The organism is Paraburkholderia lacunae (assembly GCF_003353175.1).
GTDB lineage: Bacteria > Pseudomonadota > Gammaproteobacteria > Burkholderiales > Burkholderiaceae > Paraburkholderia > Paraburkholderia lacunae.
Window position 1 is genome coordinate 169,971 of the sequence record NZ_QHKS01000011.1, and the last position, 57,671, is coordinate 227,641.

At 64.8% G+C, this 57,671-nt stretch carries 46 protein-coding genes and 1 pseudogene (2 of these 47 cut by a window edge); 22 read left to right on the top strand and 25 right to left on the bottom strand.

What is annotated here, in order from left to right; genetic code table 11:
- On the bottom strand, positions 1 to 947 hold the 5' portion of the coding sequence (locus DLM46_RS18625; RefSeq protein WP_115102365.1) for a glutamine--tRNA ligase/YqeY domain fusion protein. It extends 763 nt beyond the left edge of the window; 947 of the gene's 1,710 nt are visible here — the first part of the coding sequence; the start codon lies at positions 945 to 947; the stop codon falls past the left edge of the window.
- Positions 948 to 1,326: 379 nt separating this feature from the next.
- On the opposite strand from DLM46_RS18625, the gene ggt reads away from it, so the two are divergent.
- Both ggt and DLM46_RS18635 read left to right on the top strand, forming a co-directional pair.
- On the top strand, positions 1,327 to 3,081 hold the full coding sequence (gene ggt, locus DLM46_RS18630) for a gamma-glutamyltransferase (RefSeq protein ID WP_115102368.1): 1,755 nt from the start codon (positions 1,327 to 1,329) through the stop codon (positions 3,079 to 3,081).
- Between the two features lie 49 nt (positions 3,082 to 3,130).
- Positions 3,131 to 3,691: an RBBP9/YdeN family alpha/beta hydrolase gene (locus DLM46_RS18635; RefSeq protein WP_115102583.1), complete on the top strand. Its 561-nt coding sequence runs from the start codon at positions 3,131 to 3,133 to the stop codon at positions 3,689 to 3,691.
- A 62-nt stretch (positions 3,692 to 3,753) separates the two neighbouring features.
- Here DLM46_RS18635 and DLM46_RS18640 read toward each other — a convergent pair whose 3' ends face one another.
- Entirely contained in the window at positions 3,754 to 4,974 is a 1,221-nt protein-coding gene (locus DLM46_RS18640; RefSeq protein ID WP_115102371.1) for a CaiB/BaiF CoA transferase family protein, read from the bottom strand.
- A 311-nt stretch (positions 4,975 to 5,285) separates the two neighbouring features.
- Between DLM46_RS18640 and alaS the strand changes: the two genes are divergently transcribed.
- Positions 5,286 to 7,910 (top strand): alanine--tRNA ligase, encoded by a 2,625-nt coding sequence (gene alaS, locus DLM46_RS18645; protein ID WP_115102373.1) that lies wholly within the window; start codon positions 5,286 to 5,288, stop codon positions 7,908 to 7,910.
- Between the two features lie 116 nt (positions 7,911 to 8,026).
- Here alaS and DLM46_RS18650 read toward each other — a convergent pair whose 3' ends face one another.
- On the bottom strand, positions 8,027 to 8,932 hold the full coding sequence (locus tag DLM46_RS18650; RefSeq protein WP_115102585.1) for a LysR family transcriptional regulator: 906 nt from the start codon (positions 8,930 to 8,932) through the stop codon (positions 8,027 to 8,029).
- A 114-nt stretch (positions 8,933 to 9,046) separates the two neighbouring features.
- Between DLM46_RS18650 and DLM46_RS18655 the strand changes: the two genes are divergently transcribed.
- The 10 genes and pseudogenes from DLM46_RS18655 to DLM46_RS18705 all read left to right on the top strand — a co-directional run bounded on the left by DLM46_RS18655 (position 9,047) and on the right by DLM46_RS18705 (position 19,658).
- Positions 9,047 to 10,321: a YbfB/YjiJ family MFS transporter gene (locus DLM46_RS18655; protein WP_115102376.1), complete on the top strand. Its 1,275-nt coding sequence runs from the start codon at positions 9,047 to 9,049 to the stop codon at positions 10,319 to 10,321.
- Between the two features lie 545 nt (positions 10,322 to 10,866).
- Positions 10,867 to 11,064: pseudogene (locus DLM46_RS18665) on the top strand (beta-eliminating lyase-related protein); the annotation flags it as partial.
- A gap of 20 nt (positions 11,065 to 11,084) precedes the next feature.
- On the top strand, positions 11,085 to 11,615 hold the full coding sequence (locus DLM46_RS18670; protein WP_115102378.1) for an NUDIX domain-containing protein: 531 nt from the start codon (positions 11,085 to 11,087) through the stop codon (positions 11,613 to 11,615).
- Positions 11,616 to 11,645: 30 nt separating this feature from the next.
- A complete protein-coding gene (locus tag DLM46_RS18675; protein ID WP_115102381.1) occupies positions 11,646 to 12,794 on the top strand; it encodes an iron-containing alcohol dehydrogenase in 1,149 nt (382 codons plus the stop codon).
- Between the two features lie 85 nt (positions 12,795 to 12,879).
- Positions 12,880 to 13,329: an acyl-CoA thioesterase gene (locus DLM46_RS18680; RefSeq protein WP_115102383.1), complete on the top strand. Its 450-nt coding sequence runs from the start codon at positions 12,880 to 12,882 to the stop codon at positions 13,327 to 13,329.
- Between the two features lie 4 nt (positions 13,330 to 13,333).
- Positions 13,334 to 14,272 (top strand): branched-chain amino acid ABC transporter permease, encoded by a 939-nt coding sequence (locus tag DLM46_RS18685; RefSeq protein WP_115102385.1) that lies wholly within the window; start codon positions 13,334 to 13,336, stop codon positions 14,270 to 14,272.
- Positions 14,265 to 15,581 carry a branched-chain amino acid ABC transporter permease gene (locus DLM46_RS18690; RefSeq protein WP_425273999.1) on the top strand — a complete coding sequence of 439 codons (1,317 nt, stop codon included), beginning with the start codon at positions 14,265 to 14,267 and terminating at the stop codon, positions 15,579 to 15,581. Before DLM46_RS18685 ends, DLM46_RS18690 begins: the two co-directional genes overlap by 8 nt.
- Positions 15,578 to 16,330, top strand: coding sequence for an ABC transporter ATP-binding protein (locus DLM46_RS18695; protein ID WP_115102388.1), 753 nt, complete (start codon positions 15,578 to 15,580; stop codon positions 16,328 to 16,330). The genes DLM46_RS18690 and DLM46_RS18695 overlap by 4 nt, the downstream gene beginning before the upstream one ends.
- The gene (locus DLM46_RS18700; protein ID WP_115102390.1) at positions 16,327 to 17,040 is read left to right on the top strand and encodes an ABC transporter ATP-binding protein; all 714 of its coding nucleotides are present in this window, start codon (positions 16,327 to 16,329) and stop codon (positions 17,038 to 17,040) included. The genes DLM46_RS18695 and DLM46_RS18700 overlap by 4 nt, the downstream gene beginning before the upstream one ends.
- Positions 17,041 to 17,417: 377 nt before the next feature.
- Positions 17,418 to 19,658: a hypothetical protein gene (locus tag DLM46_RS18705; protein WP_425274000.1), complete on the top strand. Its 2,241-nt coding sequence runs from the start codon at positions 17,418 to 17,420 to the stop codon at positions 19,656 to 19,658.
- A 123-nt stretch (positions 19,659 to 19,781) separates the two neighbouring features.
- On the opposite strand, the gene iolB is transcribed toward DLM46_RS18705, so the two are convergent.
- From iolB to DLM46_RS18740, 7 genes are all read right to left on the bottom strand, one after another.
- A complete protein-coding gene (gene iolB / locus DLM46_RS18710) occupies positions 19,782 to 20,582 on the bottom strand; it encodes a 5-deoxy-glucuronate isomerase (protein WP_115102392.1) in 801 nt (266 codons plus the stop codon).
- 34 nt (positions 20,583 to 20,616) lie between these two features.
- Positions 20,617 to 21,540 (bottom strand): myo-inosose-2 dehydratase, encoded by a 924-nt coding sequence (gene iolE, locus DLM46_RS18715; protein WP_115102394.1) that lies wholly within the window; start codon positions 21,538 to 21,540, stop codon positions 20,617 to 20,619.
- 10 nt (positions 21,541 to 21,550) lie between these two features.
- Positions 21,551 to 23,524 (bottom strand): 3D-(3,5/4)-trihydroxycyclohexane-1,2-dione acylhydrolase (decyclizing), encoded by a 1,974-nt coding sequence (gene iolD / locus DLM46_RS18720; RefSeq protein WP_115102593.1) that lies wholly within the window; start codon positions 23,522 to 23,524, stop codon positions 21,551 to 21,553.
- Complete coding sequence (locus DLM46_RS18725) at positions 23,521 to 25,560, bottom strand: bifunctional 5-dehydro-2-deoxygluconokinase/5-dehydro-2-deoxyphosphogluconate aldolase (protein ID WP_115102397.1); 2,040 nt, start codon at positions 25,558 to 25,560, stop codon at positions 23,521 to 23,523. The genes iolD and DLM46_RS18725 overlap by 4 nt, the downstream gene beginning before the upstream one ends.
- A gap of 65 nt (positions 25,561 to 25,625) precedes the next feature.
- Complete coding sequence (locus DLM46_RS18730; protein ID WP_115102595.1) at positions 25,626 to 26,459, bottom strand: ATP-binding cassette domain-containing protein; 834 nt, start codon at positions 26,457 to 26,459, stop codon at positions 25,626 to 25,628.
- Positions 26,460 to 26,472: 13 nt separating this feature from the next.
- Positions 26,473 to 27,654: an ABC transporter permease gene (locus DLM46_RS18735; RefSeq protein ID WP_115102400.1), complete on the bottom strand. Its 1,182-nt coding sequence runs from the start codon at positions 27,652 to 27,654 to the stop codon at positions 26,473 to 26,475.
- 188 nt (positions 27,655 to 27,842) lie between these two features.
- On the bottom strand, positions 27,843 to 28,889 hold the full coding sequence (locus tag DLM46_RS18740) for a sugar ABC transporter substrate-binding protein (protein WP_115102402.1): 1,047 nt from the start codon (positions 28,887 to 28,889) through the stop codon (positions 27,843 to 27,845).
- Between the two features lie 273 nt (positions 28,890 to 29,162).
- On the opposite strand from DLM46_RS18740, the gene DLM46_RS18745 reads away from it, so the two are divergent.
- The 4 genes from DLM46_RS18745 to DLM46_RS18760 all read left to right on the top strand — a co-directional run bounded on the left by DLM46_RS18745 (position 29,163) and on the right by DLM46_RS18760 (position 32,456).
- Positions 29,163 to 30,044 carry a MurR/RpiR family transcriptional regulator gene (locus DLM46_RS18745; RefSeq protein ID WP_115102404.1) on the top strand — a complete coding sequence of 294 codons (882 nt, stop codon included), beginning with the start codon at positions 29,163 to 29,165 and terminating at the stop codon, positions 30,042 to 30,044.
- Positions 30,037 to 31,059, top strand: coding sequence for an inositol 2-dehydrogenase (gene iolG / locus DLM46_RS18750; RefSeq protein WP_115102406.1), 1,023 nt, complete (start codon positions 30,037 to 30,039; stop codon positions 31,057 to 31,059). The genes DLM46_RS18745 and iolG overlap by 8 nt, the downstream gene beginning before the upstream one ends.
- Positions 31,059 to 32,087, top strand: a complete 1,029-nt coding sequence (locus DLM46_RS18755) for a Gfo/Idh/MocA family oxidoreductase (protein WP_115102408.1) — start codon at positions 31,059 to 31,061, stop codon at positions 32,085 to 32,087. The genes iolG and DLM46_RS18755 overlap by 1 nt, the downstream gene beginning before the upstream one ends.
- 141 nt (positions 32,088 to 32,228) lie before the next feature.
- Positions 32,229 to 32,456, top strand: coding sequence for a sulfurtransferase TusA family protein (locus DLM46_RS18760; RefSeq protein WP_115102597.1), 228 nt, complete (start codon positions 32,229 to 32,231; stop codon positions 32,454 to 32,456).
- A gap of 164 nt (positions 32,457 to 32,620) precedes the next feature.
- Here DLM46_RS18760 and galU read toward each other — a convergent pair whose 3' ends face one another.
- Together galU and DLM46_RS18770 are read right to left on the bottom strand one after the other, a co-directional pair.
- Positions 32,621 to 33,502 (bottom strand): UTP--glucose-1-phosphate uridylyltransferase GalU, encoded by an 882-nt coding sequence (galU, locus tag DLM46_RS18765; RefSeq protein WP_115102411.1) that lies wholly within the window; start codon positions 33,500 to 33,502, stop codon positions 32,621 to 32,623.
- A 73-nt stretch (positions 33,503 to 33,575) separates the two neighbouring features.
- Positions 33,576 to 36,455, bottom strand: a complete 2,880-nt coding sequence (locus DLM46_RS18770) for a valine--tRNA ligase (RefSeq protein ID WP_115102413.1) — start codon at positions 36,453 to 36,455, stop codon at positions 33,576 to 33,578.
- A 143-nt stretch (positions 36,456 to 36,598) separates the two neighbouring features.
- On the opposite strand from DLM46_RS18770, the gene DLM46_RS18775 reads away from it, so the two are divergent.
- Both DLM46_RS18775 and DLM46_RS18780 read left to right on the top strand, forming a co-directional pair.
- Entirely contained in the window at positions 36,599 to 38,959 is a 2,361-nt protein-coding gene (locus DLM46_RS18775; protein WP_115102416.1) for a UvrD-helicase domain-containing protein, read from the top strand.
- Complete coding sequence (locus DLM46_RS18780) at positions 38,956 to 39,774, top strand: 5'-methylthioadenosine/adenosylhomocysteine nucleosidase (protein WP_115102418.1); 819 nt, start codon at positions 38,956 to 38,958, stop codon at positions 39,772 to 39,774. Before DLM46_RS18775 ends, DLM46_RS18780 begins: the two co-directional genes overlap by 4 nt.
- Positions 39,775 to 39,886: 112 nt before the next feature.
- On the opposite strand, the gene DLM46_RS18785 is transcribed toward DLM46_RS18780, so the two are convergent.
- Together DLM46_RS18785 and DLM46_RS18790 are read right to left on the bottom strand one after the other, a co-directional pair.
- Positions 39,887 to 41,791, bottom strand: a complete 1,905-nt coding sequence (locus tag DLM46_RS18785; RefSeq protein ID WP_115102598.1) for a propionate--CoA ligase — start codon at positions 41,789 to 41,791, stop codon at positions 39,887 to 39,889.
- Between the two features lie 278 nt (positions 41,792 to 42,069).
- Positions 42,070 to 43,314: an MFS transporter gene (locus DLM46_RS18790; protein WP_115102420.1), complete on the bottom strand. Its 1,245-nt coding sequence runs from the start codon at positions 43,312 to 43,314 to the stop codon at positions 42,070 to 42,072.
- A gap of 521 nt (positions 43,315 to 43,835) precedes the next feature.
- On the opposite strand from DLM46_RS18790, the gene DLM46_RS18795 reads away from it, so the two are divergent.
- Together DLM46_RS18795 and DLM46_RS18800 are read left to right on the top strand one after the other, a co-directional pair.
- Positions 43,836 to 45,512, top strand: a complete 1,677-nt coding sequence (locus DLM46_RS18795; RefSeq protein WP_115102423.1) for a methyl-accepting chemotaxis protein — start codon at positions 43,836 to 43,838, stop codon at positions 45,510 to 45,512.
- A gap of 18 nt (positions 45,513 to 45,530) precedes the next feature.
- Entirely contained in the window at positions 45,531 to 46,151 is a 621-nt protein-coding gene (locus DLM46_RS18800; protein ID WP_115102425.1) for a DUF924 family protein, read from the top strand.
- A 42-nt stretch (positions 46,152 to 46,193) separates the two neighbouring features.
- Here the strand turns inward: DLM46_RS18800 and DLM46_RS18805 are convergent, their stop codons facing one another.
- From DLM46_RS18805 to DLM46_RS18855, 11 genes are all read right to left on the bottom strand, one after another.
- Positions 46,194 to 48,179: an ArnT family glycosyltransferase gene (locus DLM46_RS18805; RefSeq protein WP_115102428.1), complete on the bottom strand. Its 1,986-nt coding sequence runs from the start codon at positions 48,177 to 48,179 to the stop codon at positions 46,194 to 46,196.
- Between the two features lie 264 nt (positions 48,180 to 48,443).
- Complete coding sequence (locus DLM46_RS18810; protein ID WP_115102430.1) at positions 48,444 to 49,190, bottom strand: SDR family oxidoreductase; 747 nt, start codon at positions 49,188 to 49,190, stop codon at positions 48,444 to 48,446.
- Positions 49,191 to 49,265: 75 nt separating this feature from the next.
- Positions 49,266 to 49,850, bottom strand: coding sequence for an LOG family protein (locus DLM46_RS18815; protein ID WP_115102432.1), 585 nt, complete (start codon positions 49,848 to 49,850; stop codon positions 49,266 to 49,268).
- Positions 49,851 to 49,852: 2 nt separating this feature from the next.
- Positions 49,853 to 50,578, bottom strand: coding sequence for a TetR/AcrR family transcriptional regulator (locus tag DLM46_RS18820; RefSeq protein WP_115102434.1), 726 nt, complete (start codon positions 50,576 to 50,578; stop codon positions 49,853 to 49,855).
- 312 nt (positions 50,579 to 50,890) lie between these two features.
- Complete coding sequence (locus DLM46_RS18825; protein ID WP_115102599.1) at positions 50,891 to 51,616, bottom strand: diacylglycerol kinase; 726 nt, start codon at positions 51,614 to 51,616, stop codon at positions 50,891 to 50,893.
- A gap of 20 nt (positions 51,617 to 51,636) precedes the next feature.
- Positions 51,637 to 52,668: a glycosyltransferase family 4 protein gene (locus tag DLM46_RS18830; protein ID WP_115102436.1), complete on the bottom strand. Its 1,032-nt coding sequence runs from the start codon at positions 52,666 to 52,668 to the stop codon at positions 51,637 to 51,639.
- A 30-nt stretch (positions 52,669 to 52,698) separates the two neighbouring features.
- Positions 52,699 to 53,640, bottom strand: coding sequence for a UDP-2,3-diacylglucosamine diphosphatase (locus DLM46_RS18835; RefSeq protein ID WP_115102438.1), 942 nt, complete (start codon positions 53,638 to 53,640; stop codon positions 52,699 to 52,701).
- Positions 53,641 to 53,988: 348 nt separating this feature from the next.
- Positions 53,989 to 54,510 (bottom strand): RDD family protein, encoded by a 522-nt coding sequence (locus tag DLM46_RS18840; protein WP_115102441.1) that lies wholly within the window; start codon positions 54,508 to 54,510, stop codon positions 53,989 to 53,991.
- A 21-nt stretch (positions 54,511 to 54,531) separates the two neighbouring features.
- Entirely contained in the window at positions 54,532 to 55,284 is a 753-nt protein-coding gene (locus DLM46_RS18845; RefSeq protein ID WP_115102443.1) for a DUF3106 domain-containing protein, read from the bottom strand.
- Between the two features lie 16 nt (positions 55,285 to 55,300).
- Complete coding sequence (locus DLM46_RS18850) at positions 55,301 to 55,729, bottom strand: DUF3619 family protein (protein ID WP_115102446.1); 429 nt, start codon at positions 55,727 to 55,729, stop codon at positions 55,301 to 55,303.
- Positions 55,726 to 56,289, bottom strand: coding sequence for an RNA polymerase sigma factor (locus DLM46_RS18855; protein WP_115102448.1), 564 nt, complete (start codon positions 56,287 to 56,289; stop codon positions 55,726 to 55,728). The genes DLM46_RS18850 and DLM46_RS18855 overlap by 4 nt, the downstream gene beginning before the upstream one ends.
- Before the next feature lie 363 nt (positions 56,290 to 56,652).
- Between DLM46_RS18855 and DLM46_RS18860 the strand changes: the two genes are divergently transcribed.
- Positions 56,653 to 57,671, top strand: partial view of an acetolactate synthase 3 catalytic subunit gene (locus tag DLM46_RS18860; RefSeq protein ID WP_115102450.1) — the 5' portion only. 745 nt of this gene lie beyond the right edge of the window; only the first 1,019 of its 1,764 coding nucleotides appear in the window; its start codon is at positions 56,653 to 56,655; its stop codon lies beyond the right edge, outside the window.

The window sequence follows — 57,671 nt, forward strand, 5'->3', positions numbered from 1 at the left end:
GTGAAACCGCGCCGGCGCAGGCCGACGATGGTCGGCATACGCGGGTCGTCCCAACCGTCGACGTGGCCTTCGGTCACCAGTTGCAGCAGCTTGCGCTTGCTGGTGATCGCATAGGTCAGGTTCAGGCGTGAAAACTCGATTTGTTGCGGCAGCGGGCGCGTGAAAATGCCGGCTTCGGCGAGCTCGTTCAGGATCCAGTCGTACAGCGGACGATGGTCTTCGAATTCGAGCGTGCACAGCGAATGCGTGATGTTCTCCAGCGCGTCCGAGATGCAGTGCGTGTAGTCGTACATCGGGTACACGCACCACGTGTCGCCGGTGCGGTAGTGATGCGCGAAGCGGATCCGGTAGATGACCGGATCGCGCATGTTGAAGTTCGGCGACGACATGTCGATCTTCGCGCGCAGTACGTGTTCGCCTTCTTGGAACTCGCCGGCTTTCATGCGGCGGAACAGGTCGAGGTTTTCCTGCATGGAACGATCGCGGAAGCGCGAGGGCGTGCCGACTTCGGTTGCCGAGCCGCGGCTCGCGCGCATTTCCTCGGCCGACTGGCTATCCACGTACGCCTTGCCGCGCTCGATCAGCAGTTCGGCGAATTCGTACAGTTTCTCGTAGTAGTCGCTGGCGAAGTAGAGCTGTTCCTTACCGTCTTTTTCCCACTCGAAACCGAGCCAGCGCACGGAATCGATGATCGACTCGACGTATTCGACGCTTTCCTTTTCCGGATTCGTGTCGTCGAAACGCAAATGGCACACGCCGCCGTAGCTGCGCGCCACGCCGAAGTTCAGGCAGATGCTCTTCGCGTGACCGATATGCAGATAGCCGTTCGGCTCAGGCGGAAAGCGCGTCTCGACGCGCTGACCCCACTTGCCGGTGCGGTTGTCGTCGTCAATGATGTTGCGGATGAAATTGGATGCCGCTGGCGCGTCGTTGCGTTCGGTATTCATGCGAGAAGGTCAAGGTCTGTCGGGGCGCGCAATGCGCTCGCTAATCTTTCAATTCTACCTGACGAGCCCCGCCGCGGCGGGCGAGTGCGGCGCGCAGCCAACGTTCGGGAGGTTTCGACGGGAATTTGGGGTCCGGAGCAGTGCTGTAACAGGAGGTAAAACGGTTTTTGACGCGGGCGCTGCCGACTTAGGATGCGGGCGGCGCGATTCCGCCCGCGCGACGCACAACCTGTGCAGGGCGACGCGCCACCTGTGCAGTGCGACGCGTCCTACGCCCGTGCGCGTGGCCGGCGCGCGCAGGCCGCGCCGTCCTTCGTCGCCTTGCACGAACGCTTGCCGTTCGTGCAACATGACGCCCTTGGTTCCCGGAGTTTCTCGGATGTCAGTCCCGACGCACGACGCGCCTCGCGCGCCTTTCGCCTCTTTCTCCTTCGCTCGCATGCTGACGGCGGCGGCCGTGTTCGCTGCATTGAGCGGCAGTTTCGTCGCTCCTGCGCCCGCACTGGCGAAAACCGCCACGCCCAAGGCGGTGCTCGACGCATCGGCGGTGGCCGTGCCGGATCGCTACAGCGCCGACACCGCGCAACAGATCTTCGCGGCCGGCGGCAACGCGGTGGACGCCGCGGTGGCGATCGCCTTCACGCTGGCCGTGACTTATCCGGACGCAGGCAACATCGGCGGCGGCGGTTTCATGACGGTCTTCATGGACGGCAAACCGTATTTTCTCGACTATCGCGAACGCGCGCCGCAACAGGCGACCCGCGACATGTACCTCGACGATAAAGGCAGCCTCGTGCCAGGCATGAGCCTCGTCGGCCATCGCGCCGTGGGCGTGCCGGGCACGGTCGACGGCATGTGGCAGGCGCAGCAGCGCTTCGGCAAGCTGAAGTGGAAGCAGGTGCTGGCGCCCGCGATCCGTTACGCCACCGAGGGTTTCCAGGTGGAGCCGTGGCTGCAGAAACGCCACGACGACGCCGCGAAGAGCTTCGCCGGCAAGACCAATTTCGATGTCTACTTCTCGAACCTGAAGGCGGGCGTCACGTTCCGTCAGCCCGAACTCGCGCAAACCCTTACGCGCATCGCGAGCGACGGCGGGCGTGAATTTTACGAGGGCCGCACCGCCGATCTGATTGTCCGGCAGATGTACGGCCACGGGCTCGTGACCAGACAGGACCTGATTCAATACAAGGCGGTCTGGCGCCAACCGGTTACCGCCGAGTGGAACGGCTATCGGATCGTCTCCGCGCCGCCGCCGAGTTCGGGCGGCATCGGACTGATCCAGATGCTCAAAATGAAGGCCGATCTGAAGCCGGCCTTCGACGGCCTCGAGCTGAATTCGGTGCCGTATATCCATCTGATTGCACAGATCGAAGACCGCGTGTTCGCCGATCGCCAGCAGTACATGGGCGACCCGGATTCGTACAAGGTGCCGGTCGGCAAACTGATCGACGACGCCTACCTCGCGCAACGCGCCGACGAGGTCAAACCCGACGCAGTGCCCGGCGCGACGCCGGTCAATCCGGGCCTTGGCGACGCGATGCCGGAAAAAGCGCAAACCACGCATTTCTCGGTGGTCGACAAGTGGGGCAACGCCGTGTCCAACACCTATACGCTGAACGGGCCGTTCGGCGCAGGCGTGGTGGTCGACGGCGGCGGCTTCGTGCTGAACGACGAAATGGATGATTTCGTCACCAAACCGGGCGAGCCGAATCAGTCCGGCGTGACCGGCAACGAAGTCAACACGGTGGCGCCGGGACGCCGGCCGCTGTCGTCGATGGCGCCGACCATTCTGTTGAAGGACGACAAGGTCTCGCTCGTGATCGGCACGCCGGGCAGTTCGCGGATTTTCACCTCGATCTTCCAGGTGATCACGAACCTGTATGACTTCAATATGGCGCCCGCCGACGCCCTGGCCGCGATGCGTTTTCATCACCAGTTGCTGCCGCAGAAGACGATCTACTGGGAGCCGTACCAGCCGATCACGGGCGAGCTGGCCGAGCAGCTGCAAGCCAGCGGCTATACGTTGGCAGGACAGCAGTTCAACGGCGACGTGCAACTGATTCGCGTCGACGGCGCAAATCCGGAGCCGGCTGCCGACCCGCGCGGTGTGGGCGTGGGGCGGGTGTTTCATTGAACCGCTCGGGCCGACCGAAAAACGAACCGCGATGGACAACGAAAACGCGATGAGCGCGCAACAACCACGAGTACTCGTGCTGCCGGGCTATCAGAACTCAGGCGTCGGCCATTGGCAGACGCGCTGGGAGGCACTCGACCCGGCGTTCATGCGCGTGCGGATGCCGGACTGGGATCGTCCCGAGCTCGATGCCTGGTGCCGGACGCTCGACGCCGAAGTGGCCGCGGCCGACACCCAGGTGGTGTTCGCCGCGCATAGCCTCGGCTGCCTCACCACGGTTTTCTGGGCGGCACAGTACGCCAGCGCCGCCCAGCTTGCGAAGGTGGCGGGGGCGTTGCTGGTGGCCGTGCCCGATCCGGCCGAGGCGCATTTCCCGCAGGACGCCAGCGGTTTTGGACCCGTGCCGCTCACGCGCTTGCCGTTTGCGAGCATTGTCGCGGCCAGCAGCGACGATCCGTACGGCGGCGTGCCGTTCTCGCGGACTTGCGCGAACGCGTGGGGCAGCCGCTGGATCGGCATCGGCCCGCGCGGCCATATCAACGCCGACAGTGGACTCGGCGATTGGGACGAAGGGCGGCGCTGGCTGGCTTCGTTCGTTAAGCCGGCGTGAGCCTTCCTTTGGCGTGAACTTCCTACGCGTGGTTCCCCGCGCACGAGCCTCGCGGGCCACGCTCAAATCACCGACTGCTCCCGCAACGTCGCGATGCGCGTCTCGTCGTAACCGAGCACGTTGCGCAGGACGCTGTCGGTGTGCTCGCCGAGCGTAGGCGGATGAGCAAGCGCCTCGGGCGGCGTGCCGCTCATATTGATCGGATTGCGCACCAGCTTGACGGTGCCGCCCGACGGATGCGGCAAGTCGACCTGCATTCCGCGCGCCACCACCTGCTCGTTCTCGAACACTTCGGCGAGATCGTTGATCGGCCCGCACGGCACGCCGGCGGCTTCCAGCGCGGCGATCCATTGCTGCTTGCCCTGCAGACGGACCATGTCGGCGAGGATCGGCACGAGAATGTCGCGGTGGCGCACGCGGGCCGGGTTGGTGGAGAAGCGTTCGTCGTCGGCTAATTCCGGACGGCCGCCCGCTTCGACGAATTTGCGGAATTGACCGTCGTTGCCGACCGCGACGATGATCCAGCCGTCGCTGGTCTGGAAGGTCTGGTAGGGCACGATGTTCGGATGCGCATTGCCCCAGCGCACCGGCGGCTGCCCGCTCGCCAGGTAGTTTGAATTCATGTTGGCGAGCATCGCCACCTGCACGTCGAGCAGCGCCATGTCGATGTACTGGCCTTCGCCCGTGCGGTCGCGATGCGTGAGCGCGGTCAGTACGGCGATGGTCGAATACATGCCGGTCATCAGGTCGGCGATTGCGACGCCCGCTTTCTGCGGGCCGCCGCCCGGCTGGCCGTCGCGCTCGCCGGTGATGCTCATGAAGCCGCCGATGCCTTGCACGATGAAGTCGTAGCCCGCCCGCTGCGCATACGGACCGGTCTGCCCGAAGCCGGTTACCGAGCAGTAGATCAGATCGGGCTTCACTGCCTTCAGCGACGCGTAATCGAGCCCGTACTTCTTCAACTGGCCGACCTTGTAGTTCTCCAGCACGACGTCGCTTTGCGCGGCCAGTTCGCGGATGATCCGCTGGCCTTCGGGCGACGCGATATCCACCGTGACCGAGCGCTTGTTGCGGTTGGCCGCGAGATAGTAGGCGGCCTCGCGCGTATCGGCGCCTTGCGGCGTTTTCAGGTACGGCGGCCCCCAGTGACGGGTGTCGTCGCCGACCTCGGGGCGTTCGATCTTGATGACGTCGGCGCCGAAATCGGCCAGCGTTTGCGAGCACCAGGGCCCGGCGAGCACGCGCGTGAGATCCAGCACGCGGATATGACTGAGAGCGCCCATGTTCTTCGATGTCTCCTATGTAACCCAAGAGGCGCGCATGGCGCCGCGGATGGGGGCAATCTTAAGCGATTCCCGCGCGGCGGCGCAGTCAGCCGGACGGCATAGGACGCGCGACATGCGCCGCCGTGTCTCACCGCCGTATCTCAGCGCCGTGTCACACGCTACCCGGCGAAACCTGGCCGGATGGCCAACGGTGCGGCGCACGCTGCCGCGCGCCGGCGCCGATCCCGTATAATCAGTCGTTTAAGAAACAATCAGTTGGCGCATCCCACGATGCAGCCGGTAACAGCCAGGACCGTCCCCCGCACGCTATGAAAGCCGCCGAAATCCGCGAGAAATTCCTCAAGTTCTTCGAATCGAAGGGCCATACGATCGTTCGCTCGTCGAGCCTCGTGCCCGGCAATGACCCGACACTGCTCTTCACCAATTCGGGAATGGTGCAGTTCAAAGATGTGTTCCTCGGCGCGGAATCGCGTCCGTACTCGCGCGCCACGACCGCGCAGCGCAGCGTGCGCGCCGGCGGCAAGCACAACGATCTGGAAAACGTCGGCTACACCGCGCGTCACCACACGTTCTTCGAAATGCTGGGCAACTTCTCGTTCGGCGACTACTTCAAGCGCGACGCGATCCACTACGCGTGGGAGCTGCTGACCGGGGTCTACCAGCTGCCGAAAGACAAGCTGTGGGTGACCGTCTATCAGGAAGACGACGAAGCGCACGACATCTGGGCGAAGGAAGTGGGCGTGCCGGTCGAGCGGATCATCCGCATCGGCGACAACAAGGGCGCGCGCTACGCGTCGGACAACTTCTGGCAGATGGCCGACACCGGTCCGTGCGGTCCGTGCTCGGAAATCTTCTACGACCACGGCCCGGACGTGTGGGGCGGCCCGCCGGGATCGCCTGAAGAAGACGGCGACCGCTACATCGAGATCTGGAATCTCGTGTTCATGCAGTTCAACCGCGACGCGCAGGGCAACATGACGCCGCTGCCCAAGCAGTGCGTGGACACCGGCATGGGTCTGGAGCGGATTGCAGCGGTGCTTCAGCATGTGCACAGCAACTATGAGATCGACCTGTTCCAGGCGCTCATCGAGGCGGCCGGCCGCGAAACCGGCGTGGCCGATCTGACCAACAACTCACTGAAGGTGATCGCCGATCACATCCGCGCCTGCTCGTTCCTGATCGTCGACGGCGTGATTCCGGGCAACGAGGGCCGCGGCTACGTGCTGCGCCGGATCGTGCGCCGCGCGATCCGCCACGGCTACAAGCTGGGCAAGAAGGGGTCGTTCTTCCATCGCATGGTCGCGGACCTCGTCGCGCAAATGGGCGGCGCCTATCCGGAACTGAAGGATGCCGAACAACGCGTGACCGACGTGCTGCGTCAGGAAGAGGAGCGCTTCTTCGAGACCATCGAGCACGGCATGTCGATTCTCGAAAGCGCGCTGGCCGATCTCGAGGCCAAGGGCGGCAAGACGCTCGACGGCGAACTCGCATTCAAGCTGCACGACACCTACGGATTCCCGCTCGATCTGACGGCGGACGTGTGCCGCGAGCGCGAAGTGACGGTCGACGAAGCCGCCTTCGACGAAGCCATGGCGCGTCAGCGCGAACAGGCTCGCGCGGCCGGCAAGTTCAAGATGGCGCAGGGCCTCGAATACTCGGGCGCGAAGACCACGTTCCACGGCTACGAAGAAATCGTCTTCGACGATGCCAGGGTGATCGCGCTGTACGTGGACGGCGCCTCGGTGAAAGAAGTGGCCCACGGTCAGCAGGCCGTCGTCGTGCTCGACCACACGCCGTTCTATGCGGAGTCGGGCGGCCAGGTCGGCGACCAGGGCGTGCTGGCCAACGCGAGCGTGCGCTTTGCGGTGACCGACACGCTGAAGGTGCAGGCCGACGTGGTCGGCCATCACGGCACGCTGGAGCAGGGCACGCTTAAGGTCGGCGACGTCGTGAAAGCGGAAATCGACGCGGTGCGCCGCGCGCGCACGGCCCGCAATCACTCGGCTACCCATTTGATGCACAAGGCGCTGCGCGAAGTGCTCGGCTCGCACGTGCAGCAGAAGGGCTCGCTCGTCGATCCGGACAAGACCCGTTTCGACTTCGCGCACAACGCGCCGATGACCGACGAGCAGATCCGTCGCGTCGAACAGATCGTCAACGCCGAAGTGCTGGCGAACGCGCCGGGCATCGTGCGGGTGATGCCGTTCGACGAAGCGGTGAAGGGCGGCGCGATGGCGCTGTTCGGCGAAAAGTACGGCGACGAAGTGCGCGTGCTCGATCTCGGTTTCTCGCGTGAGTTGTGCGGCGGTACGCACGTGCATCGCACGGGCGACATCGGCCTGTTCAAGATCGTGATGGAAGGCGGCGTTGCCGCCGGCATTCGTCGCGTGGAGGCGATTACTGGCGATAACGCGGTACGTTTCGTGCAGGACCTCGATGCGCGGATCAATGCGGCGGCGGCTGTTTTGAAGGCGCAGCCGGCGGAGTTGACGCAGCGGATCGTGCAGGTGCAGGATCAGGTGAAGTCGCTGGAGAAAGAGCTTGGCGCGTTGAAGTCGAAGCTCGCGGCGAGCCAGGGTGACGAGCTTGCGGGCCAGGCGATCGAAGTTGCCGGCGTGCATGTGTTGGCGGCCACGCTCGAGGGCGCGGACGTGAAGACGCTGCGTGAAACGGTCGACAAGCTCAAGGACAAGTTGAAGAGCGCGGCGATCGTGCTGGCTTCGGTCGAGGGCGGCAAGGTGAGTTTGATTGCCGGCGTGACGGCGGATGCCAGCAAGAAGGTCAAGGCCGGCGAGCTGGTCAATTTCGTGGCGCAGCAAGTGGGTGGCAAGGGTGGTGGACGCCCCGATATGGCACAGGCCGGCGGTACAGAGCCGGCCAATTTGCCTGCGGCGCTTGCCGGCGTGCGGAGTTGGGTCGAAGGGCAGCTTTAAGGCTGCAGGTGTTCTGCTGCGCGGGCAGGGGGATGTGGTTGTAGTTCGCTCGCGCAGCAGTGGTTTTTTGCGTTGGCGGCGCTTATTCGTAAAAACTGCTGCACAAGAAAGACAAATCAGGAAAAAGCCGCCACCGCAGGTGCCCCAGCCGCAGCTTCATGTGCCATCAGCGTCTGCTTCAGCGCATTCAAAGCAGAAGAAAAATGCCCCCGTCGCCAGACGAGCAGCGTATCGATCACCCCAATATCGGCAAGCGCATGCACGGCCACATTGCTGGTATCGGCTTGCAGATCCAGCACCGAGCGCGGCGCCACAGCCACCCCGGCCCCAGCGGCGACGCAAGCCACAATCGCATGATAGGAGCCAAGCTCCAGCACTCGAGCGGGCCTCACGCCGTGCTCCAGATACCACTTCTCGATATAAGTCCGATAGGCACAGCCGCGTTCAAACGCGATCAACGTCGATAAGGCAATATCCCGCACTTCGCGAATCGGCCGATGCCCCCGCGGCGTCAGCATCACCAGTTCTTCGCGGAACACCGGCACGGTTTCGAACAGCTCGCCAAGCACGGCAGGGTCCGGCGGCGTCGCCACCAGGGCGGCGTCCACTTCGAATTCACGGACCCGGTCGATCAGCTTGCCCGTGGTGCCGGTTTCGAGTTCGAGCGCGACGTCGGGCCAATTCTGGTGATATTGCGCGAGCAGTCCAGGCAGGCGCGTTGCCGCCACGCTCTCCATCGTGCCCAGCCGTAAGCGTCCGCTCGGACGATCCTCGCGCACGGCATGGCGCGCTTCGTCGGCGAGCGCGAGCAGCCGTTCGGCGTAGGGCAATAGCGTCTCGCCAGCCGGTGTCAACACGAGGCGCCGGCCGTCGCGGATGAACAGATCGGTGCCCAGCTGTTCTTCAAGCTGCTTGATGCGCGTCGTCACGTTCGATTGCACGCGATTGAGCTTGGCCGCGGCGCGCGTCACGCCGTTTTCCCGCACGACTGCGCGGAAAATGGTCAAGGCGGCCAGATCCATGATTCTCTCCATGCGATAGGTTGCATCCGAATTATTCATCTTTAGTGATCGAAAGGTCAAGCTAATATGGATCGATGCGCTGGCGACCGCCGGCGCCGCTTACACCTTCCGCTCATGAACGATCTCGCCTCGAACGCGCAGGAAACATCCGCCGAACGCCACGCTGCCCGCGGCGCGGCGCTTGCCTGTATGGTCACGCTGGCGGTGGCGCTTGGCATCGGACGCTTCGCGTTCACGCCGCTGTTGCCGCTGATGCTCCACGGCAGCGTCTCCGGACAGCCGCAAATCGACATCCAGCACGGCGGCTGGCTCGCATCGTTCAATTACGCGGGCTATTTCATCGGCGCTGTCATGTGCGCCGCGCTGCGGGTCGAGCCGGCGCGGATGGTCCGCGCCGGCCTCGTCGGCACGGTCTTGCTGACACTGGCGATGGGGGGCACGAGTCAGTTCTGGATTTGGGCTGTCGTGCGCTTCGTCGCCGGCGCGGTGAGTGCCTGGACCTTCGTATTCGCATCGCAGTGGGGCCTGCGGCGGCTGGCCGAACTCGGCGCGCACGGGTGGGGCGGGGTGATTTACACGGGCCCCGGTGTCGGGATCGTCGGCACGGGATTGCTGGTCAGCGTCGCGGGCGGCTATGGCGCGACGGCGGGTTGGATCGGCTTCGGGCTCATCGCGGCCGTGCTGTCGATCGTGGTGTGGCCGGTATTCGGCGCAGCGCACAGGTCCACTGCGAGAAGCGCCGGCGCCGGTACGGCCCGATCAACCGCCGGCGCCCATGCAGGCCAGCATGCCCCGAGCCGCACCGCGCACCGCGCCGACGCCTTCTGGCTGGTGCTGCTCTACGGCGTGCCCGGTTTCGGCTACATCATCACTGCGACCTTTCTGCCTGTGATCGCGCGCCACGCACTGCCGGGCTCGGCATGGCCCGATCTGTTCTGGCCGATGTTCGGCGCGGCGCTGATCGTCGGCGCATTGCTGGCGGCGCGGCTGCCGGTGCATTGGGACAACCGCACGCTGCTCGCGGGATGCTACGTGCTGCAAGCCTGCGGCATCGCGCTCGGCATCGTCTGGCCGACAGCGGGCGGCTTCTCGCTCGGCAGCATGCTGATCGGCCTGCCGTTCACCGCGATCACCCTGTTCGCGATGCGCGAGGCGCGCCGTTTGCGCGGCGACGATGCGGCCGGTCTGATGGGCTATGCGACCGCGGCGTACGGCATCGGTCAGATCGTCGGCCCGCTGGTAGCGGCGCCGATCGCCGAACACACGGGATCGTTTTCGCCGGCGTTGTGGCTGGCGGCGGGCGCGTTGCTGCTGGGCGCGGCCGGTCTGATCGGCGTGGCGCGCATGCCGCGCGGCCGCAGCCGCATGCCCGATTGCGGCTGCTCTTGACGGCACACCAAACGGCGGTGTGTCAAAAGGCGCTGTGTCAAAAGGCGGTGTGCCAAGCGGTGGCGTGCCAAGCGGCGGTGTGCCAAACGGCGGTGTGCCAAACGGTGGCACGCCAAGCGGTGGCGTGCCAAGCGGCGGCGGGCCAAACAGCGTCGAGCCAAACGGTGTCGTGCCAAACAGCAGCGTGCCAAACAGCGACACGCGGCACCTATTCAGAACGCCCGCCCGCAGCCGCTCTGCAAAATCTCCTGCGCTAACCCGTTCCCCCAGTACACACACGTCGATTCGCTGGCTCGCGCGTCAGTGAACCCTGCGTGTCCGCGAAAAAACGCATGCGTTGACCCGGTCGCCCTTCAAGTCCGCGCGTCAACCGGGTTCGCGCACTGCGCCCACGGCACATCCCGCTGGCCGCGCTTCGGCGAAACATGCGCGTGTCGAGGCGGCGCCCGTCAAATCGGACCAATCGAAAACAAATAACTCATTGGCGCACTAAAATGACCGCTTTCCCGCCATCTCAGCGCCTGTTGCCGGGTGCGCCGCCAGCCATGCAACATTTCGCGTCCGACAACTACGCCGGCATCTGTCCCGAGGCGCTCGCCGCGCTGATCGCAGCCAACCGCAGCGGCCACGAACCGGCCTATGGCGACGACTCCTGGACCAACCAGGTATGCGACCGTCTGCGCGAACTGTTCCAGACCGACTGCGAAGTATTCTTCGTGTTCAACGGCACGGCCGCCAATTCATAAGACACGTCCCTCTCGCCATGACTCAATATCAATTCTGTCCGCGCTGCGCCACGCCGCTGACCGAGCGCGTCGACGCCGGGCACGAAGGCGGCCGCGTGCGCCAGGCCTGTCCCGATCCGGAATGCGGCTACGTCCACTGGAACAATCCGTTGCCGGTGGTGGCCGCGATCGTCGAGTACGAGGACAAGATTCTGCTCGCGCGCAACGCCGCGTGGCCGGAAGGCACGTTCGCGCTGATCACCGGCTTTCTGGAGAACGGCGAGACGCCGGAAGAGGGCATCGCCCGCGAAGTGCTCGAAGAAACCTCGCTGCATGCCGAGACGGTCGAGTTGATCGGCGTGTACGAATTCATCCGCAAGAACGAGCTGATCATCGCGTATCACGTGAAGGCTCACGGGACGATCTCGCTGTCGCCGGAATTGCTCGAATACCGGCTGGTCGAACCAGCCAGGCTGCGGCCGTGGCGCGCCGGCACCGGTCAGGCGCTCGGCGAATGGATGCGCCGGCGCGGCTTGCCGTTCGAGTTCGTGGAGCGCCCCGGACAATAAGCGGGCGCGACATCAAGGAGGGAGGTCGGCATGGCCTATATCTACTATCTGACCCATATCCATCTTGGCTACGACGCGCTGTCGCAACTGGCGTCGGAATGCGCGCGTGTCGGCATCAAGCGGCCGCTTCTGATTACCGACAAGGGCGTGGCCGCAGCCGGCATCGTGCAGCGCGCGCTCGACGTATTGAAGTTCGGCGACGTGCCGGTATTCGACGACACGCCGTCGAACCCGACGGAAGCGATGGTGCTGGCGGCCGCCGGGCGGTATCGCGACGAAGGCTGCGACGGGCTGATCGCCGTGGGCGGCGGATCGTCGATCGATCTGGCCAAAGGTGTGGCGATCGCGGCCACGCACCCCGGCGCGCTGACCCAGTACGCGACCATCAAAGGCGGCAGCCCGAAGATCACCGCCGCCGCTGCGCCGCTGATCGCCGTGCCCACCACCGCGGGCACCGGCAGCGAAGTCGCGCGCGGCGCGATCATGATTCTGAACGATGGCCGCAAGCTCGGTTTTCACTCGTGGCATCTGCTGCCGAAATCGGCGTTGTGCGACCCGGCGCTCACCCTTGGCCTGCCGCCCGGTTTGACTGCCGCGACCGGCATGGACGCGATCGCGCACTGCATCGAAACCTTCCTCGCGCCGGCCTTCAATCCGCCCGCCGACGGCATCGCGCTGGACGGCCTGGAGCGCGCGTGGGCCAACATCGAACGCGCGACGACGGATGGTAGAGATCGCGCAGCACGCCTGCACATGATGAGCGCATCGATGCAAGGCGCGATGGCGTTTCAGAAAGGCCTCGGCTGCGTGCATTCGCTGTCGCATCCGCTGGGCGGTCTGGAGGTGAACGGGCGCACGTCGCTGCATCACGGCACGCTGAACGCGGTCGTGCTGCCGGCGGTGCTGCGTTTCAACGAAACCGCCGACACCGTGGTCGCCGATAAACGCTATGCCCGGATGCGTCGCGTGATGGGTTTGCCGGAGAACGCGGATCTCGCGCAGGCGCTGTTCGACATGACCGCGCGGCTCGGATTGCCGACCGGCCTGAAGCAGATGGGCGTCGACGAAAGCATGTTCGACAAGGTCATCAAGGGCGCGCTTGCCGATCACTGCCACCGTACGAATCCGCGCGAAGCAAGCGCCGACGACTACCGCCGCATGCTGACCGAGTCGCTTTGAACCGGATAGGCCAAAACAACTGCCGCCATGACGTCCAACCCAGCGCCCAACTCAGCACCCAACCCAGCGAGCAAGCACAGTCACGATGAATAAACCCGCACCGGCCGCGCGCGCGGCGTACCCGCACTTTCTGCCGATCACGACACGCTGGATGGACAACGACGTCTACGGCCACGTGAACAACGTCGTCTACTACAGCTACTTCGATACGGTGGTGAACGAGTATCTGATCCGCGCGGGCATGCTCGACTTCGAGCACGGCGCGACGATCGGCCTGGTGGTCGAGACGCATTGCAACTACTTCGCGCCGCTGGTGTTTCCCGACCGGGTCGACGCGGGCTTGCGAGTGGCGCGGCTCGGCACCTCGAGCGTGCGTTACGAAGTGGGGCTTTTCAGGGAAGGCGACGATCGGCCCGCCGCACAAGGTCATTTCGTGCACGTCTACGTGGATCGCGTGACGCGTCGTCCGGTGACGCTGCCGGCGCCGTTGCGCGCCGCGCTCGAACCGCTGACGGCCGCGGCGCAAGCGGAATAGGCGCGTGCAGTCGCTCGTCATCAATCTGCTGAACGGCGTCAGTTACGGGCTGCTGCTGTTCATGCTGTCGGCGGGCCTGACACTGATTTTCAGCATGCTCGGCGTGCTGAACTTCGCGCACGCGAGCTTCTATATGCTCGGGGCGTACGTCGGGTTTTCGGTGGCGGCGCAGGCGGGATTCTGGGCGGCGCTGGTGGTCGCGCCGCTGCTCGTCGGGGCGATCGGCGCGGCTCTGGAGCGCGGTTTGCTGCGCCGCGTGCGTCCGCACGGTCATCTTGCCGAGTTGCTGCTCACGTTCGGCGCGGCCTATCTGCTCGGCGAAGCGGTCAAGCTCGGCTGGGGCCTGAACGCCCTGAGCGCGACGGTTCCGGCTGCGCTCGATGGTCCGTTGTTCACCGTCTACGGTGCGGCCTTCGCGCGCTATCGGGCGTTCATGATGGCAGTGTCGCTGGCGATGCTCGCGGTGCTGTACGCGGTGCTGCGCGTCTCGAAGGCCGGCTTGATCGTGCGCGCGGCGCTCACGCACGCGAGCGCTGTCGAAGCGCTCGGCCACAACGTGCCGCGCGTATTCACCGGCGTGTTCGCGGCGGGCACGGCGCTCGCCGCTCTCGCCGGGGTGATCGGCGCGCCGCTCTTCGTGATCGAACCGGCGATGGCGGAGTCGGTCGGGTCGATCGTCTTCGTGGTGGTCGTAATCGGTGGGCTTGGCTCGTTGAGCGGGGCGCTGGCGGCCTCGCTGATGGTCGGCTGCGTGCAGACCCTCGCGGTGGCGAGCGACGTCTCGCTGGGCGACGTCATGTCCGCGTTCGGGGAAACGCTACCGCCCGAATGGGACGCGCTGACGCTCGCGCAACTCGCGCCGCTGATTCCCTATCTGCTGCTCGTCGCGATGCTGGCGCTGCGCCCGCGCGGACTCTTCGGCCGGCGTGACGACCGTGCGTGAACGACACGAACCACCTGAACTGCGTGATCCGGCTGAAGCGCCCGAGGCCCGGCCGCGTTCGAGGCGGCGTCGGTTCGCGCCGTGGCTCGCGCTCATCGCGTTCCTCGCGGTGCCGCCATGCATATGGCCGCAAAGCTGGCTGCTCGCCTATCTCGCGCAGACCGCGACGATGATCGTCTTCGCGCTGTCGTACAACTTGCTGCTCGGCGAAACGGGACTGCTGTCGTTCGGGCATGCCGCCTATGCCGGATTGGGCGCGTTGATTGCCGCGCAGGTGTTCAACCGCGGTGGCGTGCCGCTGGCGCTGTTGCCGTTGATAGGGGGCATCGGCGGCGCGCTGTGCGCAGCGCTGCTCGGTTTCGTGTCGACGCGGCGCGCCGGCACTGCGTTCGCGATGATTACGCTCGGCATCGGCGAACTCGTCGCGGCGGCCGCGTGGACCTTGTCCAACTGGTTCGGCGGCGTGGCCGGCGTGCCGATCGATCGCGCGAGCGGACCGCTGCTCGGGAGCTGGAGCTTCGGCCCGGCAGCGCAGGCCTATGCGCTGATCGCGCTGTGGTGCGTGCTGGCGACCGCTGCAATGTTTGCGCTGTCGCGCACGCCTTTCATGCGCCTCGCCAACGCCGTGCGCGACAACCCGGTGCGCGCCGCGGCGATCGGTTGGTATCCGCGCCGCATCCGCTTTGGCGTGGTGGTAGTGTCGGCGTTTTTTGCCGGCATGGCGGGGACCTTGGGGTTGATCAATGTCGAACTGGTGTCGACGGAAAGCGTCGGCATGATGCGCTCGGGCGCGGTGCTGATCGCGACGGTGATCGGCGGCACGGCGGCGTTTTTCGGGCCGGTGGCGGGCGCTGTCGTCCTGACCTTTTTCAGCGTCGCGGTGGCGAGCGTGACGCGGGCGTGGCTGTTCTATCTGGGGCTGTTCTTTATCGTGGTCGTGATGGCCGCGCCCGATGGTCTCGCGGGCTTCGTGCAGCGGCACACGGCCCGCGTCGCGGAATACGGCTGGCGCGTGTGCGGCAAGGCTTATCTATTGGGTACCGCAGCCGCGCTGCTGTGGACGCTGGCCGTCGTACTCGCGGTGCAGTGGGCCTACGCCGCTCAATTCGGCGCGGACGACGGCGCGTCGCTCAACGTGATCGGTATGCCGCTACTCACGCTACTCACGGCCTCATCGCATCTGTGGCTGGGCGCAGCGGTTTGCATACTGACCGCGTTCGGTGCGCTGGCGGCGCATTACGCGGCTCGCGCGCGAGCACGCCTTGCCGTTATCGCGCGCCGCACGTCGGCCAGCGGAGGCGCGCGATGATCCCGGCGCTCGCGCTCTACGGCATCGAAAAACGCTTCGGCGCGACGCAGATTCTGCGTGGCGTCGATCTCTTCATCGAGCCCGGCGAGCGTCACGCGTTGATCGGCCCGAACGGCGCCGGCAAGTCGACGCTCTTCAACCTGATCGCCGGCGGAGCGCGGCCGAACGCCGGGCGCATCGATCTGTTCGGCGCGGAGATCACGCGGCTCGCGCCGGCCGCGATCACGCGCCGCGGCCTCGCGCGCAGCTTCCAGACCAGCAGTGTGTTCGCGCGGCTGAGCGTGTTCGACAATTTGCGCTGTGCCGCGCAGCTTGCCGAGCGCGATCGCACGCGCTGGTGGCAGCGCTTCACCGGTTCGCGCACGGTTGACACGCGCGCCGAACAGGTGCTCGAGGCGGTGGGGCTGAGCGGGCGCCGGCACCTGCAGGCCGGCACGCTCAGCTATGCGGAGCAGCGCGCGCTCGACTTGGGCCTCGCGCTCGCGGGCGGCGCGCACACCTTGCTGCTCGACGAACCGACCGCCGGCATGAACCGCGCCGAAGCGGCGCGCGCGATCGAACTGATTCGCGAGACGACCGCCGGCCGCACGCTGCTGATGGTCGAGCACGACATGGACGCCGTGTTCGGTCTCGCCGATCGCATCTCCGTGCTGGTGCAGGGCCGCGTGATCGCGACCGGCACGCCGGCGGCGATTCGCGCGGATGCGGCGGTGCGCGCGGCTTACCTCGGCGACGGTGTCGGCGCATGACGGCCTTGCTCGACATCGTGGGGCTGAATGCCTGGTACGGCGCGAGCCAGGCGCTGCATGGCGTGACGCTGCAGCTCGAGGCGGGCGAAGTGCTCGCGCTGGTCGGGCGCAACGGCTCCGGCCGTTCGACGCTGGCGCGCGCCATCATGGGCCTCGTGCGCAGCGAGGGCGAGTTGCGCTTTGCCGGCCGTTCGCTCGGCGGGCTGCGCACGTTCGAAATCGCCCGCCTGGGGCTCGGCTATGTCCCCGAGCATCGCGATGTGTTTGCGACGCTGAGCGTCCACGAGAATCTGCAACTCGGTGTCGCGCCGCGTGAGCGGGGCCGCACGCCGCGTTTCACCTTCGACGACGCGTACGAGCTATTCCCCGTCCTGCGTGAACGACGACGCACGCGGGCCGGCGCGTTGTCGGGCGGCGAGCAGCAGATGCTGACCCTGGCGCGCGCGCTGCTCGGGGACCCCGATCTGCTGGTGATCGACGAACCCGGCGAGGGCCTCGCGAGCCTGGTGATGGAGCAGGTCGCGCAGTGTCTGCGGATGTTGCGCGATCGTGGCGTGGCGATGCTGCTGATCGAACAGCGCCTTGTGATCGCGCAAGACATCGCAAGCCGGGTCGCGGTGATGGGGCATGGCGAGATCGTCTTCGACGGCGCGCTCGCGTCGTTCCTCGCGCGTCCCGATGTGATGCAGGAATGGCTCGGCGTGGGTTGACCGCTGAACGGGATGCCGTGGTTTTATTGCGGCGCGGCATTCAAAAATGGCGATCGTTTTGCGCTCCTACTGGGGGTTCGACGCGCGGTGCGTCTTATTCGACGCTTCAGGCACGCCAACCATCCGTTTGAATCCCATTTGCGGACATGCTGCTCGCGCCCGATGCACGCGGCTTCGCGATGAAACACTCGGGCGATTCAAACGCTCGATCGTTTGGTGAGCGTCCTCCAGAAATCTTGTCGGCAGCGCGCCTGCAAATAAAGACAATCAGGTCGAAGGCGCACAGCGGCGGTTCGGTGTTTGAAGCCGGCGTATGCGCGACGAACCATGCTGCATCCGGTGCGCGTAGACGCGCCGCGGCTTCAGGAGGAGACGTCATGAAACAGAGCCAGTTGCGCACTCGAACACCGCTCACCGATGCGTGGCGTGCACGGGCGAGCGCCGGCGCCGCGCTGGTCACGGCCGCGCTGCTGATGTCCGCGTGCGCCGACGCCAGCTCGACCACGGGCGACGCGGCCTCCCCGCCGTCTGCGCAAACCGGTGCCGCTGCCAACGCGGATCGACCCGCTTCCCCCTCACGTCCTGCGCTCGAACTCGCGAAGGCCAAACAGCTGAGCGCAGAACAGAGCGTCGCCGCGCGCGTGCCATCGGCGAGCGGCATGAGCGTCAGGCGCACTCGTGCGTTGACGCTGCGCGATTCCGGCATCGACGGCTCGCTGATGTTCGCGCGCGACGTCGATTTTCGCGTGACCGGCGACATCGGTTTCATGATTCACGACATGGCGGCCACGTTGAGCCCGACGCACGCCGGCCAGCCGATCGTGTTCGACGATCCGACCAGCGTGACGATCAACGTTCATCGTGGCAGGGTCACACTCGACAGTGCCAAACTCACCGCGATCTTCAACCGCTATCTGTTCCAGTACCAGGGCTCGCCGCTGCGCAATATGCGCGTGGTGCCGCAAGACCGCGGCAGCCTGCGTATTACCGGCGAGATGCATCGCGAGACGTGGGTGCCGATCGTGCTGAGCGGGTCGCTGTCGATGCGTAGCGCCGACGAACTCGTGTTCCATGCCGATCACGTGGAAGTAGCCGGCGTCGGCGCCGACAGGATCATGCAGGCCGCGCACGTGAAGATGGCCGACCTGTTGAAAGTGGACACGCCGATAGCGCGCCTCGACGGCGACGACGTCGTGATGCAGGTTGCCAGGCTGACGCCGCCGCCCGCGTTGCGGATGACGATCACGCAGATCGACACCAGTGCGGCCGGCGTGCGCTTCACGCTCGACGACCGCACGGTGCCGAAGATCGACTGGCCGGCGACGATGCCGGCGCGCGGCATGCTGGTGCAGGGCGGCGACGTCAAGTTCATGCGGTCGATGCCGATGAACATCGACATGGCGCTGACGCCGATCGACGCGAACGCGCCGTTCGTGCTCGATCTGTACCACTACCGGGACCAGATGTCGGCAGGCTACTTCACGTTTAACGAAGCCGGCGCACTGGACGTGCATTTGCCGTCGTATACGACGCTAGCCAGCGCGGCGAAATCGGCGCCTGTGCAGAACGGCAGCGCGAGCGCGCGCTTTAACGACAGCTTCATTCGCGAGCAGCAGGCATCGCTCGCGCAGGCGCGTGAAGTGTGGCAGCGCGTATCGCCTGCTTTGCGGAGCGCGTCGGCGGCGCGCGCGATTCCGGTCGGCACGCGCGCGGTGCTTTCCGGACTGAGCGCGACCACACCGGGATCGGCGAGCGGTGACGAGCGGCACTCGGTCGGACCCGCGCCGTTGATTCATGTCGAGAATGTGGACTTCTACGTATCGGGACGAATCGGTTTTCACGTGCGTTCGCTCGACGCGCAGATGGTGCCGAAGCAGGCGGGTCAGCCGGTCGACCTCGACGATCCCGATCAATACGATATCCGGATCATCGGCGGCGAGGTGGTCGAGCCGTGGCCCGCGATGGCGGCGCTGTTCAACGATTACCTGCTGGACTACGCACCGCGTTCGCTGAACGATCTGCGGCTGAAGCCCGTGGATGGCGCGTTGCAGGTGACGGGCGGGATCAAGTTGTGGAATCACTTCCCGGGCGTGTGGCTGCCGACCACGATGAGCGGCACGATCGTTGCCAGGGACGAGCGGCATCTCGTGTATGCACCGACTTCTGTAAAGGTGCTCGGGGTGCCGCAAGCCGGGCTGCTGCGTGCGTTGGAGATTCCGTTGGATTCGTTGACGCCCTTTACGCGCAAGGGTGTTGCGCTGAAGGGCAACGAACTCGTGTTCGACCAATATACGGTGTTTCCGCCGCCCGTTTTGCAGGGACGTTTGGCTGGCGCGACCGTCGCCGGCGACGGGCTCGCGTTGAAGTTCAAGCGCGAGGTTGGCGTTGCTGTCGCCAAGCCGCCTGCCGGCGCGGGGAAGAGCTTTGTCTGGATCGAGTCCGGCGATGTGAAGATGTTTGATTCGCTGGTCACGAATGCCAGGACTTTGATTCGGGATCAGGCCAATCCTGGGGTGATGAAGTTCGATCTCTATGGCTATCGGAGGGATGTTTCAGAAGGGAAGGTCAGGATGGCCGCCGATGGGACACTGGATGTGGATTTGAGTGCCGGAAAATAGTGGCTTTTTGCCTGCGCGGCGGCAATTTGCGGTTGGGCCCATGCCTGGGGCGCGACCACAAATTGCCGCCGTCAAGAGACAAAAGCGCGACCAGAAACGAGACCAAGAGCGCGACCAGAAACGTCAACCATCCTTATTGATAATCCACTCATGCGCCGGATCGTTCCGGAAATGCCAGACCCTCTGTCCGCCGGCCATCACATTCAGGTAATAAGACTCATATCCGTAGGGTACAACCACCGGATGATAGCCACGCGGCACCATGACGACGTCGTGATCCTCAACGGCCATGGACTCGTCGATGTCCCGCAAATCGGTATAAACACGCTGAAAAGCAAACCCTTGCGGCGGATCGAGCCGATGATAGTAAGTCTCCTCGAGCGAACTCTCATGCGGCACATTATCGGTATCGTGCTTATGCGGCGGATAGCTCGAAGCATGCCCGCCAGGCGTGCGAACCTCGACAACCAGCAAAGACTCCGCGGGCTCGGTCTGCGGAAGAATATCGCATACGTATCGCGTATTTAATCCCTTCCCGCGTGTCGAGCGCTTCATCGAAGCAGGCTCGATCAGCCGCGCCGGATAGATGCCTTTGGCCGGCGCGCTAGCCACGCCAATCTCGGCATCGCGGCAAGCCCGCACCGTCGCCCGCACGCCCGGCGGCAAATACAAGGCATACGGCGCGGCATCCTCGAACACGCTGTCGCGTGAGCCCAGCGAACTCCAGGTGGCGTCAGCGGTCTCGACATCCACGGCGCCCGCCAGCACCACGATACAAACCTCCCGTGACGGCTCGAGCACATGCACTACCTCATTCGCGCCCAGTCGATACGCGGCAAAACCCACGTACCGCCAACACGCCGATTCGGGCGTCACCCGCGCGATAGTCTGGCCCTCGCGCTGAGCCTTCACCAATAAACTCATGCTGCCCTACCTTTGTAAGTGTGGGGGTAGTTCATCACGCCTCCTGCTCAGTCGCGCCACCGCCGTCAAGCGGTGCATCGACCAAAGTTCGCAAGGTCCGATATCCCTTCTGCGCATATTCGAACGACGGCGCGACCACGGGATCCTGTTCGGCCTCGACCACCAGCCAGCCGCGATAACCATGCCGCTTCAACCGGTCGATGAGCGCCGGAAAGTTCACCGCGCCATCGCCCGGGACCGTGAACGCACCGTTGATCACCGCATCGAGAAAGCTCCAGTTGCGATTGCGCGCCAGCTTCATCACCGCCGGACGCACGTCCTTGCAGTGCACGTGACACACGCGCGCGATGTGCTTGTCGAGCACCGTCAACGGATCGCCTCCGGCAAACGTGATGTGCCCGGCGTCGAACAGCAGGCCGACCGCGTCGCTCGTGCGCGACATCAGTTGATCGACGTCGGCCGGCGTCTCGACGTACGCGCCCATGTGATGATGATAGGCGAGCCGCACGCCGCGGCTCAGCGTATAGCGCGCGAATTCGTCGACGCGGCAGGCGTAGGCGTCCCACTGCGCGTCGCTGAAAAAACGCGGCCGCTGATAGAGCGGTTGCGGCGCGCCCTGGATCGAATCGGCGACTTCGCCGTACACCATCGCCGTCGCGCCATTCTGCGCGAGCAGTTCGAGATGCGGGCCGACCGCGGCGATTTCCTCTTCGACGCTGCGTTGCGCGAGCCGTCCCGAGTACCACCCGGAAACCAGAGCCAGGTCGTATTGCGCGAGCAGCGTCTTCAACGCCTGCGGTTCACGCGGAAACTTGTTGCCGAGTTCGAAGCCCTGATAGCCGATCGTGCGTCCTTCGGTGAGCGCGACTTCGAGTGGCGTTTCTCCGCCGAGCGACGGCAGATCGTCGTTCATCCACGACAGCGGGTTGATGCCGATACGTACGTCGAAAGCAGTCATGCGGGCGTCCTCATTCGTGGTCGGTGGGGCCGGCGGAATCGGCGGAGCCGGCCGCCTCGGCGCGCGCGGCGAGTTGCGCGTCGTACTTGGCACGCGCGGCGCGCACGGGCTCGCGCGGCGACACTTCGGGTACCGCGACTTCCCACCACCAGCCGCCGTCGTCGGTGGTCCGGGCAGGGTCGGTGTCGATGCTGATGACGTACGTGCGCTCGGCGGCGCGCGCGCGTTGCAGCGCGCTTTCGAGTTCGGCGACATTCGCGACGTGCTCGGCGTGCGCACCGAGCGAACGCGCGTGTGCGGCGAAGTCGATGCTGGGTGCGCCAAGCGGGCCTTGCATGCAATCGTCGAGCAGGTTGTTGAAGGGCGCTCCGCCGCACGCCTGTTGCAAGCGGTTGATGCAGCCGTAGCCGCGATTGTCGAGCACCACGACGATCAGCTTCGCGCCCAGCATCACCGAGGTCGCGATCTCGCTGTTCATCATCAGATAGCTGCCGTCGCCGAGCATCACGATCACTTCACGCTCGGGCCGGGCAAGCTTCACGCCGAGGCCGCCGGCGATCTCGTAGCCCATGCACGAGTAGCCGTACTCGACGTGATACGCGCCGGGCTTGCCGGCCCGCCACAGCTTGTGCAACTCGGCGGGCAAGGTTCCCGCGGCGCACACGACGATGTCGTCGACGGCGGAGCGCGCGCTCGAACGCTGCACCGCGCCGATCACATCGCCTTCATAGGGCAGCACGGTGTCGCGTTGCGGCGCATGCGTGAGCGTGCTCACCGTGTCGCGCCAGCCCGCCGCGAGTTTGTGCGCGCGCGCGGTCCATGTGCGATCCGCGTGCCAGCCTTGCAGATGCGCGGCGAGCGCATCCAACGCGAGACGCGCGTCGGCTTCGACCGCCAGCGCGCGATGCTTGAGGCCGTCAAACGCATTGGCATTGATGCCGATCACGTCGGCCTGCGTGAACAGCGTGTTCGAGCCGGTCGTGAAGTCCTGCAAACGTGTGCCGATCGCGAGCACGCAATCGGCGTCGTGCGCGAGCGCGTTCGCGGCGGGTGAACCGGTCACGCCCAACGCGCCGACGTTCAGCGGATCGTTCCACGCGAGCGAGCCTTTGCCTGCCTGGGTCTCCGCTACCGGAATGCCGTGCGCGCCGGCGAAGCGGTGCAGCGCATCGGTCGCGTGGCCATACAGAACGCCGCCGCCCGCGACGATCAACGGCCGCCTCGCGTGCCGCAGACGCGTGAGCGCCGCTTCGATATCTTCGCTGCGCGGCGCGGGCGAGTGAAACGTGACGACGCGCGGCGCAAAGAAATCCGCCGGGAAGTCCCATGCCTGCGCCTGCACGTCTTGCGGCAAGGCGAGCGTGACGGGGCCGCATAACGCGGCGTCGGTCAATACGCGCACGGCGCGCGGTAACGCATTGAGCAACTGCGCGGGATGCACGATGCGGTCGAAGTAGCGCGACACCGGCTTGAACGCGTCGTTGGCGGAGATGCCGCCGTCGTGGAAATCCTCGACCTGCTGCAACACCGGATCGGGCGCACGCGAAACGAACACGTCGCCGGGCAACAGCAGGACGGGCAGACGATTCACATGCGCGAGCGCCGCTGCCGTCACCAGATTCGTCGCGCCCGGTCCGATCGACGTCGTGACCGCCATCATGCGGCGTCTGAAATGCGCTTTCGCATAGGCGATCGCGCTATGCGCCATCGCCTGTTCGTTGTGGGCGCGCAGCGTGGGCAGTTCGTCGCGATGCTGATACAAGGCTTCGCCGATGCCGGCCACATTGCCGTGGCCGAAGATCGCGAATACGCCGCCGAAGAGCGGCTCGGTGCCGCTGCCGTCTTCGGTCGCGACGCGAAGCGCCGCGAGATAGCGAACGAGCGCCTGCGCGGTCGTCAGACGGACCGTTCCGCCCAACGGCGCGCGCCTCTGGACGGCATCGTCGGCGGACGCCGCATCGTGATGCAACACGCGTTGGTTCATGCCGCCTGCTCCTGATGAAGGTGGCTCGATGCGCTGTGCGGTGCAGCCGCCGGGCCGCGGGTCGCGCGCCATGACGCGATCAGCGTTTCGAATGTGCGGCGCACGCGCGCGATCAATTCGTCGTCGCCGATTTCGCCGGCCAGCCACGCATGGCTCGGTTCGTGGAAGATCGTGCGGCCGACCGTAAAGCCGCGGCACGTCGCCGATCCAGCCGCCGCGCGAAAGCCCTCGTTCAGCTGCTCGACGGCCGCCGACAAACCGAGCAGCACCACGCCCCGGCAATACGGATCGCGTTCGGCGATCAGCGCATCGACGGCTTGCCATTGCGCGGCGTCCATCGGTTCGAGCTTCCACCACTCCGGATAGATGCCGATGTTGTAGAGCCGCTTCAACGCGCGATAGACGATGTCCGGCGCTTGCGGCAGATGCGCGTGCTTCGGCGGAATCACTTCGAGCAGCAATTCATGGCCGCTTGCCTGCGTGGCGTCGTAGAGCGCGCGCAGTTGCGCTTCCTGCTCGAGACGCTGTTCGACGGGTTCGTCCGGATGGTATTGCACGAGGCACTTGGCGATATGCTCCTGCGGCCACGCGATCAACGAGGTGCCGATCGAGCGGCCGTGATCGAACGCGAGCGGCACGGAGCCGGGCAATTCGACCGGACGGCCGATCCACCAGCCGCGGCCTGTCGCGGCGTTCAATGCATCCTGGCCGTAGCGGTCGTCGATCAGCACGCCGATGCGGCCTTGCAAACCGAGCGCGCTTTCGGTTTGCGCGACGGCTTCGACGAACAGTCCCTTCAGTTGCGCGATACGCGCTTCGTCAGCGCCGGTCTGCTGCGCGAGTTCGAAGAACTGGTTGCGGTGATCGAACGCGAAGCCGAGCACTTCGTCCCATTGCTGGCGGGCAGGGGAGACGCGATGCAGGCGCGCGAGCGTCGCGTCGAGATCCGGACGGCGCATGCGTTGCGGATCGGCTTTCGCTTCGCGCAGGAAGTAGTCGAGTTCGGCGGGCGTCGGCATCGCCGGGGCGCAGCCGTGACGCGACACGACCAGTGCGCCGCTCGCGTTCGCTGCACGCGCGCATGCGTCGAGCGGTTGATCGCGCAGCCATCCGGAGAGAAAGCCTGACGCGAACGCATCGCCCGCGCCGAGCACGTTGAGCACTTCCACTTGCACGCCGCCGTGAATCGGCGCGTCGTCAAGCGTGGCGGGCACGCTGCCGTCGATGATCTGGCAGCCCAACGGTCCGCGCTTCACGACCAGTGTGGCCGGCGTCACGGCGCGCACCATCGCGAGCGCTTCGATCAGCTCGGTCTTGCCGCCGGCGATACGGAATTCCTCCTCGGTGCCGATCACCAGATCGAAGAGCGGCAGAATGCCCTGCAAATGCGCGGTCACGCCTTCGTCGGCCACAAAGCGGGTTTCGCCGTCCGCCTTGCCCGTGAGGCCCCACAACACCGGACGGTAATCGATATCGAGCACGGTGCGCACCTGGTTGCGTCGCGCGTAGTCCAGCGCGCGGCGACTCGTGCGGTTCACCCGTTCGGTGGAGAAATGCGTGCCGGTGATCAACAGCGCTTTCGACGACGCGATGAACGCCTCGTCGAAATCCGCTTCATCGACGGCCATGTCCGCGCAGTTCTCGCGATAGAAGATCAGCGGGAACGTATCGCGGTCTTTCAGGCCGAGCAGCACCAGAGCGGTCAGACGCTCCTGATCGATGCGCACGTGACTGACGTCGCAACCTTCCCTCGTGAGCGTCTCGGTGAGAAAGCGGCCCATGTGATCGTTGCCGACGCGGGTCAGCATCGCCGACGCGAGGCCGAGCCGCGCGCAGCCGAACGCGATATTCGCCGAAGAGCCGCCGAGGTACTTCGCGAAGCTCGACACGTCTTCGAGCCGTGCGCCCACTTGCTGCGCGTACAGATCGACGGCGAGCCGGCCGAGGCAGACGATGTCGCGGCTGCGGCCCGGCGCGAAGCGGCTGGCGCCGGACGGACCTGCGCCGGTCGTGCTGGAGGTGCTGGAATGAGCCATGAATGTTCCTGAATAGCTGGGCGCGGCAGCGGGCGCGGCAAGCGCCCGCCACACGCGCAAATGAATCAGATCGTTGCGCCGTCGAGTTCGCTGATCATCTTCTGCATCTCGGCCCCGCCGGCCATCATGTCGAGCACTTCGTCCTTGCTGATGGTCTCCTTCGTGAAAGTGCCGAGCGATTTGCCGCGATTGAGCAGCGTGAACGAATCGCCGATCGGATACGCGTGGTGCACGTTGTGCGTGATGAAGATCACCGAGATGCCCTTCGCGCGCGCCGTATGGATCAGCTTCAGCACGTTAAAGCTCTGCTTGACGCCGAGCGCGGCGGTCGGCTCGTCGAGAATCAGCACGCGCGCGCCGAAGTGAATCGCCCGCGCGATCGCGAGGCATTGTTTCTCGCCGCCGGACATGGTGCCGATCGGCTGATGCGGGTCGCGCACGTTGATGCCCATTTCGGCGAGCTTGTCGCGTGCGGTGGTTGCGCTGGTCTCGAGGTCCATCACGCTCAGGAAGCCGAACAGCTTTTTCTGCGGTTCGCGTCCCATGAAAAAATTGCGCGCCACGGATAGCAACGGTACCAGCGCAAGATCCTGGTAGACGGTGGCGATGCCGAGATCGAGCGCGTCTTTCGGCGACTCGAACAGCACGGGCTTGCCGTCCACCAGATATTGACCGGAGGAGGGTTGATGCACGCCGGCGAGCGTCTTGATCAGCGTCGACTTACCCGCGCCGTTGTCGCCGAGCAGGCAATGCACCTCGCCGCGCTTCAGACGCAAGGTCACGCCGCTGAGTGCGATGACTCTGCCGAAGTACTTGCTGACGTTTTCGAGCGCGAGAATCACGTCGTCCTGCGGCGCGCCCGTCGTGCTCCCAGCGCTGACGGTTTTCGTATCGGACATGTTCGTCTCCTCGTTACGATTGCGCGACGCGGCGGCGCACATAGTGATTGAACAGCACGGCGATCAGCAGCATCACGCCGAGGAACACGCGGAACCAGTCGGAGTCGACGTTCGTGTAGGTGATGCCGATCTGTACGACGCCGAAGATCAGCGCGCCGAAGCAGGCGCCGATCACCGAGCCGTAGCCGCCGGTCAGCAGCGTGCCGCCGATCACCGCCGCAATGATGGCCTCGAATTCGGCTTGCAGCCCGCGGTCGGCCGCGGCCGAGCCGATATCGCACACTTGCAGCACGGCGAACAGGCAGGCGCAGAACGCGGTCAGCACGAACAGCGAAATCTTCACGCGCCGCACCGGCACGCCGACGTTCTTCGCCGCATTGGCGTCGCCGCCGACCGCGAAAATCCAGTTGCCGAAGCGGGTTTTGGCGAGCGTGAACGCGCACACCGCGGCCAGCGTGAACCACCAGAGCAGGACTTTCGGAATGCCGGGCACGAGCGGGCTGCCGTTGTCGAGCAGCTTGACGATGCCAATGTGGCCGAGCCAGACGAACAGGCCCTTGAACGCGACGCCCTGGAAGAAGGTATGGGCGAACCAGTCGTGAGCGGCAACGTCGCCCACGCCGGAGATGATCGTGCGGTCGGCGAACATCACCGAGAGCGCCAGCGTGAGCCCGCGCAAAATGAACAGAAACGCCAGCGTGACGATGAACGACGGCAGCCGCGTGCGCATCACGAGGTAGCCGTTGAGCGCGCCGAGCAGCATCGAACCGGCGAACGCGAACACGATCGACAACGCAATCGGCCAATGGAAGTACATCGTGGGCAGCGCGACCATCATGCCCGCAAAGCCGATCATCGAGCCGATCGACAGATCGAATTCGCCGGCGATCATCAGCAGGCACGCGCCGACCGCGATCAGCCCGAGATAGGCGGCCACTTGCGACCAGTTCATCACGCCGTCGAGGTTGAACATGCCCGAGTTGCCGGCCGCAAGTCCAAACACGAGGAACACCATCACCGTGCCGGCGAGGGCGGCGAATTCCGGACGGTTCAGCAGATGCCTGAACCAGGATTCCTGGCGGATCCGCTCGTCGGACGTCGCGGCCGCACCGCTCGACGTCGACGCTGAAGCTGTCTCGGTTGCGGAAGGGGGCTGCTTGCGCGAATGGAAGTGGAAGGGGTTGGCTACGCCCATTGAAGCTCTCCTTGATGCGCCGGTGGATGGCTGTCTATGACGGGCCGTGGCGCTCGATGCCTATAAAAGCACGTAAAACATGGCGAATGCAGGCGTGGCGCGGCCCGGCCGCTTGCGGCCGGCCGCATCCACTTTGTTCATACCTGGCGGCAACGGTGCTCCCGTGTCCGCCCTCCCTGCGCAATACGTCAGCGGTACTGCCCGGCGTATTTCACGACCTTGTCGATATTGGCCTTGGTGATGAAACCCGGGCCGGAGCCGATATTGCGCGGCCCGTAAGCGGGTGCCAGGCCGTAAGTTGCGAGACGTTGCTGGAACTTCGGATTCGCCTGCAGGATCTGGCGGATCTTCGCTGGATCGGTGGTGTGTTCCTTCTTCACGACGGCGAGCACGGCGACCGGGATATAGCCTTGCAGGTAGGGTTGCTGGTCGATTGCGAACTGGATCGTGCCGTCCTGGATGCCCTTGGCGATGTCATTGTCGAAGTCGAAGGTCGCGAACCAGACCTTGCCGGCGAGACCCATCTGCTGCAGCGCCTTGATCGTCGGTGCCGCCGACAGCGGGCCGAGAGTCAGTACCGCCTGGGTGTTCGGGTGATTGCGCAGGTACGCGCTCACCTTGGATTGCACGCCGGTCGGGTCCTGGCCGGCGTCGAGCGTGGAGGCCTTGAAGTCGACGCCGATCGCTTCGGCAAAGCCGCGGCAGCGTTCGAACGAAGCCGGGTTGGTCGCGTAATGGTTGACGCACAGGAACGACTTGATGCCCGCTGCCTTTGCCTTTTCTCCGGCGGCTTTGCCCGCGGCGTATTCCGGCTGGCCGACGTGCATGAGCGCGCCGAGTTGGGCGCTTTGCTCTTCGGTGCCGGAGTTGATCGTGACGAGCGGGATGTGTTTCTGAGTGACCTTGGCGATCGAACTCTTGAGCACGTCGAAGTCGGCGATCGAGACGATCACGCCGTCGTAGTTGCGTGCGGCGCCCTGTTCAACCAGGCGTGCCATATCGGCGATGTCGCCGTTCGGCGGATTGCGGTAGTCGGTCTCGACGTTGAAGTCCTCGTCGGCCTGTTTGATGGCGTTCTTGATGGTGTTCCACCACGAATCCGAATCCGGCGCGTGGCTGATCAGCACGAAGTGGCCGTCAGCCGCGCGGGCGGCGGACGCCGCACCGAATCCCGTCGCCAACGTCAATGCCGTTACCAGAATCCTGAGCGTAGCCTTGCCATTGCAAAGTCTCATTGTCTCCACCTTTCTCGGTCTATCGTTATTGAAGGAGCGTCTGGCGGGCTTTCCATCTGCACAGGTACCGGCACATGTTCGCCGAAGCACCATCGCTCACGACCAAGATTAGGTCATCTTTCGACGTGTTGCAATGAAAATTTCATGACAAATAAAAATGGAAAATGCATTCCATTTGGCGTGGCGCCTGCCTATAATCGGCAGCGTCAACGCGCCGTGCGGCGGGCCTGGAACGGCTCTGCGGCACCGCAATAGAGCCACGAAGAGAGAGCCATGGCGGAAGAGAGCACCGAAGAATTGCCGAGCGTCGAAGAATTGATGCAGCGCATCGCGGAAAACTACGAAGCGTTGCCGCGTCAGTTGAAGAGCGTCGCCACGTATATCGAGCAGCATCGGGCGAGCGTGATGGTGGATCGCACCAGCGACATCGCGGCGAGCTGCGGCGTGCATCCGTCGGCCGTGGTGCGCTTCGCGCAACGTTTCGGCTTCTCCGGGTTCTCTGATTTGCAGGCCGTGTTTCGTCAGGCGTATACGGGGCAGGGCACGTCGTCGCCGAGTTATCAGCAGCGCATTCGCAAGCTGATCGACGAGAAGCCCGGCGCGTTGTCCGGCGGCGCGGTGGCGCGCGAATTCATCGCGGCTTCGCGTGGCGGTCTCGAAGAACTCGAGGCCGGTCTCGACGACACGCAGTTCGACGCCGCGGTGAAGATGCTGCAACAGGCCGAGAACATCTACGTGGTCGGTGTGCGGCGCTCGTTTCCGGTGGCGAGTTACATCGTCTACGCGTTGCAGCACACGCCCAAGCGCGTGCATCTGGTGTCGGGTTTCGGCGGCATGTATCGCGAGCAGATCCGCAGCGTCAAGAAGGGCGACGTGGTGATCGCGATCAGCTTCGCGCCTTATGGCAAGGAAACGCAGTACTGCTTGCGCGTGGCGCACCACCATCAGGCGAAGACGCTGGTGATTACCGATAGCCAGCTGTCGCCGCTCGCCCGCTATGCCACCACCCAACTGTATGTGAAAGAGGGCAGCGCGTTTGCTTTCCGCTCGCTGACCAGCACGATCTGTTTGTGCCAGGCGCTGTTCATCGCGCTCGCGTACAAGCTCGAATTGAACGTAGAAGAATCCAAAGACAGTGGAGGATACGATGACTGAAACGGCAGGCGGCAAGACGATTGATGTGGCGGTGTTCGGCGCGGGGCGCATCGGCAGGATTCATGCGGCGAATCTTGCGCGGCAACCGGGCGTGCGGCTCAAGTACGTGGTCGATGTGAATCGCGAGGCGGCTGCGGCGCTCGCCGCCGAACACGGCGCGCAGGTTGCGGATATCGACGGCGCGATGGGCGATGCGTCGATCGGTGCAACGGTGATCTGTTCGAGCACGGATACGCACGCGGATCTGATCATGAAATCCGCCGCGCAGAAGAAGCACGTGTTCTGCGAGAAGCCGGTGGACCTGACGCTGGAGCGCGCACGTGCGTGCGCCGAAGCCGTCGAGCACGCGGGCGTGGTGTGCATGATCGGTTTCCAGCGCCGTTTCGATCCGACGTTCTCCGCATTGAAAGCGCGTGTCGACGCAGGCGAGATCGGCACGCCGGAAATGCTGGTGGTGACGAGCCGCGATCCGGGCGCGCCGCCGGTCGAATACATCAGGCATTCGGGCGGCATCTTCAAGGACATGCTGATTCACGACTTCGACATCTTCCGCTGGATTCTCGACGACGAAGCCGACACGCTGCACGCCACCGGCAGTTGTTTGAGCGACCCGGCGATTGCCGAGGCGGGCGATATCGATTCGACCGCGGTGACGATCCGCACGAAGCGCGGGCGTCTGTGCCAGATCAATACGGCGCGCCGCGCGGCGTATGGTTACGATCAGCGCTTCGAAGTGCTCGGCAGCGCGGGCATGTTGCAGGCAGGCAATGTGCGGCCCACCGAAGTCGTCGCGTTTTCGAAAACCGAGGTGTCGAGCGACGTGCCCGAAGCATTTTTCCTCGAACGCTATCGCGCGGCGTATGCACTGGAAATCGCCCATTTCTTCGACGCGATTACGCACGGCAAGCCGGTTCGCACGACCGTCGCCGACGGCCTGAAAGCCCTCGAACTGGCCGATGCCGCGACGCGCTCGTGGCGTGAAGGACGTGCGGTGAAGCTCGGGGAGGTGTCGTGATGACGGCGGCTAGCGGACGGCTTCGGTTGGGCGTGGTCGGTTTGGGGCGTCTGGGCAAGCGCCACGCGGAGAATCTGGCCTATCGCGTACCGGGCGCGGCTCTGGTGGCCGCGTGCAGTCCGATCGAAGAGGAACGGGCCTGGGCGCGCGAAACCTTGCCCGCGCCGCGTCTCTACGCCGACTACGCGGACCTGCTCGCCGATCGCGAGGTGGATGCAGTGTGGCTCGTCACGCCTTCGTCGTTGCACGCGCAACAGATCGTCGATGCGCTGCGCGCCGGCAAACACGTGTTCTGCGAGAAACCGTTGTCGCTGGATCTTGCCGAATGCGAACGCGTGCTGGCCGAAGCCGCGCGTTATCCGCATCTGCAGACCACCATCGGATTCATGCGCCGTTTCGATCCGAGCTACAAGGACGCGTTCGACAAGATCGAGGCGGGGGCGATTGGCCGGCCATTCCTCGTCCGCTCGCAGACCACCGACAAGAACGATACCGATGGTTTCTTCGTGCGTTTCGCGGCGACCTCCGGCGGCATCTTTCTCGACTGCACCGTGCACGATATCGACGTGGCCCGCTGGCTGCTCGGCAAACCGCGCGCGAGGCGCGTGTTCGCGACGGGCACGGTCGCGCTGCACGAAGGCTTGCGCGAATTCGGCGACGTGGATAACGGTGTGGCGGTCTGCGAGTTCGAGGACGGCAAGCTCGCGATGTTCTACGCGTCGCGCACGCAAGCGCACGGCAACGATACGCATAGCGAAGTGATCGGCACGGCCGGGGCGTTGGCGATCGGGCACAATCCGCGCGCAAATCGCGTCGAGATTTATGACGCGGGCGGGATCCGCAACGAGTGCACGCCGAGTTTCTTCGATCGATTCGAGGATGCGTTTTTGCACGAGGCGCGTGCGTTCGTCGCGGCGGTGCAGGGCGGGGGACAGAGCGGCGCGACGCTCGCCGATGCGCTCGAGGCTACGCGGATTGGGATGGCGATGCGGGCGTCGCTGCAAAGCGGTGAGGCGGTGGTGCTGTGATGTTGGCCGGCGCGGCACCACAAAAACGAACACCGTCATCCTGCTGTCACGCCCAGCGGCCAAGCCAACGCTGCGGTAGAATTTGACCCTCTGTCCGGCGTCGTGCGCGACGCCTCGTCCCGAAGGTCATCGTCGATGCAAATTCAGATTCACAAGGAAGTCGATGCGCGCGGGCTGATGTGCCCGCTGCCCATTTTGCGCGCCAAGAAGGCGCTCGCCGACATGGAAAGCGGGCAGATCCTCAAGGTGCTGGCCACCGATCCGGGCTCGCAACGCGATTTCGCCGCGTTCGCGAAGCAAACCGGCAATGAAATCGTCGAAAGCTCGGCGCAAGACAAGATTTTTACGTTCCTGATGCGTCGGCGTTAGTGCGACCGCTGACTCAGCAGCACTGGGTCGCGCAAAACCAGAACCGTTAGAACCGTTAGAACTGTTTGGCGCCCAAATCAAAAGGCGCTGTGCCCGCGAATGCGGGGCACAGCGCCTTTTTTACTTGGTGCCGGGGTCAGACACGCTTCCCGGCGAGTCGCCGTTCAGCCTTCCAGCACCGGCGAACGCGTGCGCAGATACTCGTCGAAATCCGCTGCCACTTCCGGGTGCCTCAGCGCGAACTCGACCGTCGCCTTCAGGTAACCGAGCTTGCTGCCGCAGTCGAAACGCGTGCCGTGGTACTTGTACGCGAGCACCTGTTCGTCGGCGAGCAGCGACTGGATCGCGTCCGTCAGTTGCAGTTCGCCGCCTGCGCCCGGCTTCAGCGCGCGCAGATGTTCGAAGATGCGCGGCTTCAGCACATAGCGGCCCACCACGCCGAGATTCGACGGCGCCACCTCCGGCTCAGGTTTTTCGACGATGCCCGACATCTTGATGATCGAGTCTTCCCACTCCTTGCCGTCGACGATGCCGTACGACTTCGTGTCCGTGGCCGGGATCTCTTCGACACCGATCACCGAGCTGTGATAGTGGTCGAACACCTCGATCATCTGCGTCATCACGGGCGGCGTGCCGTACAGCAGGTCGTCCGCGAGGATCACGGCGAACGGGTTGTCGCCCACCAGTTTTTCGGCGCACATCACCGCGTGGCCGAGGCCGAGCGCTTCCGGCTGGCGCACATAGAAGCAGTCGACATGGCTCGGCTTGATGCTGCGCACCAGCTCCAGCAGCTTGGCCTTGCCGCGCGCTTCGAGTTCGGCCTCGATTTCGTATGACTTATCGAAGTGGTCTTCGATCGCGCGCTTGCTGCGGCCGGTGACGAAGATCATTTCCGTGATGCCCGCTGCCATCGCCTCTTCCACCGCGTATTGAATCAGCGGCTTGTCGACGATCGGCAGCATTTCCTTCGGGCTTGCCTTCGTGGCAGGGAGGAACCGGGTGCCGAGACCTGCTACCGGAAATACCGCCTTTGTAACTTTTAGCATGTGAGTACCCTGAGTCTTCTGGTTTAGCTTCGGGTTCGTGCCCACCCGCGAGAGGCGGACACGAAGCCTTCGATCAGGCCGGCAAGCGCGCCAGTTGAGCTTTCAGCTTGCCGACAGTGGTTTCATATTCTGCCAGCCTTTTCTGCTCCTGCTCGACGACCGCGGGCGGCGCCTTTGCCACAAAGCTTTCATTCTGCAATTTGGCATTGCATTTGGTGACTTCCGTGGCGAGCCGCGCGATCTCCTTCGACAGACGCTCGCGTTCGACGGCCACGTCGATCTCCACCTTCAACACCAGCTTGTCGCTCCCTACGATAGCAATCGGCGCGCCATCCGCCTGCGCATCCAGCGTCGCCTCGTCGGCAATGATCTGCACTTCCGACAAACGGGCGAGCGCCTGAGCGTACGGTGCGAAGGTGCGCAGGCGCTCGGCGTTGCCGGTCGCGAGCAGCGGCACCCTGGTCGCCGGCGACAGATTCATCTCGCCGCGCAGATTCCGGCACGCATCGATGACCGCCTTCAGGTCCGCCACCCATTGCTCCGCACCCTCGTCGAGCTTCGACAGATCGGCAACGGGGTAAGGCTGCACCATGATGGACGCTTCGCCCTCGGCCTTGCCCTGCGGATAACGATCGGCCAGCGGCGCTACTTTTTGCCACAACGCCTCGGTGATGAACGGAATCACCGGATGCGCGAGGCGCAATACGGTTTCGAGCACGCGCAGCAGCGTGCGGCGCGTGGCGCGCTGCTGGTTCGGCTGACCCGTCTGGATCTGCACCTTGGCGAGTTCGAGGTACCAGTCACAGTATTCGTCCCACACGAACTTGTATAGGGCGTTGGCCACATTGTCGAAGCGATAGTCGGCGAACCCCTTGGCGATTTCCGCTTCTACGCGTTGCAGGTGCGAGACGATCCAGCGGTCGGCCGACGAGAAATTCAGGTGGCCGTCCGGACCGCATTCGCCGCATTGCTCCGGCTTGCCGAAACCGCAGTCGTGGCCTTCGCAGTTCATCAGCACGAAGCGCGTGGCGTTCCACAGCTTGTTGCAGAAGTTGCGATAGCCTTCGCAGCGCGCCAGATCGAAGTTGACGTTGCGCCCGAGCGTGGCCATCGACGCCATCGTGAAGCGCAGCGCGTCGGTGCCGAAGGCCGCAATGCCGTCCGGGAATTCCTTGCGGGTTTTCTTTTCGATCGACGCGGCCTGCTTCGGATTCATCAGACCGGTGGTGCGCTTGGCGACCAGCGAGTCGAGATCGATGCCGTCGACGATATCGATCGGGTCGAGCGTGTTGCCCTTGCTCTTCGACATCTTCTGGCCTTCGTGGTCGCGCACCAGACCGTGCACGTAGACCGTGTCGAACGGCACCTTGCCGGTGAAATGCGTGGTCATCATGACCATGCGCGCGACCCAGAAGAAGATGATGTCGAAGCCCGTGACCAGCACCGACGACGGCAGGAAGTGCTTCAGCTCCGTCGTTTCGTTGGGCCAGCCGAGCGACGAGAACGGCACCAGCGCCGACGAGAACCACGTGTCGAGCACGTCTTCGTCGCGCTTCAGGGCGCCCGTATAGCCGGCCGCGGCGGCCTTGGCACGGACTTCCTCTTCTGTCTTGGCAACGAAGATTTCACCGTTTTCGCCGTACCACGCCGGGATCTGATGGCCCCACCAGAGTTGCCGCGAGATGCACCAGTCCTGGATGTTTTCGAGCCATTGGTAGTAGGTGGTGGTCCAGTTTTCCGGCACGAATCTGATTTCGCCGCTGCGGACCACGTCCAATGCCGTTTGCGCGATCGACTTGCCCGGATTGAAGGTGCCTTCCGGCGCCGGCTTGCTCATCGCGACGAACCATTGGTCCGTGAGCATCGGCTCGATCACGACGCCGGTGCGGTCGCCGCGCGGCACCATCAGCTTGTGCGGCTTGACCGACTCGAGCAGACCGAGCGCTTCGAGGTCGGCCACGACTTGCCTGCGCGCTTCGAAACGGTCCAGACCGCGGTATTGTTCCGGCGCGTTGTCGTTGATCTTCGCGTCGAGCGTGAGGATTTCGATTTGCGGCAGCTGGTGGCGCAGGCCGACCTGATAGTCGTTGAAATCGTGCGCGGGCGTGACTTTCACGACGCCGGTGCCGAATTCGCGGTCGACGTAGTCGTCGGCGATGATCGGGATTTCGCGGCCGGTGAGCGGCAGCCTGACCGTTTTGCCGATCAGGTGCGCGTAGCGCTCGTCTTCCGGATGGACCATGGCGGCGGTGTCGCCGAGCATGGTTTCCGGGCGCGTGGTGGCGACCGTCAGATGGCCGGAGCCGTCCGCGAGCGGGTAGTGGATATGCCAGAGGTGACCGTTTTCTTCTTCGCTGACCACTTCGAGGTCGGAGACGGCGGTGAGCAGCACCGGGTCCCAGTTCACGAGGCGTTTGCCGCGATAGATCAGACCCTGCTCATACAGGCGGACGAAAACGTCGCGCACGGCAGCCGACATTTTGTCGTCCATCGTGAAGTATTCGCGCGGCCAGTCGATCGACGCACCGAGGCGGCGCACCTGATTCGTGATGGTCGAGCCGGATTGCTGCTTCCATTCCCAGACGCGTTCGGTAAATTTTTCGCGGCCGAGGTCGTGGCGCGAAACGCCCTGGGCGTCCAGCTGGCGCTCGACCACGATTTGCGTGGCGATGCCCGCGTGGTCCGTGCCCGGCACCCACAGGGTGTTTTCGCCGAGCATGCGGTGATAGCGGGTGAGGCCGTCCATGATCGTCTGATTGAACGCGTGGCCCATGTGAAGGGTGCCGGTGACGTTCGGCGGAGGCAGTTGAATCGAGAAGTTTTTCCTGTTCTCGTCGAAGGAGGGCGCCGCGTAGGCGCGCTTTTCCCATTCGGGGCCCCAGTGGGCTTCGATGGTGTGGGGCTCGAAGCTTTTGGCAAGCATGGAGGTGGTGTCGCTCGGGGTCTCGCTCATTTGTCGATCGGCTGGAAGATGCAAAGAATGCTCGATTATAAGCGGCGAGGTAGGCGGGCGCCCGCGGCGCCGGGTTTGGGCCGGATTTTTTGAGCCGCGCAGGGGCATATAATGTCGAACGCCCCCGCCGTCCCTCCAGAAAAATGCCCGATCTGCTAGCCAATCTCAACCCCGAACAACACGCCGCGGTCACGCTCCCAAACGAGCCGGCGCTCATCCTCGCCGGTGCGGGCAGCGGCAAAACCCGTGTCCTGATCACGCGCATCGCGTGGCTCATCCAGCATGGGCTGGCATCGCCCGCGACCCTCCTGGCGGTGACCTTCACGAACAAAGCCGCCCGCGAAATGATGTCGCGCCTCTCGGCGCTGCTGCCGATCGACACGCGCGGCATGTGGATCGGCACGTTCCACGGTCTGTGCAACCGCATGCTGCGCGCCCATCATCGCGACGCCGGCTTGCCGGCCACCTTCCAGATTCTCGATACCGCGGACCAGCTCTCCGCGATCAAGCGTCTGATGAAGGGCCTCAATATCGACGACGAAAAGTACCCGGCGAAAAATCTCCAGTACTTCATCAACAACGCCAAGGAACAGGGCCTGCGTCCGAAAGACGTCGACGCCACCGACAACTTCAACCGCAAATTCGTCGAGCTCTACGAAGCCTACGATCAGCAATGCCAGCGCGAAGGCGTCGTCGATTTTCCGGAGCTGCTGCTGCGCTGCTATGAACTGCTCGCGCACAACCCGCCGCTGCGCGCCCACTATCAGGCGCGCTTCCGCCACATTCTGGTCGACGAGTTCCAGGACACCAACAAGCTGCAATACGCGTGGCTCAAGCTGCTGGCGGGGCAGACGAATTCGATCTTCGCGGTCGGCGACGACGATCAGTCGATCTACGCATTCCGCGGCGCGAACGTCGGCAACATGCGCGACTTCGAACACGAATTCAAGGTCCGGCATCTGATCAAGCTCGAGCAGAACTACCGCTCGCACGGCCATATTCTCGACGCGGCCAATCAGCTGATCGCCAACAACTCGCGCCGTCTCGGCAAGAATCTGCGTACCGATGCCGGTCACGGCGAACCGGTGCGCGTCTATGAATCCGCCACCGATTCGCAGGAAGCCGGCTGGATCGTCGAGGAAATCAAGGCGCTGATCAGCACGGGCACGTCGCGCAGCGAAATCGCGGTCCTGTACCGCAGCAATGCGCAGTCGCGCACGATCGAACACACGCTGGTGAATGCGGGCATCGCCTATCGCGTGTACGGCGGCCTGCGCTTTTTCGAGCGTCAGGAAGTCAAGCACGCGCTCGCGTATCTGCGCCTGATCGACAATCCGAACGACGACACCGCGTTCGCGCGCGTCGTCAATTTCCCCACGCGCGGCATCGGCGCGCGGTCGATCGAGCAACTCGCGGACGCGGCGCGTCTCTACAACTGCTCGATGGCCGCGGCGATTCCGTATGTCGCGGGCAAGGCGGGGTCGAGCCTCGCCGGTTTCGCGAACCTGATCGGCAAGATGCGTGCGGAAACGCAGCAGATGAGCCTGCCGGAAACGGTCGAATACGTGGTCCGCACGAGCGGGCTCGCGGAGTTCTATCAGAACGAGCGCGAAGGTCAGGACCGGCTGGAGAACTTGCAGGAACTGGTCAATGCGGCCGCCGCGTTCGTGAGCGAAGAAGGCTACGGCATGGATACGCCGGCGCGTTCGATCCCGTTGCGCCCGGGCGCCACCGCGGCGCCGGAACTGGCGGTGGCCACCGGCGATCCGAATACCGTCGTGCTGGATGCGCCCGGCATCGCCGATCCGGCGCAAAACCCGGACACGATGACGCCGCTCGCCGGATTTCTGTCGCACGCCTCGCTCGAAGCGGGCGACAACCAGGCGCAAGCCGGTCAGGAAGCCGTGCAACTGATGACGGTGCACGCGGCCAAGGGACTGGAATTCACCGCGGTGTTCATCACCGGTCTCGAAGAGGGGCTGTTCCCGCATGAGAACAGCGCGATGGAAGCGGACGGTCTGGAGGAAGAGCGCCGTCTGATGTACGTGGCGATCACGCGGGCCAAGGAGCGCCTGTATCTGTCGTTCGCGCAGAGCCGGATGCTGCACGGCCAGACGCGCTACAACATCCGCTCGCGCTTTTTCGACGAACTGCCGCAGGAAACGCTCAAGTGGCTCACGCCGAAGGTGGAGGCGGGCGCGCGTTGGGGCGGCCGGTCGGATAACGCCGGTTATGGGCGCGACTGGTTCGCGCGGCCGGATCGTCAGCAGGGCTATACGGGCGCAGCGTCGAGCTCGGCGCCGCTGCCGGCCTTCGCCAACGAACAGCGCGCCGCGGAAACCGGTTTCCGCGTCGGCCAGCAGGTGTTTCACACGAAGTTCGGCGAAGGCACGATCACCGCGCTGGAAGGCGGCGGCACCGACGCAAAGGCACAAGTCAAATTCAAGCGGCACGGCGAGAAGTGGCTGGCGCTCGCGGTCGCCAAACTGCAGGCGGTGGAATGAGTTCAGCTAGTGTGAATACCCGCGTCAATACCGCCGATGGCGGCGCTCATGTTACGCATCGTCCGCTCGGCATTCTCGCGGCCTTGCCGCAGGAGTTGGGCGATCTGATCGAAGCGATGCGCGGCGAATCCGGCGTGCGCACCATCACGCACGGCCAGCGCGACTATCATCTCGGCACTGTGCACGGCGCGCCGTGCGTCGTGACGCTCGCGCGGGTCGGCAAGGTCGCGGCGGCGGCAACCGTCAGCGCGCTGATTCATGAGTTCGATGTCGAGGCGGTCGTGTTCACCGGCGTAGCGGGCGGCGTAGCGACCGAGGTGCGGGTCGGCGATATCGTCGTCGCGAATGCGCTGCTGCAGCACGATCTCGATGCAACACCGCTGTTTCCGCGCTTTGAAGTGCCGCTGCTCGGCATGTCCCGTTTTGCAGCCGATGCGGCGCTCGCCGCGCAACTCGCTGCCGCGTGCGAGCGCTTCGTCGCCGAAGAAGGCGCGGCCTCGGCGGCGCGCTTTGGCACGCGCGAGCCGCGGGTGCATCGCGGGTTGATCATCAGCGGCGATCAGTTCGTCGCCAGCGCGGTGGCCGTCAAGGCCTTGCGCGATGTGTTGCCGGATGCGCTGGCCGTCGAAATGGAAGGCGCGGCGATTGCGCAGGTCTGCCACGAATACGGCGTGCCGTGCGCGATCGTGCGGACCATTTCCGATACCGCGGACGATCATGCGCCGCAGTCGTTCGTGTCGTTTCTGACGGAGATCGCCGGGACGTATTCGAATGCGATCCTGCGGCGCTTTCTGGAGGCGCGTCGCGCGGGTTGAGCGTCGGCGCGCGGTCCCGTGCGATCCGGCGCGGTCACGCGCCACCACGCGCCACCACGCGGCACCACGCGGCACGATGCCGGCGCGCGTGCCGCCGACCGGCTGCTGCGAGCTAACCCGGGCCCACTTCGGCCAGCGCCTCGCGCACCAGCTGCAACGCCGCCGGATCTTCGATCGTCGGCAGGTCTCCCGGCTCGCGGCCTTCCGCCAACGCCGCAATCGCGCGGCGCAGCAGCTTGCCGGAGCGCGTCTTCGGCAGCATCGAGACCACATGCACGCGCGCCGGCCGCGCAATCGCGCCGAGCTGACGGTCGACCGTCGCCGCGAGCTCGGTTTCCAGCTTCGCGCGCGCCTTGTCGTCCGCATAGGCCTGCGCGTCGCGCAGCACCACGAACGCCATCGCCACCTGGCCCTTCAGCGCGTCCGTCACGCCGACCACCGCGACTTCCGCGACCGCCGCGTGGCTCGACAGCGCTTCCTCGATCTCGCGCGTGCCCAGCCGGTGACCGGCGACGTTGATCACGTCGTCGGTGCGGCCGAGGATCGTTACGTAGCCGTCATCGTCCTGAATGCCCCAGTCGAACGTCGAGTAGACCTGCTGGTTCGGAATGCTCGACCAGTACGTGCTGACAAAGCGCTCGTCGTCGCCCCACACCGTCGACATGCAGCCCGGCGGCAGTGGATAACCCAGCGTGAGCACGCCTTTTTCACCCGGCGCGCAGGGCTCGCCGCTCAGTTCGTTGCGCAGGCACAGGTTGAAACCGGCCGACGGCACGCCCGGCGAGCCGAGCCTGGTCGGCAGTGCTTCGATACCGCGCGGTATCACCAGGATCGGCCAGCCGGTTTCGGTTTGCCAGTAGTTGTCGATCACGGGCTTGCCGAGCGCATCGGCGATCCATGCGGCGGTCGGTTCGTCGAGCGGTTCGCCGGCGAGGAACAGCGTGCGCAGACTCGACAGATCGGCTTTCTTCAGCAGCGCCGGGTCCTGCTTTTTCAGCACGCGCAGCGCTGTCGGCGCGGTGAACATCAGGTTGATCCCGTGCTGTTCGACGAGGCGCCACCAGATGCCGCCGTCCGGGCGGATCGGCGTGCCTTCGTACATCACGGTGGTCAGGCCCGCAATCAGCGGCGCGTAGACGATGTAGCTATGCCCGACCACCCAACCCACGTCCGAGGCGGTGAACATCGTGTCGCCGGGCCGGCCCTGAAAGATGTGTTCCATCGATGCCGCCAGCGCCACCGCATAGCCGCCCACATCCCGCTGCACGCCCTTGGGTTTGCCGGTCGTGCCCGATGTGTACAGGACGTACGAAGGCGCGTTCGATTCGAGCCATTCGCACGGCACATGGACGTCGAAAAACTGCTCGCGCAGTGGTTCGTAGGCGACGAGGTAGTTCGCGTTCAGGCGCGCCGGCGCGAGTTGCCGGTCGATTAGCAGCACGCGCGACGTCTTGTGCGCGGCCCGCGAGAGGGCTTCGTCGACCAGCGGCGTGTAATCGATCACTTTGCCGCCACGCGCGCCGGCGTCGGCCGTGACGATCAGCACGGGCTTCGCATCGTCGATGCGCGCAGCGAGATTCGGCGGGGCAAAACCGCCGAACACCACCGAGTGAATCGCGCCGAGGCGGGCGCAGGCGAGCATCGCAAAGAGCGCCTCGGGGATCATCGGCAGATAGATCAGGACGACGCTGCCGCGCTTCACACCGAGCGAGCGCATCACCGCGGCCATCCGGTTGATTTCGGCGTACAGCTCGGCGTACGTGTAGTGCCGCTCGATGCCGGTTTCCGTCGACACATACACCAGCGCGTTCTGCTGCGCGCGCTCGGCCAGATGCCGGTCCACCGCGTTATGGCACAGGTTCGTACGGCCGCCGGAGAACCAGCGTGCGAACGGCGGCTTCGAGCGATCGAGCACGCTGTCGAACGGCGTCTCCCAATGAATCCGCTGCGCCTCTTCGCGCCAGAAGTCTTCGGGGTTCTCGATCGAACGGCGGTGGAAGTCGCGGTAGCTTGGCATCGACGGCGATCCTTCTGCTGCGTGAATGGAGAGCGGCGGGCGGGTCATACGCCCGGGTGAGGCGGCGCAGATGAAGCGGCCCGATGAAGCGGCCCGATGAAGCGGCCGGGCGGCGCGAGAGCGGGGCGTATATCCGCTCAAGCATAGAGCAGGCGCGACCCTGCGGACAACGCGGGTTCACCATGAGCGGCGCCCGGGCGGCAGAACGCGGCGTCCAACGAAAAAAGGCGCCGCAGCGCCTTGTTCTCCTCTTTCTCATGCAACGCGCACCCAGGCCGTCACGCTTTCGCGCGCTTGCCCTCGAGATCCGGCAGACACACGGTCAGCACGCCGATCAGCGGCAGGAACGAACAGACCTTGTACACGTACGCGATGCTGGTGGCGTCGGCCAACTGGCCGAGCACGGCTGCGCCGATTCCGCCCATGCCGAACGCGAAACCGAAGAACAGTCCCGCGACCATCCCCACCTTGCCTGGAATCAGTTCCTGCGCGTAGACCAGAATTGCCGAGAACGCCGAGGCCAGCACCACGCCGATGATCACGGTCAGCACGCCGGTCCAGAACAGGTTGGCGTACGGCAGCAGCAGCGTGAACGGCGCGACGCCGAGAATCGACACCCAGATCACATACTTGCGGCCGATCCTGTCGCCGACTGGACCGCCGATCACCGTGCCCGCCGCCACCGCCGCGAGGAATACGAACAGATGGACCTGCGCGGCCTGCACCGGCAGATGGAACTTGTCGATCAGATAGAAGGTGAAGTAGCTGTTGATGCTGGCGAGGTAGAAGTATTTCGAGAACACCAGCAGGATCAGAACGCCCATCGCGAACATGACCTTGTTGCGCGACAGCGTCGCGTGGCCGGCCTGGCTGCGCGCCTTCCTGACCGACGGATGCTGCTTGTACCAGCGGCCGATCTGCGTGAGCACGACGATCGCGACCAGCGCCGCCACTGAAAACCACGCGATGCTGCGCTGGCCGTGCGGAATCACGATCAATGCGGCGAGCAGCGGCCCGAGCGACGAGCCCGCGTTGCCGCCCACCTGGAACAGCGATTGCGCGAGACCGTGACGGCCGCCCGAGGCCATCCGCGCCACCCGCGAGGACTCCGGATGGAACACCGACGAGCCGCAGCCCACCAGCGCCGCCGCGACCAGCAGCAGGCCGAAGTTCGGCGCGACCGACATCAGCAGCAGACCGGCGAGCGTGAAACCCATGCCGACCGGCAGCGAATACGGCTTCGGATGCTTGTCGGTATAGATGCCGACGAGCGGTTGCAGCAAAGACGCGGTGATCTGGTAAGTCAGCGTAATCAGGCCGATCTGCCCGAAGGACAAAGCAAAGTTGTCTTTCAGCATCGGGTAGATGGCCAGAATCAGCGACTGGATCATGTCGTTGAGCAGATGCGAAAAGCTGATCGCACCGAGCACGGAATAGACCGTGCGCTGGACCTTGGCGGCTGGCTGAGCGGCGCCGGCTGACGCGCCGGCGAGGGCGCTGCTTTTTTCGAGGCTCGTTTCCATACGTTAGATCAGAGGGATGAAAAGGGAGGGAGGGTGACGAATCAAAGCTGGAATCAAGGCTGCCGGTGCGTCGTCATGCCTGATTTTGAAGCCGCGGCATTTCGACACGGTGTCCGGCGTCAACCGCTATTTGTCTAAGTTTAATGTGGCTCGCGCGAATTGAACGGACAAGTTTTGTCGTGAATCGGACGCGTTGGACGCGTTGGACGCGTTGGATGTCGTCAATGCGCGAGGATTGGGAGTAAGCAACACCACGGCGATACTGGTGGACGAATGTCCTACCATGCGTCGGTACGGCGGGCAAGTCGCCGTGGAAAAACGGCCTGGGTATTTTTGGCCATGTATAAAGCGGTCGCGGGCGCGCGGCTTACGAGGCGGCGCGTCAAGGACCGGGTGACACGTGGTTGGCATGAAGGCGGGCGGCGTTAAAGATCGCCGACGTTTATGCCGTAGACCCGGAGAGATAAGAAGCAATGCCGGAACCGACCTTTCCGGCAGTTCGACACGTGGGGACGAGGAATATGAAAGCAGTTTCGCTGAGTGGCCAGACGGGCGCGGGGTTCGTACCGGTTGGGGAAGCGGCGGGCGAGCCGCAATCGCGTGGGCAGGGCGGCCGGGCGCGCGCCGTACGGCTCAAGGGCCTGTCGGTGAAGGCGATGTTGCGCCTTGCGTTTGCCGTGTTGCTGATCGGCACGCTCGCGATCGGCGTGTTCTCGCTGACCCAGATCAGCCGGCTGAACGATTCCACGCAGTCGATCTACGACCAGGGGCATGTCGCTAGCCGCGCCGCCGAAGAGGCGCGCGGCTACATGCTGCGCGCGAGCCGCGCGCAAAAAATGCTGCTGACCGCGACCACCGCGAAGGAGCGCGACGAACTGGGCGCGGACATCGACAAGGGCCTGAGCGGTCTTGCCGCGCAACTCGGCACGCTGCAGCAGTACGTCGACGCTTCCGACGCCAAGGTCGTCGATCAGCAGAAGAAATTCGCCGCTGCCGTCGCGACGTGGAGCGCTCATCTGCGCGATTTCGTGACGCTGGTGAAAGCGCAGCCGCTCGATCTGTCGCAGATGAACTGGCAGGTCGGCACGCAGGACGTGTCGTTGCTGGTCGAAACCGGCAAGCTCGAAAAACTCGTCGACGAACTCGTCGCGCAGCGCGGCACGGCGGCGAAGGCCACCATCGAGGCGTCCGGCTTTATCTACCACTCGTCGTTCGTGATGATGGCGGTCATGACGATTGCTTTGATCGTGCTGGCGTTCGGCATCAGCGAATGGGTGGTGCGGCGCCTCGCCGCACAACTCGGCGGCGAGCCCGGATACGCGAAGGAGATTGCCAGCCGGATCGCAGCGGGCGATCTGTCGAATCAGATCGCACTAGGCCGCAAGGACAAGTCGAGCATGCTGTATGCGTTGCACGACATGCAGAGCGGCCTCTCGACCACCGTCTCCGATATTGCCGCGAGCGCCGATGCGATTGCGACTGCGTCGGGCGAGATTTCGATGGGCAACCTCGACTTGTCGCAGCGCACCGAGCAACAGGCGATGGCGCTCGAACGGACCGCGAGCAGCATGGAGCAGCTGACCTCGACGGTGCGGCAGAACGCCGACAACGCGAAGCAGGCGAGCACGCTCGCCAATAACGCTTCCGAGATTGCGGAGAAGGGCGGCACGGTGGTGAGCCGCGTGGTCGCCACGATGAATGAGATCAACGATAGTGCGCGGAGTATCGGCGACATCATTGGTGTGATCGAGGGCATTGCGTTTCAGACCAATATTCTGGCGTTGAATGCGGCGGTCGAGGCTGCGCGGGCGGGTGAGGAGGGCCGTGGGTTTTCCGTGGTCGCCGCCGAAGTGCGGAATCTGGCGCAGCGCAGTGCGGCGGCTGCCAAGGAGATCAAGGGGCTGATCAATACCTCGGTCGAGCGGGTGAGTAACGGGTCGACTTTGGCACAGGACGCCGGGCAGACGATGGACGAAGTCGTCAAAGCCGTGAAGCGCGTCACCGATATCATGGGGGAGATTTCGGCCGCTTCTTCCGAGCAGAGTGCCGGGATTGAAGAGATCAACCTTGCGGTGACGCAGATGGATTCCGGTACGCAGCAGAATGCAGCTCTTGTGGAGCAGGCTACTGCGGCTGCCCGCTCGCTGGACGATCAGGCGCGAGGGTTGAAGTTGATGGTGGGGAAGTTCAGGTTATAAAAACCGAAGCCGCTGCAAATGAAAATCTTCTCAACAGCGGCGGACTACGCCGCGCTCGATCCGCACGCCCGCGCAGTATTGGACTGCTGGTTCGGCGCGCCGGACTCGCCTACCTTCGGCCAGGAGCGGAAGCGCTGGTTTTCCCGCGATACAGCGTTCGACGCGATGCTGCTGGAACGCTTCGGCAACCTGATCGACGCAGCCCGCGATCAGGACGCCCTCGACAGCTGGAAAGAAACGCCGCTCGGCGCATTGGCGCTGATCATCATCCTCGATCAATTCTCCCGCAACTGTCACCGCAACACGCCTCGCGCTTTCGCCGCGGATCAAAAGGCGCTGCGCGCCGCGCAACACATGATCGCAACCGGCGGCGACCGCTTGTTGCCGACCGTGCAACACCGCGCATTCGCCTATCTGCCGTTCGAACACGACGAAACCCTCGCCAGCCAGCACGAATCGCTGCGTCTTTTCAAGCAGCTCGCCACCGAACCGGGCGGCGAGTCCTACTACTCATTCGCGCTCAGACACGCGCAAGTCATCGAGCGCTTCGGACGTTTTCCCCATCGCAACGCGATACTTGCACGGCCTTCGACAGCTGAAGAAATCGCCTTCCTGCAAAAACCCGGTTCCTCGTTCTGAGCCGATGGAGTCCACGGCTCATCGCTGCGCCGGCGAAGCGCTTCAGTTGCCCCGTGCGGCCGGCGCTGGCGTGCGCACGAACACACGCAACAGTTCGTCGTCATCGCCCGGACGCGCGCCTGACCAGAACAGGCGCCAATCGCCCGGCGGCGTGCGGGCATTGTCCCGGCGGCTCTGCTCGATCAGCCAGGTGCATGCCGTCGTTTCGGTATTCTTCGTCGGCTGATGCTCGATGCCGGTGTAGTAGTACAGCATCGGCGCTTCCGATTCGCCCAGGCCGTGACTGGCCATGCAATCGCCGTCTTTCCATTCGATATTCACACGCGCGCCAAGGCTTTCGAACACCGAACGATAGCTCTTCCCATAGTCGAGCCATGGCAGCAGCAGCGTGCTCACCAGCCCCCATGCGACGATCGCGCCCGCGCACCAGCTCAGCGCGCCGCGCCATTTGCCGGTGTGCTTGAACACCGGCAGCAGGCACAGCCAACCGAGCGTCAGCAGCAGGCCGGCCGCGATCAGGCCGGGTTTGACCGGCATCACCCAGTCGAGCGGCAACCAGCGGCCAAGCCGGTGCAGCGACCCGTGGGCGTCGACCGGGCGGCTCATGATCGACCAGACGATCCACGCAAGCGCCGCCACGCTGCCGAACAGCACTCGGCTTACCCTGTCCCAGCCTGTGTGCAGACGCTGCGGCAGCTTTTCGACACCCTGCATCGCCAGCAGCGCAAGCGGCGCGATGAACGGGAGGATGTACAGCTCACGAACCGTCGCCGAGTTTTGCAGCACCGCAAAGCCGGTGCCGGCAAAGATCACGGGCAGCGCCACGCGTGGATCGCGCCAGCGGCGCCACGCACCGCCCGCGAGCGCAGCCAACGCGAGCGGCACGACTGGAAAGCCGACGCTCAGCACAGTGCGAAGCACGAACAGGTGGCTTTCGTTTTCGGAGCCGAGTTCCGCCACCGAAAAGCCGAAGAAGCGGCCGACGTTGTTGTCCCACAGCCAGACCCTGAAGAGCGCTTCGGAGCGCAGATAGAGGCAGATCGGCCAGATCAGCGCGAACGGCGCGCAGACGAGGGCGGCCATGCCGAGCGCGCCTGCGAAGCTGCCGCTGCGGCAGACGGGATAGAGCAGCAGCATCGCGAAGGTGGTCGCGCCGAACACCAGCGGCACGAACAGGCCTTTGGCGAGCAGCGACACGCCGACGCCGGCGCCGAGCATCGCTGCGGCGCCCAGCATGGCGTGGCGTCGGCGGCGTTCGTCGACCGGCGGCAGCTGGGCTTCATCGCGTAGATGCAACAGCACCAGCTCGAACAGCCCGCAGAACCCGAGCGCGGCGCCGGCCATCAGTGCGACGTCGGTCATCATGTCATGAACGTGTTTGATGACGACGAGCGTGCTCGCGAACAATGCGAGCGTGGCGATCACGCGCACATCGAGCCAGCGCGACGCGTCGACCGCGCGGCGGGCGACACGCGCGGTGTAGTAGACGGTCAATCCGGCGAACAGCGCGCTCGCGAGGCGCGCCGCATCGTGCAACGGCAGGTAGCGGCCGAACATCCAGGCGAGTCCCGCGGCGACCCAGTCGTAGATCGGCGGTTTTTCGACGAAAGGCTGGCCGGCGTTGGTCGGCACGATCAGATCGCCGGTCACGAGCATGTGCTGGATGATGCCGAACGTGTAAGTCTCGTCCTGTTTCCACGGCTCGTGGCCCAGGATGCCGGGCAGGAGCCATGCGCACAGGATCGCGAGCGCGGCGAGCCACATCAACGGCCGCGCGGCGCTGAGCGCGCGCAGGCGCGCAGCGCCACGCGAGATGCGGTCGGCGGCGCTCGCGGGAGGCGCCGGTTCCGCGGTCGCGGCGCTCGCACTCGCCGTTGCAGCAGCGGCGCGGTCCAACGAGCCCGCGTCGCTGTCGGCGGCGGACGCCGAAGCAGCGCGCGTGCGCTCCTGCGCAGTATCGGCAGCCTCGGCCGACGCTGCGGCTGAGGCGTGCCCCGTGCGCCAGCGCGCAGATGGCTTTTCGTGCATGAAGATCTCTGGTCACCGGACGCGGCGGCGTGGGCCGCGAACCTATGCTTTGACTGTGCGTCGCATGCGGCGACATACGTTCCGCCGCGATTGTAGCCCCAGTTTATTGCGGTCGATGACGGAAAAAGTGCGGGTAAGGGGTGTTTTCGAACATAGGGAGTCGATTCCGCGTCGGATCGACGGGAATTCGTACTTGAGCAGGGAGGAGCGGCCGCGGCAGCGGCCCGCGGCTCAGAGGCGAGGTAGTTGTGAAGACGAGGGCGCTCAGCGTCCGCCGGTGACGTCGAGCAGCGCGCCCGTCACGTACGAGGCGGCATCGCTCAGCAACCAGACGATCGTCTCGGCGACTTCGTCGGCACTGCCGGGACGGCCGAGCGGCGTTTGCGCGCCCAGTTGGGCTGCGCGCTCAGGCTTGCCGCCGCTCGCGTGGATTTCGGTGTCGATCAGGCCAGGACGCACGGCATTCACGCGTACGCCCTGCGGGCCGACTTCTTTGGCGAGGCCGATCGTCATCGTGTCGACGGCGCCTTTCGAGCCCGCGTAATCGACATATTCGTTCGGCGAGCCCAGGCGCGCCGCCGCCGACGAGATATTCACGATCGCGCCGCCCGCGCCGCCGCGGTCTTTCGACATCCGGCGCGCGGCTTCGCGCGCGCACAGATAGGCGCCGAGCACGTTGACGTCGAACAGGCGCTTCAGTCGCGCCAGCTCCATATCGGCGAGCTGCATCGATGGCGCGACGATGCCGGCATTGTTGACGAGCGCATCGACCCGGCCGAAGGTTCGCTCGAGCGCATCGAACATCGCGATCACATTGGCTTCGTCGGCGACGTCGCCGGCGATCGTCAGTGCGCGGCCGCCTGCGCGCTCCACTTCGGCGGCGGTTTCCTGCGCGGCCGCGAGGTTATGCGCATAGTTCACCCCGACCGACCAGCCGCGCGCGCCCAGCAGAAGCGCGGTTGCGCGGCCAATGCCGCGGCTGCCACCGGTGATCAGAACGGCTTTCGTCATCGCAACCTCATCGTGTGAACGCAGCCCGTGCAGGACGCGCGGACTATTCGGCGCCCGCGACGCGGGCCGTAGCCCTCAAACCTCTTCGCGTTTGAGGGCCCATTTGTCGCTGACCGGCGGCTGATAGCCCTGGAGCCTCGCGATCAGCGCGACAGGATCGGCATCGATTTGCAGGATGTCGAAGTAGGTCTGCCGCATGAAGCCTTCGTCCACCGTGTGCTGGAGCAGACTGATCAGCGGATCGTAGAAGCCGTCGATATTCAGCAGTGCCACCGGCTTCTGGTGATAGCCCAGCTGCGCCCACGTGTAGACCTCGAACAGCTCTTCGAGCGTGCCCGCGCCACCCGGCAGTGCGACGAACCCGTCGGCCAGGTCGGCCATCATCTTCTTGCGCTGATGCATGTCGGGTACGACATGCAGTTCGGTCAGGCCGTTATGGCCGACTTCCTTGTTGACCAGCAGCTCGGGAATCACGCCGATCGCGCGGCCGCCTTCAGCCATCACGGTATCGGCAATCACGCCCATCAGGCCCACCTTGCCGCCGCCGTACACCAGCGCGAGATCGGCTTCGACCAGCGCCCGGCCGAACGCTTGCGCGGCTTCGGCGTACCGCGGTTTGGCTCCGTCGGAGGAGCCGCAAAACACACACACCGACTTCATGCTCACACGTCCTTCGGTTCGTTACGGGGCGCGGCGCCTTCCTTGGGCGGCAGGTAATCGTAGAACTCGCGCTTGGGCAGCTTGCCCGACACGAGATCGTCGAAAATCTGCCGCGAGCGGCCGCGCAGATAAGGCGCCATCAGCGAAACGATCTGCACGCTCACCTGATGCAGTTCCGCGCGAATCGTTTCCTGCTCGTTGTACTTGCGCGGATTCATCACGAACTGGTACGACAGCCAGTAAGTTGCGATCACACCGATGTTGGTCGCGATCACGTGCAGTTCTTCGGGGGTGGCGACCATTTCGCCGTCGGCCACGAGCTGCTCGCAGAACTGGCTCGCAAAGCGCACCTTGTGGCTGATGATCTGCTTGAAGTGTGTTTCGAGCGTGCGGTTGCGCGCCAGCAGGTCGTTCAGGTCACGATACAGGAAGCGATAGCGCCAGGTGAAATCGACCATGTACTGCAGGTACGACCACATTTCGTCGATGGTGGCGCGGTGGTCGTCGGGGAAACGCAGACGCTTTTCGATCTCCTGCTCGAACTGGCTGAAGATGCTGTTGATGATGTCGTCTTTGTTGCGGAAGTGGTAGTACAGGTTGCCTGGACTGATTTCCATTTCCTCGGCGATCGTCGTCGTGGTGACGTTCGGCTCGCCGATTTCGTTGAACAGTTTCAACGACAGTTCGAGGATCCGTTCGCGGGTGCGGCGGGGAGGTTTGGCTTCCATGTCGTCCGGCCCTGGTTACGCCGGGCTGGATGCGTGGCGGCGTGCCGCTCTAGCGAGATCCATCCGGACGCGGTTGGTATAATTGAGCGCCCCAAACCTGTCGCTGCGCGACAGGCTCTCCGACGGGGCAATCCCTCCATCCCCCAAGGGGACTTCCTTCGGGGCGGAGGACTCCTGCGGAGCGGAAAACCTGGGGCGGCCCAGCGTTTTCTTGTGAGACTATCAGACGATTATAAACCGGGCGTTCTAATTCCAAACCGGTACTCAGGGTTTTCATTCTTTGGGACGCTGGGCCATCGCGCAGCACCGGCGTTACAGCCATGCCTTGACCCAATGCACGACGAGCGGCCCGACGATCAACCCCCACGTCATCACGCACATGCCGAGCGCGACCATCACCGCGGCGCTGCCGAGATCCTTCGCGCGCCGCGACAGTTCGTGGCGTTCAAGCGAAATGCGGTCGATGGCCGCTTCGACGCTCGAATTCAGCAACTCGACGATCAGCACCAGCAGCACCGAGCCGAGCAACAACACACGCGACACGGGATCGACCGGCACCAGCACGCCGCACGGAAGCAGGATCGCGGCGAGCGTCAGTTCCTGGCGGAACGCGCTTTCCTCGCGGATCGCGACGCGAAAGCCGGCCAGCGAATTTTTCATCGCGTGCCATGCGCGGGTCAGGCCGCGATTGCCCTTGTAGGGATTGAAGGGCAGTGGCGCGAGCGGATCGTCTGGACTGAGCGGCTCGTGGTGGGTTTCGCTTGCGCGGTTCATGCCGCTCGCATCGCCGGCGCGGTGAGTGCTGTCGGTGCCGCGTGTCTCGCTGGCGCCCCTCACACCGCCTGTGCGGTTTGCGCCGATGGCGCCGCTCGCGTGATTCGCTGCGCGCTGCTCATCGTGTTCGAGCACGTCGTCGAACGGTTCGATGCTGGGCGCATCGGTATCGGCGCCGGTATTTGTGTCCGTATTCGCGTTGTCACGCACGGCGTGCAATGCGCCATGCGCCTTGCGCGCCACGGTGGAGTGTCTGGTTCGCATAAGCGGCTCGGCGCGCCGCGTCATGCGGCGGCGCTTTCCTCGCTGTACGACGTGCGCGGCAGCGGCTTCAGATGCGCCGCGAACTGCTCGGACGCGGCCGCCCACGAGAAGCGCTCGGCCCACGCGCGCGCATGGCTGCGCTCGATCTTCAACGCTTCGAGGCAGGCTTCGCGCAAGTCTTCGTGCATCGCGCCCGCGCCGCCGTCGCCCAGCACGTCGATCGGACCCGTCACCGGATAAGCCGCGACCGGCGTGCCGCAGGCCAGCGCTTCGAGCAGCACGAGGCCGAAGGTATCGGTGCGGCTCGGGAACACGAACACGTCGGCGGCCGCGTAGACCTTGGCCAGCTCGGCCTGCGTGAGCACGCCGAGGTAATTCGCTTGCGGATAGCGCGACTTCAGTTCGGCGAGCGCGGGGCCTTCGCCCGCGACCCACTTCGAGCCGGGCAGATCGAGCTTCAGAAACGCCTCGACGTTCTTCTCGACGGCCACGCGTCCCACGTACAGGAAGATCGGCCGCGCCGTGTTGAGCACCTTCGAGTCCATCTGGTGAAAGATGTCGAGGTCGACGCCGCGTGTCCACAGCACCACGTTCGTGAAGCCGTACTTTTCGAGGTCGCTTTTGACCACGGGCGTCGGCGCCATCACCGCCAGCGACGGCTTGTGGAACCAGTGCAGAAACTTGTAGGTCGCCGCCAGCGGAATGCCGAAGCGCGCCTGCACGTACTCGGGAAAGCGCGTGTGATAGGCGGTCGTGAACGGCAGCTTGTGCTGGATCGCATAGGCGCGCGCGGCCATGCCGAGCGGGCCTTCGGTGGCGATGTGCAGCGCGTCGGGGGCGAACGCGTCGATCCGCTCGCGCAACTTGCGGCGCGGCAGCAGCGACAGGCGGATCTCAGGATAGGTCGGGCAAGGGATCGTCCTGAATTCGAGCGGCGTCAGCAGATCGACGTGGTGGCCGAGCGCGGTGAGTTCGCGCGTGGTGTTTTTCAGCGTGCGCACGACGCCATTGACCTGCGGTTCCCATGCGTCGGTGACGATCATGATCTTCATCGATTTCGGCCCAATAGAAGTGGAGAGGGACTACGCGGTCGCCCGGGCCTTTTGCGCGCCGGCTTCCGGCGCGCGCATCACGGTCCAGTAGATCACCTTGAGTTCGCCTTCGTAAGTTTCGGCGAGCGCCGACAGGCTCTCGACCCAGTCGCCGTCATTGCAATAGAGTACTCCGTCGATCTCGCGGATTTCGGCTTTGTGGATGTGCCCGCAGACCACGCCGTCGCAGCCGCGGCGGCGCGCTTCGTCGGTCATCACGCGTTCGAACGACGAGATGAAATTCACCGCGTTCTTCACCTGATGCTTCAGGTATTGCGACAGCGACCAGTACGGGAAGCCGAGCCGGCTGCGGATCCGGTTGAACCAGCGGTTCAGGATCAAGATCATCGTGTAGAGCGTGTCGCCGAGATAGGCGAGCCACTTGGCGTGCTGGATCACGCCGTCGAACAGGTCGCCGTGCACGATCCACAGGCGTTTGCCGGCGAGCGTCGTGTGGAACGCTTCGCCGCGCACGTGGATGTCGCCAAACGCGAGGTCGCAGAACTGGCGCGCGGCTTCGTCGTGGTTGCCGGGCACGTAGACGACCTGGGTGCCTTTGCGGGCTTTGCGCAGCACCTTCTGCACGACGTCGTTGTGCGCCTGCGGCCAGTACCAGCCTTTCTTCAGCTGCCAGCCGTCGATGATGTCGCCGACGAGGTACAGATACTCCGACTCGTTGTGACGCAGGAAGTCGAGCAGATAGGGCGCCTGGCAGCCGCTCGATCCCAGGTGGATGTCGGATAGCCAGATGGTGCGGTAGCGGTGTGTGTCGGCGTGCTCGTCGTCGTGATGGCCGGCGCGCGGGTCGAGCGGCAGCGACGGCGCCGGCAAGGGCCGTCCGTGACTATGGTTGGGTTCCGGGCGGAACGCGACGGGGTCGACGCTCGGGCCGGTCTGGCGGAACAGGGAAGTCGCGGACGTCTTGGGGGCCATGGCTCACGCGTCGAGTTGCGGTGCCCGTATTGCGCCAGTCGCGCGTGACTGTGCCGTGACAGTCACAAGAAGTTCTTATTACGATCGGGCACCGGTCAGACCCGATGGGAGGCGCACAGAGGGATGTTACGCAGGCTGGTGACGGGAAAAAGGGAGCGAAGCGGCGGGGGCAGGCGGCCGGGAGCAGGCGAGAGGGGCAGGCGGAAGGGAGCAGGAGTAAGGGGGCAGGCGTAAGGGGGCAGGCGTAAGGGGGGGCAGGAGTAAGGGGGCAGGCGAAAGGGCGCAAGCGAAAGGGCGCAAGCGAAAGGGAGGAAGCCGCGCCGCGGACGGCAATGCGGCCCGGCCCCCTCAACGCGCGACGCTGATCACGCGTGTTCCGGCGATACGGTCGTGCAGGAATTGGCGCTGCGGATCGAACCGGCCGGTGGCGGCCCACAGCACGAACCAGAGCGCCGCGATCGCGAGCGTCTGAGGCACGGCGAGCCCCAGCAGCGGATGCAACGCGAGCGGCGGCAAAAACCACAACCAGGCCAGCATGTAGCGGATGATCGCGCGGCCGGTGGAGAGCGGTGCTCCGTCAGCGGCGGCGACCCGCAGGCGCCAGGTTTTCATCGGCAGGGTCTGCCCGCCGTGGGTCCAGAACCAGACAAAGTACAGCCCGACCACAAGGCCGATCCATGCCGCGAGAATGTTGTGATGGGTCAGGCCGTTGCGCTGCTGCGTCAAGGTGCTGAACAGATAACCGGCGATAAACACGACGCCGAACAGGATCACCGCTTCATAAAGCAGCGCGGCGAGACGCCGACGCACGGTGGGCGCGGTGGCAGAGGCGCCGGCGGGTGGCGCTGAGGTGGTGAGCGGCTGGGGCACGGGTGTCGGGGGTGGGGCGAATCAGGAGCCGTTGAAGATCGACGGCGCCTCGGACGGCGAAACTGGCACAGGCGTGGCGGGCGCGAAGCTGCCCGCGGCGGGAATGGCCGGCAGCTCCGGGCTCGGCAACGACGCGCCGGCCGCGGCGCTCACCGCGGCGGCACCGCTCGCGCCGTGCTCACGCGCGTTGACCAGGCGGTCGAGCCCTTTGATTTCGCTTCTGCCCGACGGCGGCGCGCTGACTACGCTGGGCCGCCGCTTGTGCTCGCTGGCGGCGAGCCGCTCCTTCTGTTCGTCGGACAGCTGCTGGTAAGCCTTCCATGCGTTCTGGCGGGTTTCGCGCGGCAATTCCTTCGAAACCTGGTAGTTTTCGCGTGCGACGCGCCGCTGATCGGGCGTCATGCGGACCCATTCAGCCATCCGGTCATGCAGGCGCTTTTGTGCGTCGGGCGATAACTTCGAGTAACGCGACGCGATCTTGATCCATTTGCGCTTGCGTTCGTCGCTAAAGGAGTCCCATTGGCTGGCGAACGGCGCGAGCGCCACGCGCTCGGCATTGGTGAGGCGTGCCCATGCCATCGGGCTGTTGCTGCCCGGCAGGCTGGGCAACTCGACGGCGAGGGTCGGGACGGGCACCTTGGCGGTCCCCCCGCCGGCCGCAGGTGCGCTGGCGGTCGACGGGCTCGGATAAAAGCGCGGATAGGTTGCGGCGAACGACACCAGGGCCGCGATCGCACATCCGAAAACAACGGCCAAGCCGCGCTTGTAACTCACCCGAAGAATCTCCCGATCAGTGCGCGCGCGATAAGTACGCGTTGAAACCGTGGTCGAGATAGGCGTTGAGCGGCAGATCGTCGCTCAGCATGGCGGCATCGATGTCGGCGAGTTCGGCGGTGCGCTGCTGGTCCTCCCAGTAGGCAATCGCCACGAGGCTCACGACCAGCGCCGCGAGCGGCCACGCGAGCGCAAACCGGCGCAGCGGCGAGCGGCGGCGCTGCGGCGCATCGAGTTGCTGCATACCGGCCGGCATGCCGGCGCCGGCGAACGCGGGTACGAGCACCGGCGCGCTCACGGTTTCGGGTTTCTTGCGGGCAAGCGCAGCACGGCGCGCCGCGGCGAGTCGATCGACGGCGGCGGACGGAATGCTGGCGGCGTTTTCGTCGAGCGCGCGGCGCACCTGGCGGGCGAACTCGAGTTCTTTGGTTTCGAGGGAGCTCATAGCGTAATTCCTTTAGCCTTGAGCGCTTGCGCCAGCGTGTGGGTAGCCCGGGAACAGTGCGTTTTCACACTGCCTTCGGAGCAGCCCATCGCGGCGGCAGTCTCGGCGACATCCATATCTTCCCAATAACGCATGAGAAACGCCTCCCGTTGACGTGCCGGTAACTTTTGGATCTCGTCGTCGATTACCTGCAAGACCTGTTCGCGTTCGAGTTTCTGCTCGTTGCTCTCGGTGCCCGCCGAGCCTTGCTGCGCTTCGAATGTTTCGAGCGGGTCGAATTCGTCGTCGTCGGGGTTGCCGAGCGACGAAAACAGACTGACCCAAGTATTGCGCACTTTCTGCCGACGAAAATAGTCGTGCATCGCATTCTGGAGAATACGCTGAAACAAAAGCGGCAGTTCGGCGGCCGGACGGTCGCCGTATTTTTCGGCGAGCTTGATCATCGCGTCCTGCACGATGTCGAGCGAGGCGTCGTCGTCCCGCACGGCGTAGACCGTCTGCTTGAATGCGCGCCTTTCGACGCCCGCCAGAAAATCGGCGAGTTCCTTGTCTGATGCCATCCGTTTGGGGGTCGGCGCAGCGAGCGTGCGCGTAATCGGTCGAAAAATGTCGTAAAACTCGCGGATGCTAACAAACTTTTGCGCCGCTGGGGCGAAACATGCTCTGGCTTGCATCTCTATAACAAGCTTTCGGTCATTTTTCAGCCAGTCCCGAAATAAAGGGGCAGGGCGCCGCGGCAATATTTGCTTGACCGCGCGGGAATCTGCAGATATCGTCGCTGGTTCGCAACATAAGTGAGTTGTCTCAATTGAGGTGTGGCCCAAGAAGCCCGCCTGTCAACTGGACGCGCCGCTTGAACCCGAGCCACAAGCCCGGCAGAGAGCACCCGATCAATTTTTTGCCGAAAATTCGAAAGGTGAATAATGAATATGCCCAGCGCGGAATTCTCCACGTCGGATACGACCACCCCTCCCGAAGCTGACTCTATCGGCGCCACCGTGCTCATGAAGGCACTGGCCGACGAAGACGTCGAGTTTATCTGGGGCTATCCCGGCGGCTCGGTACTCTACATTTACGACGAGCTGTACAAGCAGGACAAATTCCAGCACGTCCTCGTGCGCCACGAACAGGCTGCAGTCCACGCCGCCGACGCCTACGCGCGTTCCACCGGCAAGGTCGGCGTGTGCCTCGTGACCTCCGGCCCCGGCGTCACCAATGCGGTGACCGGCATCGCCACCGCCTACATGGATTCGATCCCGATGGTGGTGATCAGCGGCCAGGTGCCGACTGCCGCGATCGGCCAGGATGCGTTCCAGGAGTGCGATACGGTCGGCATCACGCGTCCCTGCGTGAAGCACAACTTCCTCGTGAAGGACGTGCGCGACCTCGCCGCTACCGTCAAGAAAGCGTTCTACATCGCCCGTACCGGCCGTCCCGGCCCGGTGCTGATCGACATTCCGAAAGATGTGTCGAAGGCGCCTTGCCAGTACGAACCGCTCAAGACCGTTTCGCTGCGCTCGTACAATCCGGTCACGAAAGGCCACTCCGGCCAGATCCGCAAGGCGGTCGCCTTGCTGCTGTCGGCAAAGCGCCCGTACATCTATACCGGCGGCGGCATCATCCTCGCGGATGCATCGCGTGAGCTGAACCAGTTCGCCGATCTGCTCGGCTATCCGGTCACCAACACGCTGATGGGTCTGGGCGGCTACCGCGCGAGCGACAAGAAATTCCTCGGCATGCTCGGCATGCACGGCACGTACGAAGCCAACATGGCGATGCAGCACTGCGACGTGCTGATCGCGATCGGCGCGCGCTTCGACGACCGCGTGATCGGCGACCCGGCGCACTTCGCGTCGCGTCCGCGCAAGATCATCCATATCGACATCGATCCTTCCTCCATCTCCAAGCGCGTCAAGGTCGACATTCCGATCGTCGGCGACGT

Bases quoted from the DNA above. Each gene is read 5' to 3' on its own strand.
- ggt (WP_115102368.1), top strand. From the start codon at position 1,327: ATGTCAGTCCCGACGCACGACGCGCCTCGCGCGCCTTTCGCCTCTTTC.
- DLM46_RS18635 (WP_115102583.1), top strand. From the start codon at position 3,131: ATGAGCGCGCAACAACCACGAGTACTCGTGCTGCCGGGCTATCAGAAC.
- DLM46_RS18640 (WP_115102371.1), bottom strand. From the start codon at position 4,974: ATGGGCGCTCTCAGTCATATCCGCGTGCTGGATCTCACGCGCGTGCTC.
- alaS (WP_115102373.1), top strand. From the start codon at position 5,286: ATGAAAGCCGCCGAAATCCGCGAGAAATTCCTCAAGTTCTTCGAATCG.
- DLM46_RS18650 (WP_115102585.1), bottom strand. From the start codon at position 8,932: ATGGATCTGGCCGCCTTGACCATTTTCCGCGCAGTCGTGCGGGAAAAC.
- DLM46_RS18655 (WP_115102376.1), top strand. From the start codon at position 9,047: ATGAACGATCTCGCCTCGAACGCGCAGGAAACATCCGCCGAACGCCAC.
- DLM46_RS18670 (WP_115102378.1), top strand. From the start codon at position 11,085: ATGACTCAATATCAATTCTGTCCGCGCTGCGCCACGCCGCTGACCGAG.
- DLM46_RS18675 (WP_115102381.1), top strand. From the start codon at position 11,646: ATGGCCTATATCTACTATCTGACCCATATCCATCTTGGCTACGACGCG.
- DLM46_RS18680 (WP_115102383.1), top strand. From the start codon at position 12,880: ATGAATAAACCCGCACCGGCCGCGCGCGCGGCGTACCCGCACTTTCTG.
- DLM46_RS18695 (WP_115102388.1), top strand. From the start codon at position 15,578: ATGATCCCGGCGCTCGCGCTCTACGGCATCGAAAAACGCTTCGGCGCG.
- DLM46_RS18700 (WP_115102390.1), top strand. From the start codon at position 16,327: ATGACGGCCTTGCTCGACATCGTGGGGCTGAATGCCTGGTACGGCGCG.
- DLM46_RS18705 (WP_425274000.1), top strand. From the start codon at position 17,418: ATGAAACAGAGCCAGTTGCGCACTCGAACACCGCTCACCGATGCGTGG.
- iolB (WP_115102392.1), bottom strand. From the start codon at position 20,582: ATGAGTTTATTGGTGAAGGCTCAGCGCGAGGGCCAGACTATCGCGCGG.
- iolE (WP_115102394.1), bottom strand. From the start codon at position 21,540: ATGACTGCTTTCGACGTACGTATCGGCATCAACCCGCTGTCGTGGATG.
- iolD (WP_115102593.1), bottom strand. From the start codon at position 23,524: ATGAACCAACGCGTGTTGCATCACGATGCGGCGTCCGCCGACGATGCC.
- DLM46_RS18725 (WP_115102397.1), bottom strand. From the start codon at position 25,560: ATGGCTCATTCCAGCACCTCCAGCACGACCGGCGCAGGTCCGTCCGGC.
- DLM46_RS18730 (WP_115102595.1), bottom strand. From the start codon at position 26,459: ATGTCCGATACGAAAACCGTCAGCGCTGGGAGCACGACGGGCGCGCCG.
- DLM46_RS18735 (WP_115102400.1), bottom strand. From the start codon at position 27,654: ATGGGCGTAGCCAACCCCTTCCACTTCCATTCGCGCAAGCAGCCCCCT.
- DLM46_RS18740 (WP_115102402.1), bottom strand. From the start codon at position 28,889: ATGAGACTTTGCAATGGCAAGGCTACGCTCAGGATTCTGGTAACGGCA.
- DLM46_RS18745 (WP_115102404.1), top strand. From the start codon at position 29,163: ATGGCGGAAGAGAGCACCGAAGAATTGCCGAGCGTCGAAGAATTGATG.
- iolG (WP_115102406.1), top strand. From the start codon at position 30,037: ATGACTGAAACGGCAGGCGGCAAGACGATTGATGTGGCGGTGTTCGGC.
- DLM46_RS18755 (WP_115102408.1), top strand. From the start codon at position 31,059: ATGACGGCGGCTAGCGGACGGCTTCGGTTGGGCGTGGTCGGTTTGGGG.
- galU (WP_115102411.1), bottom strand. From the start codon at position 33,502: ATGCTAAAAGTTACAAAGGCGGTATTTCCGGTAGCAGGTCTCGGCACC.
- DLM46_RS18770 (WP_115102413.1), bottom strand. From the start codon at position 36,455: ATGAGCGAGACCCCGAGCGACACCACCTCCATGCTTGCCAAAAGCTTC.
- DLM46_RS18775 (WP_115102416.1), top strand. From the start codon at position 36,599: ATGCCCGATCTGCTAGCCAATCTCAACCCCGAACAACACGCCGCGGTC.
- DLM46_RS18780 (WP_115102418.1), top strand. From the start codon at position 38,956: ATGAGTTCAGCTAGTGTGAATACCCGCGTCAATACCGCCGATGGCGGC.
- DLM46_RS18785 (WP_115102598.1), bottom strand. From the start codon at position 41,791: ATGCCAAGCTACCGCGACTTCCACCGCCGTTCGATCGAGAACCCCGAA.
- DLM46_RS18790 (WP_115102420.1), bottom strand. From the start codon at position 43,314: ATGGAAACGAGCCTCGAAAAAAGCAGCGCCCTCGCCGGCGCGTCAGCC.
- DLM46_RS18795 (WP_115102423.1), top strand. From the start codon at position 43,836: ATGAAAGCAGTTTCGCTGAGTGGCCAGACGGGCGCGGGGTTCGTACCG.
- DLM46_RS18800 (WP_115102425.1), top strand. From the start codon at position 45,531: ATGAAAATCTTCTCAACAGCGGCGGACTACGCCGCGCTCGATCCGCAC.
- DLM46_RS18805 (WP_115102428.1), bottom strand. From the start codon at position 48,179: ATGCACGAAAAGCCATCTGCGCGCTGGCGCACGGGGCACGCCTCAGCC.
- DLM46_RS18810 (WP_115102430.1), bottom strand. From the start codon at position 49,190: ATGACGAAAGCCGTTCTGATCACCGGTGGCAGCCGCGGCATTGGCCGC.
- DLM46_RS18815 (WP_115102432.1), bottom strand. From the start codon at position 49,850: ATGAAGTCGGTGTGTGTGTTTTGCGGCTCCTCCGACGGAGCCAAACCG.
- DLM46_RS18820 (WP_115102434.1), bottom strand. From the start codon at position 50,578: ATGGAAGCCAAACCTCCCCGCCGCACCCGCGAACGGATCCTCGAACTG.
- DLM46_RS18825 (WP_115102599.1), bottom strand. From the start codon at position 51,616: ATGCGAACCAGACACTCCACCGTGGCGCGCAAGGCGCATGGCGCATTG.
- DLM46_RS18830 (WP_115102436.1), bottom strand. From the start codon at position 52,668: ATGAAGATCATGATCGTCACCGACGCATGGGAACCGCAGGTCAATGGC.
- DLM46_RS18835 (WP_115102438.1), bottom strand. From the start codon at position 53,640: ATGGCCCCCAAGACGTCCGCGACTTCCCTGTTCCGCCAGACCGGCCCG.
- DLM46_RS18850 (WP_115102446.1), bottom strand. From the start codon at position 55,729: ATGAGCTCCCTCGAAACCAAAGAACTCGAGTTCGCCCGCCAGGTGCGC.
- DLM46_RS18855 (WP_115102448.1), bottom strand. From the start codon at position 56,289: ATGGCATCAGACAAGGAACTCGCCGATTTTCTGGCGGGCGTCGAAAGG.